Source organism: Paraburkholderia sp. FW306-2-2C-D06C, assembly GCF_058781505.1.
In genome coordinates this window covers 114,241-171,636 of record NZ_JBYSWU010000001.1, presented here as the reverse complement: position 1 = coordinate 171,636, position 57,396 = coordinate 114,241, and the positions used below count along the sequence as shown (strand labels likewise).

Sequence of the window (57,396 nt, the reverse complement as noted above, 5' to 3'; positions counted from 1 at the left end):
CGCTTGTGAACTCGTAACGCGCCGCATAAGGTTCATGCACCCACGCGGTCAGCGTGCCGTAAAAGCGGTCCCCCATCACGAACACAAAGGTTGCGCTGCGGTTCACCTTGCGCGACTCGATCAAACGTGCGCCTTTGGCGAACACGTTAAAGCGCTGATCGCCGGTGCCGGTCTTGCCGTACACCTCGAATGTCTGGCCATTGGGAAAGGTCATGCCCTGCGCGAGGCGCCTGCCTGTGCCGCCCGTCACGACGTCGCGCAGCAGCCCTCTCACCACGCCGGTAATTTCCGGCGACAGCTGCTGTTGCGGCGCCACGGCCGCGCGCTCGAAGTGCGTTTCGTACGGCGTGTCTTTCGCGAAGTCGAGTTGCGTGAGGCTTTCGGTCGGCACCTTGTTGCCGCCGTTGGCGATCACGCCGATCAGTTGCGCAAGTGCGGCCGGCCGGTCGCCCGACGCGCCGATCGCCGCCGCATACGACGGCGTGAGTGTCGCGAACGGATAGCCGAGCGCCTGCCATGATTTGCCGATCGCATCGAACGCGCGCTGTTCGACTATCCGCTTGATGCGACGATCCTGGGTCGCGTGATAGCGCGTCTTGAAGAGCCACGAGTACGTGGAAAGACGCACGTCGCGGCTCGCGTTCTGCATCTGGCCGAGCGTCGCGTCGGGATGCTCGCGCAGATAGTTGACGGTCCACAGTTCGAGCGGATGGACGCTCGAAATGTACCCACGGTCGTTCAGGTTGAAGCGGTCGATCGCGTACTTGTCGTAAAGATTCGCGAGGTCCTCGTCGTCCAGCATGGAAGCGGCCGGCGTGTTCTTCAACGCGGCACGCATCTTCGCGTTGAACCACGCGTTGGATTCATCCGGCGCGACGCTGCGCAATACCGTCGCCACTTTAGGCGGCGATTTACGCACGCCGAGCAGCAACAACGCCAGCGTCTGATCGGGCGTTTTGCCGTGATACTTCGTGTAGAAACGATTCATGTACACGCGGCTTTCCTGATCCGCGAAACGCGTCAGATACATCTTGCGCGCCGCCGGATCGCCGAGCCATTGTGACGACGCTCCGGTGGTCTGAACCATCTCGTAGTGCACGATATCGCGCATCAGGCGCACGAACACCAGATTCACCGAATGCTGGAACGCCTGGTGTACGGTCAGGATGCGGCCGTTGTCATCGGCTTCGAAATTGTTGAAGGTCTGCGCGCCGCCGCCGGTGTAGAACGTTTCGCCAGGACTCGCCGAATATTTGCGTTCAACGGCCGCATCGAGCATCGCCTGCAACGAGCGGTCCGAGGTATGCGAAAGGTAATCGATCGCCCAGCGCGTCAGTCTGTCGTTCGGATCGGGTTTGACTGCTTTCAGCTCCGCTATGCTCAGCGGTGCATAACGCGCATGCAGCTCGGAGACGATCTGCAAATACGTCACGAGAGTGCGCAGTTTCGCGGTGGAACCGAGATTCAGACGTGCGCCGGAATTGATATCGAACGGCTGATTGACGCTGTCGGTTTGCACCCGCACGAGGTTCGCGCCGTCGCGCCGTTCGAACAGCGTGAAGCTATAGGCGATTCTCGACGGATCGTCCGACGCGCGCAGCATTTCGTATCCCACCAGGCCGGCGGCCTTGGCGCCGTCGCGGGTCGCCGCGGCGGCGAGCCGTTCGCTGACCGCCTGCTGCACAGCATTGTTGAGCGTACCCGTTGCCTGCAGATCGAGCCGGTCGAGTTCATAGAAGCTCGGGACGCCGAGCGCGGTCAATAGATGCGAGCGCATCGACGTCACGGCCTTGCGCGACACGAACGAGTCCGCGTTCTGCGTTCTGGACGCGTGGTGCAATTCCACTTGCGCGGACAGCGCGGCGTCGCGCAGCGGGATTGGGATGATGCCGTTGCTCGCCAGCAGGCGCAAATAACTATCCGTCAGACGTTGAAGTTCGGCATAGCCGTGAGTCAGGAAATACGACGGCGCACGTTGCGCGATCATCAGCGACAGCACCTGCCGGAAAGCGATGCCTTGCCCGGCGAGATTATCCGGCGTCGGCGGCGCTTTGAGGATGCGGTTCACGTCGTTGAAATCGCGTCCGTACCACGCGGCAAGGCCGTCGCCGATCCCGTTGATTTCGCCGATGCCCGGTTGCGCGGCAAGCGGCACCGAGTTCAGATAGTGCACGACGATCTGCTGGCGCACGGGCATCGTCTGCGGGCCGTTCAGATAGGCGCGCACCGAGGCCGACGCGATTTGCCGCAATTTTTCTGGCGGCGTTGCCGTGCGGCCGCCGGCCGAGTGACGGAACTTCTCAATCTGCGTTGCGAGCGTGCTGCCGCCGGGCGTTGACTGATGATGGTTGAACACGCGTGCGCCCTGGTCGGCCAGCGCGCGGCTAAAACGTCCCCAGTCGATTGCCGGGTTGCGGTTCGGCTGACTCGGGTCGAGCAGATAACGGTCTTCGATAAAAAGCAGCGAGCTCACGACAAGCGGCGGAATCGCGTCGAAGTCGTCATACACGTTGCCGGGAAACTGTGCACCAAAGAGTGGCGTGCCGGTGCCATCGAAGAGTTGCAGCCCGGCCTGATCTTTTTCGGCGTAAGGCAGAAACAGGCCGTAATCCGCCAGCGACAACATCCGCTCGGAATCGCGCGTCTGCGAACGGATTTCAAATCCGCGTTCGAGGAGGCGCTGCTGGAACGACGGCAGCAAAGCGTAGCCAAGGCGGCTGTCGTAAGGACCGTGATCGGCTAAGGGAAAGCGGATGGAATGACTTGGACCGTCGGCGACGGAGAAGCCGACCTCGCTCGTCAGTTCGGATAGATAGCGCGCCTGCAATCGCGAGGTCTCGATTTCGACCTGGCAAAAGCGCGCAGCGAACGCCAGCGCAAGCAAAAATGCCGCTGCCAGCCCCCATTTGAGCCACTTCCACACGGGTGCCCTACCCGTCGCGCGAAGCGGAAACCGAACCAGTGGCCGATTCATGGCTACTCTCCGAGGCGGGCGCCACACAGCAAAATCAGGCGCACCTTTGAATCAGTTTAGCGCGGAACCGATGTGCGCATCTGGTTCGGTTTACCCGAGAGTGTCGTGGCTGCAACACCTTTTTTGCAACGCGTGGCGGAGCACAAATCGCGATGCGATATTGAGGGTCTTTCAGTTTCACGTGCCGAAAAACCGCTGTTTCAGGCGGTTTTGTGCACTGCTTCCGCTACTTTTTGTGCACTGCTTCCGCTACTTTCTGTCCACGCAACAACTGGATAAACTGCTCGGCCGCCGGCGAGAGCACGCCGCCCTTGCGCGTCACAATGCCGAAGGTCTGCGAAGGCGACTTCAGTTTGACCGGCACCGTGCGCAACATTTTTTGCCGGACGAACATTTCGGCGATACCCGTGGGTAAAAGCGAGACCAGATCGGGACTGCTTTGCAGTAATGCGACCGTCACAAACGTGGAAGCGGTTGAAATCGGGTTTTCCGGCATGTCGAGTCCAGCCAGATCCATCTCCCGTTCGAGCAACGCGTGCAGCGGCATATGCGACGGATACATCACCCAACGGTGTCCGGCCAGATCGCGCAAGTTCACTTCCTTCTTCGGCAACGCCGGATGGCCATAGCCGACCACCACCGATAACGGCTCGTCGCCGAGCGGCCGATAGTGATATTTCGACGGATCGGCGGCGACCGCAGCACGGCCGATCACCAGATCGAGCCGGCCTTCGTCGAGTTGCAGCAGCATCCGCGCACTCGTATCTTCCACCACCTCGATCGACAGACCCGGCTGCCCGGCATGCAATTCGTTCAACGCCGGCACGACCCGCTCGGGAATCGCGCCCATGATCGCGCCGATCGCCAGACGGCCGCCACGCCCTGAGCGTATTTCGGCGACGTCCTGACACAGCGAAGCGAGGTCCGTCGCCACGAGCCGCGCGTAGCGGATCACGCAATGACCGAGCTGATTCGGGATCATGCCGTTCTTCGAGCGCTCGAAGAGCGGCGCCTCCAGCATCGATTCCAGCTCCTGCAGCGCCTTGCTGGCGGCCGATTGCGTCATCGACATCGCGCCGGCGGCCTGGTGCAGGGACTTGCGGTCGTCGAGCGCGATCAGCAATTGCAGCTGTTTCATACGTAATCTCGACAGCAATACGTTCAGGGTGTCTTTCATGGAATCGGTGCGCTTCGGACAAACAACAATGGGGCAACGGGGTAAGTCGCAAAAGCGATCACAAGATGGAAACAATTCAATATACAGCCTGGCGATGCCCGCCGTATAGTCGACGCCGGAGACATTCAAAACGCCCTCGCTGCACAGTCGTCGCTTTACGGTCGTCACTTCACCACCTTCGCTCACACCGGCCACCATGACAAACGCATCCAGCAAAGCCCCCTTCCGCGGCGTGTTCCCCGTCGCGCCGACCATCTTCGACGAGGCCGGCCGTCTCGACCTCGAAGGCCAGAAACGCTGCATCGATTTCATGATCGACGCGGGCTCCAACGGCCTGTGCATTCTGGCGAATTTCTCCGAGCAGTTCGCGCTCTCCGATGACGAACGCAACACGCTGATGCACGTGGTGCTCGAACATGTCGCGGGCCGCGTGCCGGTGATCGTCACGACCACGCATTTCAGCTCGCACCTCTGCGCCGAACGCAGCCGCAGCGCACAGGTGGCCGGCGCCGCGATGGTGATGATCATGCCGCCGTATCACGGCGCGACGATCCGGATCGGCGAGCGCGGCATTTATGAGTTCTATCGCGTGGTATCCGACGCGATCGGGATTCCGATCATGATCCAGGACGCGCCGGTCAGCGGCACGGCGCTCTCCGCACCGTTCCTCGCCCGGCTGGCGCGCGAGCTGCACAACGTGTCGTACTTCAAGATCGAAGTGCCGCAAGCGGCGAACAAGCTGCGCGAGCTGATCGAGTTGGGCGGCGATGCGATTGCCGGTCCGTGGGACGGTGAAGAAGCGATCACCTTGATGGCCGATCTCGATGCGGGCGCAACCGGTTCGATGACCGGCGGCGGCTACGCCGACGGCATCCGCCTGATCGTCGACGCCTACGCCGCGGGCGATGCCGAAGCGGCCGCCGCGCATTATCAGCAATGGCTGCCGCTCATCAACTACGAGAACCGCCAGGGCGGTCTCGCGTCGTGCAAGGCGTTGATGAAGGAAGGCGGCGTGATCCGCTCGGACGCGGTGCGCCATCCATTGCCGCCGATGCATCCGGCCACGCGTGAAGGCTTGCTGAAGGTCGCGCGCCGGCTCGATCCGCTGGTGTTGCGCTGGGGCAAGTAACTGGACAATGCGTGGATAAAGCGGTCCTGCGGGCCGGCATTCGCAGGATGCGGATGCCGGCCTTTGTTTTGCCGATGGTTTTATCCCTGCAGCGCGCTGCTTCTATCCGCGCGTAAAGGCTGGACGCGTGCGTGAGATTGCCGCTAACCTAGCTGCATGCAAAACTTTTACGAAGCCACCGTCACCCGCCCTGAACATGCTCCGCTGTCCGGCCGCTGCAGCGCCAACGTGTGCATCATCGGCGGCGGGCTGGCGGGTTTGTCGACCGCGCTGGGGCTCGCCGAGCGCGGCGTCACCGAGGTGGTCGTGCTCGAGGCCGAGCGAGTGGGCTTCGGCGCATCGGGGCGCAACGGCGGATTCGTGTTCGGCGGCTACAGCCTCGATTGCGCCGATCTGCTGAAAACCCTGGGCCCGGCCCGCGCCCGCGAACTCTATACGCTGACCACCGAAGCCGTCGATCTGATGCGCCGGCGCATTCGGCGCTACGGCATCGACTGCGACGCGACTGATGCCGGCGTGATCCTCGCCAACTGGTTCGACGAACCCGCGCGGCTCGAAACGCAGCGGCGCCTGATGCAGGAATCGTTCGGCGTCGAATGGGAGCCCGTGCCAGCCGCGCGGCTTGCAGAGCAACTGAAGACGAGCCGTTATCACGGCGGTCTGTTCGAGCGCAACGCGTTCCATTTTCATCCGCTGAAATACGTACTCGGCGTCGCCGGGGCGGCGGCCGGCGCAGGCGTGCGGATCTACGAGAAATCATCGGTCTTGCGCTTGCAGCGCGAGGGCGCCGGCTTTGTCGTGCACACGCCGCACGGCGCGATCGAAGCGCGCCACGTCGTGATGGCGGGCGGCGGCTATGCGCGCAACGTGTACGCCAGGGTCGAGCGCGCGGTGCTGCCGATCGCCACCTACGTGATGACCACCGAACCGCTCGGCGCGCGCCTGAAAAACGCGCTCGACACCTCAGCCGCCGTCTACGACACGCGCTTCGCCTTCGACTATTACCGCCCGCTGCCCGATACGCGCATCCTGTGGGGCGGCCGCATCTCGGTGCGCGACCGCGCGCCGGAGATCATCGCGCGCCTGCTGCGGCGCGATCTGCTAAAGGTCTATCCACAGTTGCGCGACGTGCGTATCGAGTACGCATGGGGCGGCCTGATGAGCTACGCGCGGCACAAAATGCCGCAAATCGGCCGCAGCGCCGACGGCGTCTGGTACGCGGTCGGCTTCGGCGGTCATGGGATGGCGCCGACCACTGTCTCCGGCGAATTGCTGGCGGCGGCGATCTCCGGCGAACGGCCGGTGCCCGAAGCGTTCGCAAGGTTCGGGCTGACGCCCGCGTACGGCGCGCTCGGTCTGGCCGCCGCGCAGCTGACCTACACCACGATGCAAACGCGCGACGCGCTCGCCGCCCGGCGCCGCGCCCCGCGTGCCGCGCCGTGATGCCGTCCGATACGCCGCCGCTTATGCCCGGAACCCGCTCCGGACGGCCATTTCGCCATGCTAGAATGCGCCGTCACTGCCGCTCGAATACACAATGAAAAAGGGAAGCAAGGCCGCCGAGCCTGATACCAACGGCATCCCGTCCGACGCCCGGCGTAGCGACGCCCGACGTAGCGACGCCCGGCGCAAGTACGATCCCGAACAGACGAAGCGCAACATCCTCGACGTCGCGACCCAGGAGTTCTCGGCGATGGGGCTCACGGGCGCGCGCGTCGACGCTATCGCGGAACGCACCAACACCACCAAGCGCATGCTGTACTACTACTTCGGCAGCAAGGAAGGGTTGTATCAGGCGGTGCTGGAAAAGGTGTACGGCGACATTCGCACGCTCGAACAGGATCTGCATATCAGCGAACTCGATCCGGTCGAGGGCATGCGCGCGCTGGTGGAATTCACGTTCGACTATCACGACCGCCAGCGCGATTTCGTGCGTCTCATCACGATCGAAAATATTCACGGCGCGAAGTACGTCGAGCAGGTGAAGACCTTCAAAAGCCGCAACGCCTCGGTCATTCATACGATCGAGGATCTGCTCCAGCGCGGCATCGCGGCGGGACAGTTTCGCAGCGACGTCGATGCGATCGACCTGCATCTGCTGATCAGCTCGCTGTGCTTTCACCGCATCGGCAATCGCCATACCTTCGGTACGGCGTTCGGCCGCGATCCGTCGCATCCGCGCTTGCGCGCGCGGCATCGCGCGATGATCGTCGACGCCGTGCTGCGCTTCGTACGCAAGGAAGGCTGAAATAGAAAAAAGGGACGCGGCCATCCACGTCCCTTTCGTTTTCACCGCGGCATCCCCACCGCGGCTTCCCCACCGCGGTTTTCGCAGCGGCTTTCAGCGCATCAGGCGCCGCTCAATCCACAAGCACAATCCGCTTGATATCGCCGACGATGAAGATGTACGACAGCGCGCCGATCAACGCGACTGCGCCGATGAACACCAGCGCGCCGACAAACGAGCCGGTTGCCGCGACGATGAACCCCACCACCAGCGGCGTCACGATGCCGGCCAGATTGGCCGCAAAGTTGAAGATGCCGCCAGTCACGCCGAGCAGGCCGTCGGGCGCGATGTCCGACACCAGCGTCCAGCCGAGCGCCGCCATGCCCTGCGCGAAAAACGCCACCGACAGAATCGCGATCACCGCCACGTTGCTCTCGACATAGTTAGCGAGAATGATCGTCGAGGCGAGCAGCAGGCCGGCGATGATCGGCAGCTTGCGCGCCACGTTCGCCGACTTGCCGCGCCGCAGGAGCCAGTCGGAAAAGATGCCGCCGAACATCACGCCGATCGACGCGGCAATGAACGGCATGATCGCGAAGAAGCCGATCTTCAGCCACGCCATGTGGCGCTCCGTGGCGAGGTAGGTCGGAAACCAGGTGAGGAAGAACACCAGCGTCGAGTTGCCGGCGAACTGGCCGAGACAGATGCCGGTCAGCTGACGGTGCTTGAGCAGGCGGCCAATGGTGCGCCATTCGAAACCGCTCCCGGCCGTAGCTGCGGAAGCCTTGGACGCGTCAGCCTCCTTCTTCCGATGCGTCAAGCCGCCACCCGCTTCGATATAGTCCAGTTCCGCCTGATTGGCCGACGGATGATCGCGCGGCTCGCGATAGAACGCCCACCAGACGAAACCGAACGCGATGCCTACGCCGCCCACCACATAGAACAGCGAACGCCAGCCGAACGCGCCCATCAGCGCGAACAGGAGCGGGCTGAAAAACGCGAGGCCGATATATTCGCCGACGGTGTAGGTGCCGGTTGCCATCGCGCGTTCGCTCTGCGGAAACCACGTCGCCACCACCCGGCTATTGGTCGGAAAACACGGCGCTTCCGACACGCCGAGACCGAGCCGGAACGCGAACAGCGCGCCGATGCCATGCACGAGCCCTTGCGCGAGCGTGCACAGCGACCACAACGTCATCGACAGAAAATACGTGAGCTTGCTGCCGAAGCGGTCGAGAAACAGTCCGCCCGGAATCTGCGAGGCCACATAGCTCCACGAGAACACGGAGAACAACAGCCCCATCAGCGCGGCATTGATGCCGAGCTCCTTGGTCAATTGCGGCGCCGCGATGCCGAGCACCGTGCGGTCCAGATAGTTGATCATGGTGCCGACCGCGAGCAGCGTGAGAATCTGAAAGCGGGCTTTCGAACGGTGCGTCGCGCTGGCCGCGGCATTTGCCGGCAGCGTCGCGTCGGCGGGATTGGAATGGATGGGTTGTGGCATGTCGTCTCCGGGTCTCTCTGTCTCTAATCTGCTCGTGTGGTGCTCGTGCGTCAGTTGCGTGCTGCTGAACTAGCGTTCCAGCAACGACTGGAAATGCGTGTACACGCGCTCGGCATCCGGTTCCAGTCCGGTGAAGATGCGCATTGCGTCGACGGCCTGATAAACCGCCATGCCGCCGCCGCTCAGCGTGCGGCAGCCGATCTCTTCGGCCGCCTGCAACAACGCGGTGCGAATCGGGAAATAGACGACATCGGCCACCCACAAGTCGCGGTGCAGCAATTCGACCGGCAACGGCAAACCGGGCAATTTCGCCATCCCGGTGGGCGTTGCGTGAATCAGGCCAGTGGCGGCTTTGAGCGACTCGGCAAGCGAGCCGCCGGCGTTCACCGTCGTCGCGGGGAAGCGCTTTTGCAATTCCGCGGCGAGCGAGGAGGCGCGCGTGGCATCCACATCGAACAGCGTGAGCGTTTTCGCGCCCATCGTCAGCGCGGCATGGGCGACCGCCGCGCCGGCGCCGCCCGCGCCCAGCTGCACGACGCGCTCGAGCGACACATCCGGCAAACCGCGCTGAAACGCGCGGGCGAAACCGGACCAGTCCGTGTTGTGGCCGATGCGTTTGCCGTCTTTGAACAAGACCGTGTTGACCGCGCCGAGCGCGCGCGCGTCGTCGGACAGTGCGTCGAGCAGCGCAATGACGCTCTGCTTGCACGGGTACGTAATGTTCAGGCCGTTAAAACCCATGCGCTCGGCCGCAACCAGCAGATCGGACAGCGCGCCGGCGTCGAGCTTCAAGGCTTCCAGATCGATGCGCCGGTAGACATAGTGCAGGCCGAGCCGGCTGCCCTCCTCCTCATGCATCGCAGGGCTCAGCGAGCCGCCGATGCCCGAACCGATCAGGCCGACCAGATAGGACTTCGTATTCGACTTCGTATTCATTTGGCCGCCCTATTCTTAAGGATGGTCGCCATCCGTTCCAGAGCGAGCACATAGCCTTGCGTGCCGCAGCCGATGATCACTGCCTCGGCCACCGCCGATACGAACGAGTGATGCCGGAACGCCTCACGCCGATGCACGTTTGAAATATGCACTTCGATCACGGGCTTTTCGATCGCGCTGAGCGCGTCGGCGATCGCCACCGACGTGTGCGTGTAAGCCGCCGGATTGATCACGATGCCGTCGACCTTGGTGCGCGCCGCGTGGAGCCAGTCGATCAGCTGATGCTCGGCGTTCGACTGGCAGAAGTCGACCGACAGGTCGAGCCGCTCGCCCGCGTCGCGGCAGAGTCTCGCGACGTCGTCGAGTGTTTCCGAGCCGTAGATGGCCGGCTCGCGCGTGCCCAGCAGATTGAGATTCGGCCCGTTCAGGACCAGTACCGATGCAAAACTCATGACAACCACTCCTGCGAAGTAAGGCACAAAGCAAGGCACAAAGCGGACCACGACACGCGCCGCCTTTTTACAACGTGAGGGCAGTGTGCACCCATTCTCCGCAGCCGTCATTCGGGGTTTGTACGCATTTGTACGATCTAGTTAGTTTGTATAGACTTGCCGAAACTTGCGCTGACGTGGGCCATTTCGGCCTGCGCCATGCTGGTTTAAGGTAACGAAATAGACCATTTTTCGCATCGCAACATGATCGCCGCCAAGGCACGCGGGCATCGACGCAGCCGCCGGTCCGCGCCCTCTTCAGTAGCCGTTTCACCGTTTTTGCAGGAGCCGTTCATGCAACGTTCGATTGCCACCGTGTCGATCAGCGGGACCCTTGTCGAGAAGCTGACCGCGATTCGGGCGGCGGGCTTCGAAGGCGTCGAGATCTTCGAGAACGACCTGCTGTATTTCGACGGCTCGCCGGCCGACGTGCGGCGCATCGCCGACGATCTCGGCCTGAAAATCATGCTGTTCCAGCCGTTCCGCGATTTCGACGGCGTGAGCGCGGAGCGCCTCGCGCGCAACCTCGATCGTGCGAAGCGCAAGTTCGAGGTGATGCATGAGCTCGGCACGGAGCGCATTCTGGTGTGCAGCAACGTCTCGCCCGACACCATTTGCGACGACGCGCTGATGATCGATCAGCTCGGCGCGCTGGCCCGCGCGGCCGAAGCAGCCGGCGTGATCGCCGGTTATGAAGCGCTCGCATGGGGCAAGCATGTGAAGACCTACCGGCATGCGTGGAAACTCGTCGACGCGGTCGATCATCCGAATCTCGGGCTCGTGCTCGACAGCTTTCATACGCTGTCGCTGAACGATTCGGTGGACGCGATCGCCGGCATCCCGGGCGAGCGCATCGCTTTCGTGCAGATCGCCGACGCGCCGAAGCTGGCCATGGACGTGCTCGAATGGAGCCGCCACTACCGCTGCTTTCCGGGCCAGGGCGACTTCGACGTGGCTGGCTTTACCGCGCAGGTCGTCAAAACCGGCTATCAGGGACCGCTTTCGCTCGAAATTTTCAACGACGGCTTTCGCGCCGCGCCGACCAACATCACCGCTGCGGACGGTCACCGTTCGCTGCTGTTCCTCGAGGAGCAAACCCGCGCGCTGCTCGAATCCACGCAGCAGCCGGTCGGGCAGCTTTATCAGCCGCCCGCCGCGCCCGCGCACGTCGGCTATCAGTTCCTCGAATTCGCCGTCGACCACACGACCCGCGCGCAACTCGTCGACTGGCTCGGCAGGCTGCGCTTTCGCCAGGCCGGCCAGCATCGCTCGAAAGACGTGACGCTGTATCAGCACGGCGCGGCGTCGATCGTGCTGAACGCCGAACCCGATTCGTTCGCCAACGCGTTCTTCCAGCAGCATGGTTTGTCGCTGTGCGCGTCGGCCTTTCGCGTTGACGATGCGAACCAGGCATTCGAGCGCGCCGCCGGTTTCGGCTACGCGCCGTTCTCCGGCCAGATCGGTCCGAACGAGCGCGTGTTGCCCGCCGTGCAGGCGCCCGACGGCAGCCTGAATTATTTCGTCGACGAAGCGCCGGACCAGCCCACGCTGTTCGAGGCCGATTTCATCCTCACCGACGTCAACGGTCCAAGCGAAGTGGGTCCGCTCACTCGCATCGACCATGTCTGCCTGTCGGTGCCGGCGAATTCGCTGGATACGTGGGTGCTGTTTCTGAGAACCGCCTTCGGTTTCGAAGCCGAGCCCGGCGTGCTGGTGCCCGATCCTTACGGGCTGGTGCGCAGCCGCGCGCTGCGCAGCCGCGACGGCTCGGTGCGCATCGCGTTGAACGCGTCGGTGGACCGTCACACGGCAGTGGCGGAGGCCTTGCACACCTATCACGGCTCCGGGCTGAACCACGTCGCGTTCAACACCGGCGACATCTTCAGCGCGATCCCCGAATTCGTCGCCGACGGCGTGCCGGTGCTGCGCATCCCACGCAATTACTACGAGGACCTCGCCGCCCGCTACGCGCTGCCGGACGAGACGCTCGACGCGCTGCGCACCCACAACATCCTGTACGACCGCGACGAACGCGGCGGCGAATTTTTCCACGCCTATACCGAACAGCTCGACCAGCGCTTTTTCCTCGAAATCGTCGAGCGGCGCGGCGGCTACGACGGCTATGGCGCGGCCAACGCGGCCGTGCGGCTCGCGGCGCAGGCGCAGCGCCGGAAGTAAGCGGCCAGCCGAAGCGCCAGCGGGCGCCTTGAGCGGTCCAGTTGTTTGACAACCTAAGAACCATAAGCAGAGCGTCAACGGGATCGGTTCGTCCGGTGCAGCACGGCTCGGGCGAGCCCGCTGCACCGATATAATGGCGGTTGATCCGCGGTCCGGTGCAGCGCGGCGGCGCCTTCGGCCAGGCACCGCGCGCCAGCAGCGGGCCGGACCGAAACGCCAGGAGAGATATGAAGAAGTTTGCCGTAGTGCTGTCAGTTCCCCTGCTCTTTAGCGCTTGCGCGTACTTTCAGAAGAACCCGGATGCCGGCGAGCCCGTCACCGACAAAACCACGCAGCGCTCGGTCAACGACGTGGTCGCCTGCCTGACGCAGGTGGCGACCAGCCACAACGCCGCGTTCAAGTCGACGGCGATCCCGCAGGGCCAGATGCTCGACTTCGGCGATTCGAATATCGTCAAGGTGCGCAGCGACAATGGCGCGACCACTTACCGCTTCTACGCGGGCAAACGCCATGTCGGCAATCTGTGGATCGAGGCGGCCAGCAAAACCTGCGCGCCATGAGGTAAGGAGCGGCAAGCGTAACGTTCGGAAACTTGTTCCAGAGCAATCATAGTGTCACGGTGTTACAGGACAATGCGGTCTTAAGAAACGTTTAAGACTTCGTCCGCATGATCCGTCCGACACTATCCCGCACAAGGTGCGTTCCATGAACCAGCCCGATCAAGATCCGAACGGCACGCCGGCTCCGGCCAGGCGGCCTACCATTTTGCGCCGCCTGCTGAGCCACCACGAACTGGCCACGCTGCTGCTGTTGCTGCATGCGCCGATCGACGCCTTCGCGAAACCCGAGATTCCGCAGCTTCACGAAGCCGGCTTGATCGAAACGGTATCCGGCGATTCCGGCGCGTCGCATATCCGTTTGACGCCTGAGGGCAATGCGGTGCTGCGCGGGCTTGGGGTGAAGTAACTACGCGCGCCTGAACTCAGGGCTCGCATTCGCAGCCCCCTGCGGTTGCCCCCCGCGGTTGTCCATCTTTCGTCTTCTTAAGCCTGCCACACGCCGTACCCCGCTTCGCGCAGCCCAATCGCCAGCTCCACTTCCATATCCTGGGCGCCGCGGTAAGGCATTGGATTGAACACTTCATACAACTCGGGCACGAGGCGCAGGCCGTAATCGCGCACATAGCGGTTTGCCTGAATGCCGGCCTTATGCCGGTCGAATCTCAGATCCGGGTCCAGTCCCGTCATTCCCACATACACGCACGGCTTGTCGAACCGGTAGTCCGGATTCGCGCGGCGAAAGCGCGCCTCGTTCCAGACTTTATCGTCCAGGGCGACGACGTACACGTAATAGTGATGCTTGCGACGAACCATGCGCGAACTCAGCTTCGCGCGGTTCCGTGCAGCAGCATCCGGTACTCGGTCGGCGTCACGCCGACGGTCGCCTTGAATTGCCGCGTAAACGCGCTGTGGTCGGTGTAGCCGCAGAGCGCGGCGACATCGGTGACCTTGTCGTGCGAAACTAGCAGCGCGGTGGCTGCGTCAAGACGCGTTTTCAGCAACACCTGACGCGGCGTCAAATGAAACACTTTGTGAAAGTAGCGCTCCAGTTGCGCGACCGACATATCCGCCATCGCCGCAAGCTGTTTCAAATTCAACGGCTGCACGTAGTTTTCCTGGATGGACTGCACCACTGCGGCGAGCCGGCTGTACGCGGGATGACTGCCCTCGTCCGCTTTCAGATCGCGCGAAATGCCGGCAAGGCCGACCACCTTGCCGGCCGCGTCGCGCAGCGGCTGTTTGCAGGTCAGACACCAGCCGGGCTGGCGCCCCGGATAAAGATGCAGTTCCAGTTGATCGATTAGCTGGTTGCCGACGTTGATGATCGCCTTGTCCTGCGCGGTGTAGATGCGGCCGAAGCGGCGCGGAAACACGTCCTCGGCGGTCTTGCCGAGCAGCGCGGCTTTTTCCTTGTAACCGCAGCGCGAGGCGAGCGTTCGATTGACCAGCGCATAGCGCGCCTGCGCGTCCTTGACGAAGAACACGACGTCCGGCATCGCGTCGAACACCGGCTCGAGCAGCGTGAAATGCGACAGCATGCCGGACAGCGTTGCGTCGTCAGCTTCGAGCGGATGAGCGAGCGTGTTCATCGTGCGTGTCCCGTTTTGCGCCGTTTGCGCCGTTTGCGCCGTTTGCGCCGCTTATCCATGCATCTGGGCGGTTAGCGTGTGCGGTCGATTATAGGGCCAGGCGGCGGGGGAAAATATCCGTCCCGAAGGGAGTCCCCTTGGCGGACGGCCCTCCGGCCCCGGCGTCATTCGGACAGCGGCGGCTCGGCGCTCGCCGTCATCAACGTGCCGATTTGCGCTGGACTGAACGGCGGGCGCGGCGCGGCGGCTTGCCAGCCGAAATACAGGCTCGCCGCCGCGCCGCAGATTCTTCCCTGGCACGCGCCCATGCCGCAGCGGGTGTGCAGCTTGGCCTCGCGCCAGTTCGGATAGGCGCGCACTTCGCCGATGCTCACGTCTTCGCAGCGGCACAGCAGCGTGGCGTCGGGGGGCGGGGTGCGCGTGGCGCCTTGCAACGCGAACGCCGACTCGACGCGCCGGCCGAAACGCCGCCACCGCGCGCGTTGGACACATTGTGCGCGCAGCGCGGCTCCGCTTGCCACCAGGCCCGCGATCTCGCCTTCCACCTGCGCCAACTCCGCGCCGCCGATGCCCGTGCATTCGCCGGCGGCCAGCACGCCGTCGACCGAAGTGCGCTGCTCGCTGTCGACGACGATCTCGCCCGCCACGCCGATCTCACAACCCAGCGCCTGCGCAAGCGTGACATTCGGCACGAGTCCATAACCGCACGCGAGGCGCTCGCAATCGAGCGTCACGTCGCGTTCGCCGCGCCGGATCGTTACGCGCTCGACGCGGCCGCTACCCTGCGCCTCCCGCACGATGCTGCCGGTCCAGTAACGCAAGCCCGCGAAGCCGCGCGTCAAGTGGACGGCCTGCCACAGCTTTGCGGGCTCGGCGAGCAATGAAGCGCCGAAACGCCCGAGCTTCGCCGCCGATGCCTGTTCGACCACCGCCACTACCTGCGCCCCGGCGGCACGCGCGGTGGCTAGCGCGGCGAGCAGCAAAGGACCGCTGCCGGCAATCACGATCCGTTCGCCGTGCACCGGCATGCCGCCTTTGATGAGCGCCTGCAGCGCGCCTGCGCCGGTCACGCCCGGCAGCGTCCAGCCGGCGAACGGCAGCAGGCGCTCGCGTGCGCCAGTCGCAAGGATGAGCCGCTCGTAGGTGACGCACACGCCGCCGTGCTTCGCCGATTCGAGCAGCAAACCGCGTGAGCCCAACGGCGCGATCACGCGGGTCGAAGGCAACAGCGTGACGCCGCCTTGCATGCGCAAAGCGTCGAGCAGCGTGCGTAGCGGTGTTGGCGGCGGAATCCCCGGCCCCTGTCGCCAGATCTGTCCGCCGGCGCGCGGATTGTCGTCGAGGACCGCGACAGATGCGCCCGCGCGGGCCGCCGCGCGCGCGGCATTCAACCCGGCCGGACCGGCGCCGACGACGACAATATCGAAGTGCTGTTTCATCGCGTGTCCGTGGTGTCCGTGGTGTCCGTGGTGTCCGTGGTGTCCGTGGTGTCCGTGGTGCTCGCGGTGTCCGTGATACCCGTCATGCCCATCGTGTCCGTGCAAATGGTCTGGTCGTCGTGGCAAAGCGTCTGGCACGCCAACGCGTGCTGCCGGCCGCCGATCGTGACGCGGCACTCCTGGCACACGCCCATGCCGCACAGCGCCGCGCGCGGCTCGCCGCCGACCGAGGTCCGCGTGCCGATTTTCCCGGCAATGACGAGCGCGGCGGCGACCGTCGTGCCGGCTTCGACGTCGATGCTTCTATCGTCGATCGTCACGCGGACGCGCACGCGGCCACCTATCAGCGTGCTAGCCATGACCGTTCCGTTTGGTCAATCGCGCCGGCAGATACGGCTCGGCAGGAATCGTCGCGGAGCTCCCCGTGATTTGCGCGGCGAGCAGCTTCGCGGTTGCGAGCGAAGTGGTCACGCCCAGCCCCTCATGACCGACGGCCAGCCAGACACCCGGCGCGTGCTCGCCGGCCGGACCGATTAGCGGCAGACCATCCGGCGACGCCGCGCGAAAGCCGGTCCACGCGCGAATGCCATTGAGCGCCGGCAACACCGGCAGATAGCGCGCCGCGCGTAGCAGCATCTGCGCGAGCACCGGCATCTCGACAGCGGGATCGGTGGTATCGAACTGGCGCGACGAGCCGATCAGCAATTGGCCGGTAGGCCGCGGCTGTGCATTGAACGCCACCGACGTGCCGGCCGCATGGTGCGCGCTCTTGATGTAGCCGAGCTCGAGCAGTTGATGACGAATCAGCGCGGGATAGCGGTCGGTGATCAGCAGATGGCCCTTCTTCGCCTGCAACGGCAGCCATGGCGCAAGCCGCTGTGCTCCGAGGCCATTGGCGACGATCACGTGCGCCGCGCTCACACGCTCGCCGTCGGCCAGCGTCACGCCATGCGCACCGAGCTCGACGACTTGCGGGCCGAGCCGCACACGGATATGCGCGGCGCCCGGCGATTGCGTCAGCAGCCACTGCGCGACCGTGGGCGCATACACAATGCTGTCGTGCTCGATCCGCAAGCCGCCCGCCATCGCCCCCGCCAGCGCCGGCTCGCACGTCCGCAACGCCGCCGCGTCGAGCAGTTGCGCGGCGACGCCTTGCGCCGCAAACGCGGCCTGCATCGCGCGCGCGGCTTGCCACTCCTCGTCGTCCGCTGCGACCCACAGCGTGCCGCAGCGCGCGAACGCATCGCATGGGCGCAAGTGCAGCGCCAGTTCCAGCCACAACGCGCGCGAGTAGCGGCTCAGCGCGAATTCCGCCGGCGAGTCGTTCATCACGACGATATGGCCCATGCCCGCCGCCGTCGCGCCGCCGCCGATGCCCTGTTCGTCCAGCACCTCGACCCGCATGCCGAGCGCGGCCAGTTCCGCCGCGCAGGCCGCGCCGATAATGCCCGCCCCGACGATCACCGCGTCCGCTGTCATGCCGTGCGGATGCCCCATGCGAACGGATCGCGCTCATCGAAGCACAGGCGCCCTTCGGCCATGATGTGCGCGTGGCCGGTGATGGTCGGGATGACCGAAACGCCGTCGGCGGCGCGGCGATAGCTCGCCTCGAACACGCTGCCGATGATGCTTTCCTGCCGCCACACCGCGCCTTCGGCCAATTTGCCGTCGGCGGCGAGACAGGCGACTTTCGCACTCGTGCCGGTGCCGCACGGCGAGCGATCGTACGCGTTGCCCGGACACAGCACGAAGCTGCGGCTGTCGATGCCGTCGCGCGAGCCGGGCCCGAAGAGTTCGATGTGGTCGATCAAGGCGCCCGCCGCACCCGTAATGCGCTGCGCGATCAAAGCGTCGCGAATCGCCGAACTGAATGCCGTCAGTTCGCCAATGCGCGCGGCTTCCAGCGTGCGTCCATGTTCCGCGACGAGGAAAAACCAGTTGCCGCCCCATCCAATATCGCCGCTCAGCATGCCGTAGCCCGGCACGTCCACTTGCACGCCTTCGCGATAGCGGTAAGCCGGCACGTTGCGCACGGCGACGCTGCCGTCCTCGTTGAGCGTCGCTTCGACAACGCCGACCGGCGTTTCGATCCGATGGCGCCCCGGCCCGATCCGTCCCATGTGCGCGAGCGAAACGACCAGGCCGATCGTGCCGTGCCCGCACATGCCGAGGTAGCCGACGTTGTTGAAGAAGATCACGCCCGCCGCGCACGCCGGGTCGTCCGGCTCGCACAGCAGCGCGCCGACCACGACATCGGAGCCGCGCGGTTCGGTGACGATGCCCGCGCGCCAGTCGTCGAAATGCGCGCGAAACACGTCGAGGCGCTGCGCCAGCGTGCCGCCGCCGAGATCCGGGCCACCCGACACCACCAGGCGGGTCGGTTCACCGCCGGTGTGCGAGTCGATGATGTTCAAGGTTTTCATGACGACCATGGTAAGAATGCGCGGCTGGCCAGTCTTGGTGTACGTGCGCGTGGATTGTGACGATTTCGGCATAATCATCTCGCGCGTTTTGGGGCGCGTCGCGCGCTTGCGACCGACGCGGGCGGCACCCTCATCGCACACGAGCGGCGACAGCACCAGGCGCCCCGGGCGAACGTCTCACGCAACCTCACCGTTCTTCGCGTTTCATCCTGAAATAGCCGCCTCGCTTCATCAAGACAGGCCTGCGCGCACAGTCACTATGCCGAAATCGTCATGCGCCACGCGGCAATCGCGCAAGACGACGGCAAATTCCCTGCTTACACTGCGCTTCGACTCATCACATTCAGGAGAGCAGTCGTGGCGCATATCTGGGAAGGCGTATTGCCCGCAGTCACCACCAAATTCAACGCAGATTTCAGCATAGACCGCGCGTGGACCGGTAAGAATATCGAAGCGCAGATCGAGGCAGGGGTGGACGGCATCATCGTGTGCGGTTCGCTCGGCGAGGCGTCGACGCTCTCTCTGGACGAAAAGCTGCAAGTGCTCGACATCGCCGTCGACACGGCGCGCGGCCGCGTACCGGTCCTGCTGACGATCGCCGAAAACAGCACGCTCGACGCCTGCCGTCAGGCCGAAGCCGGCAGCCGGCGCGGCGCGGCCGGTTTCATGGTGCTGCCGGGGCTGCGTTATCTGTCCGACCGGCGCGAGACGCTGCACCACTTCCGCAGCGTCGCCGACGCCAGCGCACTGCCGCTGATGATCTACAACAATCCGCTGGCATACGGCGTCGACATGACACCCGAGATGTTCGCCGAGATCGCCGACGAAAAGAAAATCGTCGCGATCAAGGAATCATGCGGCGATGTGCGGCGCGTGACCGATCTGATCAACGCGGTCGGCGACCGCTTCGCGATTCTGTGCGGCGTCGATAACCTGGCGATGGAAGCGATACTGATGGGCGCGCATGGCTGGGTGGCCGGTCTCGTGTGTGCATTTCCGCACGAGACGGTCGCGATCTACAAGTTGCTCAAAGCCGGCCGGCTCGAAGAAGCCCGCGCGATCTATCGCTGGTTCGCGCCCTTGCTCGCGCTCGACGTGTCGCCGAAGCTGGTGCAGAACATCAAGCTGGCGGAGGCGATCGTCGGGCTCGGCACGGAACCGGTGCGGCCGCCGCGTCTGCCGCTGGCGGGCGACGAACGCCTGGCCGTGGAAGCGCTGATTCGCCGGGCGCTCGAAACGCGTCCGGCGTTGCCGCCGCTCTGAACGGCGCGGAGGTACGGTAGCGGCTGGTTGCGGCGGTTGCTGGTTGCGGCTGGTTGCGGCTGGTTGCGGCTGGTTGCGGCTGGTTGCGGCTGGTTGCGGCGGTTGCGGCTGGTTGCGCTCTAACGAGCAGCCCGCAACACCGGCCGTCAGCTCAGGCCGCCTTCACCTCGGCGCCGGCTTCGCCTTGCTGCAAATGCACCAGCCGGTAGCCGCTCTTGTACACCGGTTGCAGGCGGAAGTCGTTTTGCGGCTCGATTTCGAGCAAAAGACGCAGGCGCGACACGTGGCTGTCGATCGTGCGCGTGAACTCGCGGAATTCGCGGCCCCACACCATCGCGTAGATATGGTCGCGCGACATCACGCGGCCGATGTTGGAAAAGAACAGCGACGCCAGCCGGTATTGCGTACCCGATAGCTGGACCGGCTGCCCGCGCAACATGACGATCTGCCGATGGGTATCGAAATGGTACGGGCCGACGTCAAAGCTCGCCGCGCTGAAACGGTCCGGATAGGCACGGCGCAGGAGCGCGGTAATGCGCTCGCGAAACTCGCCCGGGCGCACAGGCAGTCCGACATAGTCGTCCGCGCCGCCGCTGAAAGCGCGCACCACGCTCTCCTCCGACGTTTCAGCCGAAGCGAACATGACCGGCAGGCGGCCGCCCACTGCGCGCACCGACCTCAGCACTTCGGCGCCGGACAGGCGCGAGCCCCGCCAATCCAGCACGAGAAGATCCACCGTGGAACGAGCAAGCGCTTTCGACATGGCGAGACCGTCGCCGTAACTCATGCAGGTGTGGCCGGCATGCATGACGATCCTCTCGAGCGACTGGCGCTGCACGGGGTCACGCTGAAGGATGGCAATACGCATGGGATGACTCTCAACTGATAGCTCGGACGCGATTCTCAAAGCGGTGCCCCTTCCATCCCATAGGAGCAATCCTAAACTGCACGCCGGGCGCCCTGTTCTGACGGACGCGCGTCACGTTCCGACATCAGACATCCACACTACGTACAGCGCCCCTAGCGTAAAGGCCCGACATCGGAATAAAAACGGCTTCAAGGGAACTTTTCCCAATCTAATTAAACGCTTCGCGAAGCGAAGGGCTTTCATCCTGTAAAATCCCGGCTTGGCCTCAGTCGTCATCACGCCTGCCCTATCCGGACCGGCGCGCCGGTGTCCCGTGCTCTACCCAGCGCTTGCCACACTTCTCGCCCGACGACCGCCGCATTCCACGCGCTACGTGTGGCTTTCAATTCAAGACAATGACATAGCAATGCAAGCAACAAATCTGGGTGGAGCACAGGCTGCCACCCCACGCCCTCTTGGACGCAGCGATTACAAAACGCTCGGCCTCGCCGCGCTGGGCGGGGCTCTGGAGTTTTACGACTTCATCATCTTCGTATTCTTCGCGCCGGCGATCGGTCAACTATTCTTCCCGGCCGAAATGCCGGACTGGCTGCGCCAGCTGCAGACCTTCGGTATCTTCGCCGCCGGCTATCTGGCGCGGCCGTTGGGCGGCATCATCATGGCGCACTTCGGCGACCTGTTCGGCCGCAAGCGCATGTTCACGCTGAGCGTGCTGCTGATGTCGGTGCCGACGCTGATGATGGGCCTGCTGCCCACCTACGCGAGCATCGGCGTGCTGGCGCCGGTGCTGCTGCTGGTGTTCCGCGTGCTGCAAGGCGCGGCGGTCGGCGGCGAAGTGCCGGGCGCATGGGTGTTCGTCTCCGAACACGTGCCGCAGCGGCACGTCGGCTACGCGTGCGGCACGCTGACGGCCGGTCTCACAGCGGGCATCCTGCTCGGCTCGCTGATCGCCTCGGCGGTGAACCGCCATTTCGCGCCGGCGGACATCGCGGCGTACGCGTGGCGCATTCCGTTCCTGGTCGGCGGCGTGTTCGGCATGTTCTCGGTTTATCTGCGCCGCTGGCTGCACGAGACGCCGGTGTTCGCCGAACTCAAGCAGCGCAAGTCGCTCGCCGCGGAAGTGCCGCTCAAAGCCGTGCTGCGCGATCACGGCCGCGCCGTGATCGTGTCGATGCTGCTCACGTGGATGCTGTCGGCGGCGATCGTCGTGGTAATCCTGATGACGCCGACGCTGTTGCAGAAGCAGTTTCACATCGCGCCGGCCACCGCGCTGCTGGCCAATTGCGTCGCGACGCTGTGCCTGACGATCGGCTGCGTGATGGCGGGCTCGATCGCCGGCCGGATCGGCGCGGGGCGCACGATTTTCATCGGCGGCCTGGCGCTCGCGGTGTCGTACTACGTGATGTTCCAGCAGCTTGCCGCCGATACGTCGGCGCTGGTGCCGCTGTACGCGGTGGTGGGCTTTTTCGTCGGCGTGATCGGCGCGATTCCGTTCGTGATGGTCAAGGCATTCCCGCCGGTCGTGCGGTTCTCGGGCATCTCGTTCTCGTATAATGTCGCCTATGCGGTGTTCGGCGGCCTCACGCCGGTCGCCGTGTCGCTGATGATGAAGTCGAACCCGATGGCCGCGCCGATGTATGTTGGCGCGCTGTGTATCGTCGGTGCGCTGACCACGTTCCTCATCAAGGACGCAGCGCAAACGCGTTGATCGCGCGTCGTACGTCGTAGTATCGCAACGGCGCGCCCACGCGGCGCGCCGTGGTTCCTCTCTCGGGCTCATGCCCTGCCTTGCGGGTTGTTTCGGCGACATCGACACTTCACGCCATCGCGAAACATGGTGCGCCGCATCGGACCTACGATGCATCGCATGAAAACGCCCAATCCCTCTCTCACGCCCGCTCTCGGCCGCGTCCTCGCGACGGTCAGCGTCGGCTTCGTCGTCACGCAACTCGACGTGACCATTGTCAACATCGCGCTGCCGAAGATCGGTGCGGACCTGCAGGCGAATGTGGCGGGCCTGCAATGGGTCGTCGATGCATACACGCTCGCGTTCGCGGTGCTGATGCTGTCCGCCGGCGTGCTCGGCGACCGGCTCGGCACGCGGCGCATGTACGCGGCCGGCATCGTGCTGTTCGCACTGGCGTCGCTCGCTTGCGGACTGGCGCAGAACGCCGCCATGCTGATCGCGGCGCGCGCGGCGCAAGGTATCGGCGCCGCCGCGATGCTGCCGAACTCGCTCGCGCTGCTCAATCGGTCGTTTGGACATGACCCGAGGCTCAGGGCCCGCGCCGTCGGGCTGTGGACCGCTGCCGGCGCGATGTCGATCGCGGCGGGTCCGGTAGCCGGCGGTCTGCTGATCGCGGCGTTCGGCTGGCGCAGCATCTTCCTCGTCAACCTGCCGATCTGCGCGGCCGGTTTGCTGGCGACCTTGCTTTGGGTGCCGCGCCCGGCAACGGCACCGACGCCAGCGGGCAGCCTGCGGACCGAAGCCGGGCCAGGCGCGCGCAGCATCGATCTGAGCGGCCAAGGCCTTGCCATCGTCGCGCTGACCGCCTTCGTCGCCGCCGTGATCGAATGGCGTCCAGCCGGCTTGAGCCATCCGCTGGTGGCGGGCGGGTTCATCCTCGCATTGGTTGCGACCGGCGCGTTTATCGCCGTGGAAACGCGCGTCGCGGCGCCGATGCTGCCGCTCTCGCTCTTCAGCAAGCGCACCTTCAGCGCCGCGGTGCTGTTCGGCATCTGCGTGAATCTGACGTACTACGGCATGGTGTTCGTGCTGAGCCTGTATTTGCAGCGCGTGCGCGGCTATACGCCGTTGCAGGCTGGGCTCGCGTTCCTGCCGTTGACCGGCGGGTTTCTGGTCTCGAACGTGGCGAGCGGCTGGGTAGTCGGCCGCTACGGTGTGCGCGTGCCGATGATCGCCGGAGCGATGACTGCCGCGCTCGGCTATGGCCTGCTGCATCGGGTCGACGCAGCCACGCCGCTCGCCGGCTTGCTGGTGCCGTTCCTGCTGATTCCGTCAGGCATGGGGCTTGCCGTCCCGGCCATGACCACGAGCGTGCTGGCCTCCGCCGAAGCGAAACGGGCAGGCACGGCGTCGGCAGTGCTGAATACGGCGAGGCAAGCGGGCGGCGCAGTGGGCGTGGCCGCGTTCGGCGCCCTGGCAAGCGGCGCAGCCGCCACGCGGATCGTAGCGGGCATGCAGGCCGCCACCGGAATCTCGGTGGGGCTGCTGGTGCTCGGCGGCGTACTCGCCTGCCTCGTGCATCCCGAGCCGCATAGGCGAGCGGCGAGCGAGCGCAAGTCCGGGCCCGTACGAGCAGCCGAGCCGCACTGACCGCTACGTTTCGGGCTCAGAGCGATGCCTCCTGAATCGTGCCGGTATCGATAGCGCGCTCGATCAGGCCTTCGCTTTGCGCCTTGCTGATCGCGTCGGCGATGAGCTTTTCCGGCTCATCGATCTCGGCCTTGATTGTGCTGAGGAGCCCCGATGCATCCAGAACCACCAGCGTTTTCGCCGAATCCGCCAGGCTGATGATGACGCGATGCGGCGTGGGCCCTTCGCCAAGGCTTGCGCACAGCTGCGTGACCTTGCCGCCAATGGTTTGCTCGAAACTTTGAATCATGGTTTGCTCCCTTGATAACAGCCGGAATCAGAAGCAACCGGCACGGCCTGTGCCATCATCGATTCAACCCGCCGCGCGGCGCGCGGGCGCCGTCGATACTGATACGGCCCGCTCCGGTCACGAACAGAAGCAGGAAACCACCGGCAATGCCGATGTTTTTCCAGAAGTGGATCACCATGTCGCGTTGCAAGGCGGCATCGGTGACGTTCCAGAAGTCGTGCCCCAGCACTGCCGTCGCCACCGTATACACCGCCATGACGAGCGCGAGCGGACGGACCTTGAAGCCGACGATCAGGAACAGGCCGCCGAGCGCCTCGACCGCGGTCGCGATCGGTGCGGCGACCGGCACGAACGGCACGCCTTTCGAATGCAGATAGCCGACGAAGCCCGCATAGCCCAGCAGCTTCATCACGCCGCCCCACAGAAAGAGCACGGCAAGGGCGATACGCGCGACGAGGATGACACCGGAATCGACGGGACGCGTCATGAGGGGGCTCCTGTAAATGAATAAGCAGCAGACCCGACCAGACGGCCGCAGTTCCCCGCTTTGCACCTGAGAATATGTGCATTGCCCGCCTTTTCCAAGCTCGGGCAGAGGTGTACGGAGCGCCTCGACGCGACCTGCCTCGATTATCGCGGGGCGTCCGGCGCAAGCAATACGCCCTTGGTCAGCACAAAGCAGCCATAACCGCGCTCTTCGCCCGTTGCGATCACGCAATAGGCTTTACGCGCGCGCTCATAAAAAGCGAATCGTTCGATCGAAGCAAACGGCACCTCGCGCCCTTCCGCTGCGTTGACCTCGATTTGCGCTTCGCGTTGCACTGCCGGAATCGTGTTCGGCTCGCCCACCACTTCCATCCGCGAAGCAGGATGCTCGATGAAGGTATCGAGCGGCAGCACCGACAGAACCGCTCGAATCGCACGCGGCGCGCTCACGCCGTCGAGGCGAAGCAGTTTGCCCAGCACCGTCGTACGCGCCACTGAAGCGCCCGGGAAATTCGCGTCGCAAATCACCAGCTCGTCGCCATGCCCCATCGAGCGAAGCGCGTACAACACGTCGGCGTTCAACAGCGGGTCCAGATTCTTCAGCACGGTGTCTCCTTGATGTGCAATTGGCGGCTGACCGTCCGGGTTCGGCAGGTCGGCCCAGGTAAGGCATGCCGGTCGATTCACGACCGGCTCGCGTCGAATGTCGATTATGGCCGAATTGACAATCAGCCGTTCCGCGCGAAGTGCCGGGCCGCGTTATTGCGGCGTTGCCGGCACTGCCAGCGCAGCCATCCCACCAACGCCAGCAACACGAGACCGGCGCCGCCCCGCACCGGCTCGCGCCAGGCCAGCGCTGGGCGCGTACGCATCGTCCGAAACACCGCTGATCGGCGTGGTCGGAAGTACCGGCGTTTTAACATCCGCGGCTATTTCAGCGGCATCGTGTCACGCAGCTTGCACGGCCCGGCTCTAGCTGGCCGTCACATTCGCCCGCAATGTGCCGGGCGCATGCCCGCGGCCCTGAGTTCAGCCCCGCCGTCGAACGAATTCGCCCAAACGGATTGCCGGAAGTTACAAATACCGCGCTGTTTGTAACTGGGGCCTCATCGAAATGTTACACGCCTGATTTGTCCCCATCGCAATGCCAATGACCGGTATTTATTACTTTTAATTGGGCTTACTTTCTATTTCCCTTCCTGCCCAATGCGCGATTTTCCGGTCTCCTGACAGGCCTCTTCCTATTTCCTGACAATCAAACCTGAGTCCCGCCATACAAGGGTTTGCATGGATCAGACAAGAGTTTTTGAGGGCGGGAAAACGGCACAGCTCCCTCTATTACGGGACTGTGAAATAGTTACCGAAATTTGATGCATCTTTTTGAGATATTTTTTTGAGAAAGGATTGATTTCTGGTTTTACCCTTCATACAATTCGTCCCAAGCTGTTACGAAATGTAACGCTATGTATCAAGAAATCGCCATCTGTATCAGGTGGTGACATGTAGCCGGAGGTCATCGTTTCCGGTGAGGCAGAAAAGACATAACGGCAAAAAAGCCGACATAGTAATTCGGGGCTTCGGAAACGCAGAAAATGGACCGTAGCAGCGAGACGCTGGATTCAATCCGCGAAATCAACTTGTCTTACATCATGCTCGCGCAACGCATGTTGCGTGAGGACAAACCGGTCGGGATGTTCCGGCTGGGACTGTCATCGGAACTGGCTGATTTGCTTGCCGGGCTGTCGCTCGCGCAGATCGTCAAACTGGCCGCTTCCGATCAGCTTTTGTGCTTCTTCCGCTTCAACGACCACTCGATGCTGTCGGCGTTGACGCAAACGACGAAGCACGCCGCAGTTTCGCCGACTCACGCTGCGATCCTGCTTGCAGGCCAGCCTGCCGAGCAGTTTGCTTAAACGAGGGGACTGCGATGCTCAAGCGTAGCCTGACCGAAGACGCGCAAGACGTATTCCGCGCCATCGCGCTGATCGAACTCGGCGCGCGCATGCAGGTGCTCGAAAGCGAATTGACGCTGTCGCGCGACCGCATGATCCGCCTGTACCGCGAGGTCAAGGGTGTGTCTCCGCCCAAGGGCATGCTGCCGTTCTCGGCGGACTGGTATATGACGTGGCTGGCGAACATCCACGCATCGTTGTTCTACAACACGTACCTGTTCCTGAAGAATGAAGCGCGCTGCTCGCATCTGGACGCGCTGACCAAAGGGTATCGGCTGTATCTGGAACATTGCCGGCACAGCGAAACCGAACCCGTGCTGGACCTGACGCGTGCGTGGACGCTGGTGCGTTTCTTCGACGCCGACATCCTGCAACTGACCAAGTGCTGCCGCTGCACCGGCAAGTTCGTCGCCCACAAGCACGATCTGCAACATAACGTGGTATGCGGCGCCTGCCAGCCGCCGTCGCGCGCCGGCAAGACCAAGAAGGCCGCCGCCGCCCGTCAGGAAGCGCTCGAAGCATCGCAGATCGCGCAAGCAGCCTGAACTTTCGGCGTCCGACGCGAGGCCGCTTAGCGCACCCACCTTAGCTCACCCACCCCACCGTCTGCGCCACCAGCCACAGGTTCGCCGCGCTGATCACCGCGAACAGCGCCCAGGCGAGCAGCCGCGTCGGCAGCTGGTTGGCGAATTCGCCCATCAGCGAACGATCGCTGGTCATGCGGATCAGCGGATAAAGCGCGAACGGCAGTTGCAGGCTCAGCACGACCTGGCTTGCGACCAGCAGCTTGCCGACCGCATCGTTGCCCATCATCTGCACGCCGATCAACGCCGGGATCAAGGCCAGCGCCCGCGTAATGAAGCGCCGCTGCCAGCACGGGATTTTCAGCTTCAGAAAACCTTCCATGATGACCTGCCCGGCCACGGTACCGGTGAAGGTCGAGCTTTGTCCCGACGCCAGCAGCGTGAGCGCGAACAGCACCGCCGCGAAACCGGTCCCGACGATCGGCGCGAGCAGCTTGTACGCATCTTCGATTTCGGTGACCTGGTTGTGGCCGGTCGCATGAAACGCGGCACCGGCAAGAATCAGGATCGCCATGTTGATCAGCAGCGCGATCACCAGCGACGCAATCGTATCGATGCGCGACATGCCGATCGCCGACTTGATGCTGGCTGAATCGCGCTTCACGGCCCGTGTCTGCACGATCGATGAATGCAGATAGAGGTTATGCGGCATCACGGTCGCGCCGAGAATGCCGATCGCGAGATACATCGGCTCACGTGAGCTGAGCGCCTGCCAGGACGGAATCAGCCCCTGCGCGACCGACGGCCAATGCGGCTTCACCAGCGCCAGTTCGATGATGTAACCGACGCCGATGGTCGCGATCAGTCCGAGCATGATCGCCTCGAGATCGCGGAAATTCTTGCCCTTCAGGCCGAGCACGATCAGCGTATCGAATGCGGTCAGCAACACGCCGGCAGTCAGCGAGCATTTGAACAGCAGATGGAAAGCCAGCGCGCCGCCGAGCACTTCGGCCAGATCGCAGGCGACGATCGACAACTCCGCGAGCAGCCACTGGAAACGCGCGACACCTGGCCTATAGCGCGCCCGCGACAACTCCGCGAGATCCCGCCCGGTAGCGATGCCGAGGCGCATGCTCAGGCATTGCAGCGCCATGGCCGCGAGACTCGACAGCATGACGACGAACAGCAGGCTATAGCCGTAACGCGAACCGGCTTCGATATCGGTGGCCCAGTTGCCGGGGTCCATGTAACCGATCGAAATCAGCAAGCCGGGTCCGGCGAATTGCAGGATTTTTTTCCAGAAAGGTGCGCCTTGCGAGACGGCGACCGTGCCTTGCACCTCGGACGGGCAAAACGGCGCTGTTGCCGTAGTCGGTAGTTTGAACTGCAATCCGGTGGTCTCTTGAGGTGGATGAAACGCGGCTCGCCTGCAGGGCCGCCGCGAACCGCCTCAAGTGTACAAAGAAACTTCCGGCAATGTCCCGCTGAGCGCATAACGGCCGACATCGCGCACGCGATAGTCGAGCGGATCGTGCAGCGTGTGCACGCGCGCGTTGCGCCAGAAGCGATCGAGCGCGAGCGGCGCGTGCGTCGAGCGGGCGCCGCAGGCGTCGAACAGTTTTTCGCTGACATCGAGCGCGGCGCGGTGCGCGAGAATCTTCGCCTCCGACGTGGCGAGCGCGACCTGCGCGCGCGTTTCGGCGGCAAGCGCCGGGCCCTGCTGCCACGCGTCTTCGAGCGCGCAGGCGGCGCGCATTGCAAGTGCTTCCGCGCTCACCGCTTGCAGACGCATCTCGCCGAAACGCTGGATCAGGTAGGGATCGTCAGCGGCTTTTTCGACGCCGGAACTGATCCAGGGCTTGCCATACTGGCTCACGTACGCACGCGCCTCGTCGAGCGCGCCCTGCGCGATGCCCACGAACAGATTGGTCAGCACCTGCTGCGAGATCAGTGTGCGCAGACTCGCGTACGGCGTATCGGCGCGCTCCAGCACTTCATGCGGCTCGACCTTGACCTGCGCGAACGACACGCTGCCGCTATCGGTCTGCCGCTGACCGATCGGGTTCCAGTCTTCGTGGACGGTGATGCCCTCGCGCGCCGTCGGCACGACGGCGAAGACCGGTCGGCCGGTTGCCGGATCCTGCGCGGAAACGGTCATCATCTGCGAGCCGCGCGTGCCGGAGCAAAATCCCTTCTGGCCATCGAGACGATAGCCGCCGCCGCTGGTTGCGCTTGCAACGAGTCGCGTGTCGAGCGGATTGACCGCATTGCCCCACCACCAGCGCCCTTCCACCGTGCCGCTCAGATAACGCGCACGTTGTTCGGGATTGCCCCACACATTGACGCTGACCACCTGCAAGCAGGTGAAGCCCAGCAGATGCGCGAGCGCACTGTCGACACGCGCTATCGCACGGATCGTTTCGTAGATGTCGGGCCAGCTCGCACCGGCGCCGCCGAATTCGTGCGGCACGGCCAGCGTCAGCAGACCCGCGTCGGCGATCCATTGCTTCTCTTGCGCGGCGTGCCCGCCGTCGCGATCGCGTTGTGCGGCGCTGGCACGCAATGCGTCGAGCAAGCCGGCAAGATCGCGCACTGCGGGCTCAGCGGATGTTTGCAGCGTTTCCAGCGCCTCGGCATGACGAGGTGGGTTCATGCAATTTTCACGTAAAGAGAGCGGACCATGATAGATAGCGGGATGCGGGCGGTCTACGAAGCGATTTTTGGAAGGAACGCAGGAAAGATGATTTAGCAGCGGTACTGTACAGGCGATAAAAAAAGCCGGGCCGCGCTCTCGCACGACCCGGCGGCCCTCGTCTACCCATTCGCTTAAGCGCCAACCTACCGCTTCGCTACCTGCTCCGGAGCCGCAGAGGCTGATGCTGACGCCAGCGCGGACGCGGGCGCAACCGCCCCCACCGCCGTATCGGGCGCCTTGACATCGCCCCAGCCACCGCCCAGCGCGCGAATCAGATTCACCGTCGACACCGCCTGGGTGCCCGACAAATGGCTCGCCTGAAGCTGCGAAATCAGCACCTGCCGCTCGCCGTCGATCACATCCAGATAGCTGACCGCGCCTTCCGTGTACTGCGTGCGCGACAGATGCGCGGCCCGCTGCGATGCCTCTACCGCGTTGTTCTGCTCGCGAATCTGATCGTCGAGCAGACGCAGATCGGCCAGGTTGTCTTCCACCTCGCGGAACGCCACCAGCACCTGCTGACGATATTGCGCGACATCCTCGTCGTATTTCGAGCGAGCCTGCGCGAGATTCGCCTTGCGGCGGCCGCCGTCGAACAGAGGCAAAGTCAACGCGGTGCCGGCGAGCGGTCCAAGGATGAACGCGCGGCTCGACCACTTGAACAGATCGCCAAGCGTCGCCGATTCATAGCCGAAGGCGCCGGTGATATCGAGCTTCGGGAAGAACGCCGACTTCGCCAGGCCGACCCGCGCATTCGCCGCGGCCATCGCCCGCTCCGCCGCCGAAATATCCGGCCGCCGTTCGAGCAGCGCCGAAGGCAAACCGGCCGGCACCCGCGCCGTCACCGGCACGAGCGGCGTTTCCGCGAACGAGAAATCCGCCGGCGGCTTGCCGAGCAGAATCGCCAGACTGTGTTCGGAGGCAGCTCGCTGACGCGCCACACCGACCGCGTCGGCACGCGCGCTCGCCAGTTCATTGCGGGCGCGCGACACATCCAGCTCGCCGATATCGCCTTCCTTGAAACGCCGTTCGACCAGCTTCAGCGCATCCTCGCGCAGCGCCACGGTACGGCGGTACAGATCCTGATCCGTATCGAGTTCGCGCAACTGGAAGTAGTTCTGCGCAACGTCGGCCTGCAGCGCAAGTTGCACCGAACGGAACAACGCTTCGCTCTGCTGCTCGTCCGCACGCGACGCATTCACGTTCGAACCGACCCGCCCGAACAGATCCGCTTCATACGACGCCCCGACCTGGGCACGCCAGATCGTGCCCGTCGTGCCGCCTGCGCTATCCGGCTGGAGTTGCGATGCCGCCGACGCCCGTTCGCGCGTCGGACCGAAGCCTGCGTCGAGCTTCGGGAACCAGTCCGACTTCGCCGCCTGCGTCACCGCACGCGCCTGCTGCACACGCGCCGCGGCCGCCTTCAGGTCCTGATTCGCAGCAGCCGCCTGCTGTTCCAGTTCGTTGAGCCTGGCGTCGCCGAAAATCGTCCACCATTCGCCGCGATGCGCGTCGTCGGCGGGTTGCGCCGGCTTCCAGGTGCCCGCGTTTTGCGGCGACGCGACCGGCGCCTCCTTGAACGCGGCCGGCGTATCCACCTCCGGCCGCTTATACGTAGGCTCCACGGAGCAGGCTGCGAGCAGCGCCACCAGCAAACCGCTGGCGGCCGCCCGGCCCCATCCGCTCAAAGATTCAAACCGCTTCATTATTGTTTTCTCCTCAGGCATCCGTCACCGGCAACGCATAGTGCGGCGCGTCTTTCTGGGCGACGTGAATCGTCCCGCCCGCCAGCGTACGCAGCACCACATAGAACACAGGGGTCAGCATCAGGCCGAACAAGGTCACGCCGAGCATGCCGAAGAACACCGCGATACCCATCGCGTGACGCATCTCCGACCCGGCCCCGCTCGAGAGCACCAGCGGCACCACACCCATGATGAAAGCGATCGACGTCATCAGAATCGGACGCAGACGCAAGCGGCTGGCCTCGATGGCCGCCGACAGCGGCGTATGTCCGTCATGCTCGAGTTCACGAGCGAACTCGACGATCAGAATCGCGTTCTTCGCGGACAGCCCCACCAGCACCATCAAGCCGATCTGCGTGAAGATGTTGTTGTCACCGTGCGTGAGCCACACGCCGGTCAGCGCGGACAGCACGCTCATCGGCACGATCATGATCACCGCGAGCGGCAGCGTCAGACTTTCATACAGTGCGGCCAGCACGAGGAACACGAGCAGCACGCTGATCGGGAACACCCACAGCCCCGCATTGCCGGCGATGATCTGCTGATACGTCAGGTCGGTCCATTCCAGCTTCACGCCATGCGGCAAGGTTTGCGCCGCAACGCGTTCCGCCGCGGCCTGAGCCTGGCCGGACGAGAAGCCCGGCGCCGGACCGCCGTTGATGTCGGCAGCGGTATAGCCGTTGTAACGCACCACCATTTCCGGACCATACGTAGGCGTGACCGTCACCAGCGACGACAACGGCACCATGTCGCCCGCCGCATTACGTGTCTTCAGTTGCAGGATGTCGTCGGCACGTTGACGGAACGGCGCGTCCGCCTGCACCCGCACCTGATACACTCGACCGAAGCGGTTGAAATCGTTCACATACAGCGAGCCCAGATAGATCTGCATCGTGTTGAACACGTCCGTGACCGGCACGCCGAGCTGCTTGGCCTTCACGCGGTCCAGATCGACGTTCAACTGCGGCACATTGATCTGATAGCTGGAGAAGGTCGGGCCGAGTTCGGGCGTCTGCGCAGCCTTCTTCACGAACGCCTGGGCAGCTTTGTTCAACTCCGCATAACCGACCGCGCCGTGATCCTCCAACTGCATCTTGAAGCCGCCGAGCGTGCCGAGGCCGAGCACCGGAGGCGGCGGGAACACCGCCACGAACGAATCCTTGATCGCGCTGTACTGCTGGTTCAACGCGCCGGCAATAGCCCCGGCCGCGAGCTTCTTGCTGCCGCGATCCTTGAAAGGCTTCAACGTGACGAACACGATGCCCGCGCTGGAACTATTGGTGAAGCCGTTCACCGACAAACCCGGGAACGCCACCGCGCTTTCCACGCCCGGTTGCTTCAGCGCGATCGCGCTCATATCGCGGATCACTTTCTCCGTGCGATCCAAAGACGCGCCGTTCGGTAACTGTGCGAATGCAATCAGGTATTCCTTGTCCTGCGCGGGCACGAAGCCGCCCGGCACGACGCGCGAGATCAGCACGGTTGCACCCAGCAGAATCGCGTACACCACGAGCATCGCGCCCTTACGACGCAGCACGCCAGTCACGCCACGGCCATATTCGGTCGAGCCGCGATGGAACACCTTGTTGAAGCCCTTGAAGAAGCGGCCCAGCACGCGATTCATCACACGCGTCAGGAGGTCTTCCTTCGCACCATGACCGCGCAGCAGCATTGCGGACAAAGCCGGCGACAAGGTCAGCGAGTTGAATGCCGAGATCACTGTCGAGATCGCGATGGTCATCGCAAACTGCTTGTAGAACTGGCCCGTCAAACCGCTCATGAAAGCGAGCGGCACGAACACGGCGACCAGCGTCAGCGCGATGGCGATAATCGGCCCGCTCACTTCCTGCATGGCTTTATATGTCGCGTCACGCGCACTGAGGCCGTTTTCGATATTCCGCTCGACGTTCTCCACCACCACGATCGCATCGTCCACCACGATCCCGATCGCCAGCACCATGCCGAACAACGACAACGCATTGATCGAGAAGCCGAACGCGAGCAGCAACGAGAAGGTCCCGACAATCGACACCGGCACCGCGATCAACGGAATGATCGACGCGCGCCACGTTTGCAGGAACACGATCACCACGATCACCACCAGCGCGATCGCTTCGAGCAGCGTATGAATCACCGCCTCGATACTCGAACGCACGAACTGCGTCGGGTCGTAGACGATCTTGTACTCGACGCCCGCCGGCATGTCTTCGGCGAGTTCCTTCATCGCCGAACGCACCTGGTCGGAAATCGCGAGCGAGTTCGCCCCTGGCGCCTGGTTGATTGCCAGCGCCACAGCCGGTTTGTTGTCGAGCAGCGAACGCAAGCCGTATTCCGACGCCGCCAGTTCAATACGCGCGATATCGCGCAGATACGTCACACCGCCATCCGGCGCGGTCTTGACGATGATGTCGCCGAATTCGCCCTCGGTCTTCAAACGGCCGCGCGCGTTCACCGACAACTGCAACTGCGTGCCCGGCACCGAAGGCGATGCGCCGATCACACCGGCTGCCACCTGGATGTTCTGCTCACGGATCGCGTTGACCACTTCGGTCGCGGTCAAACCGCGTTGCGCCACTTTCTGCGGATCGAGCCATACACGCATCGCGTAGTCGCCCGAGCCCCACAACTGCACTTCACCCACGCCCTGAATCCGCGCGAGCCGGTCCTTGACGTTCAACAGCGCGTAGTTGCGCAGATACGTCATGTCGTAGCGGTTGTTCGGCGAGATCAGGTGGACCACCATCGTCAGCGTCGGCGAGCTCTTGATGGTCGTGATGCCGAGGCGCTGCACGTCTTCCGGTAGACGCGGCAGCGCCTGATTGACGCGGTTCTGCACCAGCTGCGTCGCGAGGTCCGGATTGGTGCCGAGCTTGAAGGTCACCGTCAGCGTGAGGTTGCCGTCGCTATTGGCTTGCGACTGCATGTACAGCATGTTCTCGACGCCGTTGATCTGCTCTTCGAGCGGCGAGGCCACCGCTTCCGCGATCACCTTCGGATTCGCGCCCGGATACTGCGCATGGACCACCACCGAAGGCGGCACGACTTCCGGGTACTCGGAGATCGGCAGCTTGAAGAGCGAAATGATGCCCCCCAGCAGGATCACGACCGATAGCACGCCGGCAAAGATCGGCCGATCGATGAAGAATTTGGATATGTTCATTGGAAGCTCTTAACGTTGAAGCATGCGCGGTTGGAGCATGCGCGCGCAATGAAAACGCGGCGCACGAGGCTCACGAATTCTTGTCTGCCTTCGCCCGCGTTTGTGCGAGCGGCGCGCTGTTCGGATCCTGATCGGCGTCCATCGGCACCATGTGAGCGCGCACCGCATCGCCCGGACGCACCCGCTGGATGCCGTTCACGACGATCCGGTCGGTGCCCTGCAAGCCGCCCTTGACGACGCGCAGATTGCCCTGCATGCCGCCCAGCGACACTTCGCGGTACACGACGTGGTTATTCCTGTCGACCACCAGCACGAACTTCTTGTCCTGATCGGTGCCCACTGCCGCGTCGTCGATCAGCAGAGCCGGATGCGGCTCGCTGCCGCCGACCTTCACGCGCGCGTACAGACCCGGGATCAATGCACCATCCTGGTTATCGAAGCGCGCACGCACGCGAATGGTGCCGGACGACGTGTCGAGCCGGTTGTCGACGGATTCGATCGTGCCGCTGCGCGAGTAGCCGCTTTCATCCGCGAGACCCAGTTCGACCGGCACCTTGCCGCCGTCCTTCGCGCGGTTCAGGTATTGCAGATAGGTTTGTTCGTCGGCGTCGAACGAAGCGTAGATCGGCGAGACCGACACCAGCGTGGTCAGCGGCGTCGAGCTCGCGCCCGCCGACACCACGTTGCCTACCGTGATCTCAGCACGCGACACGCGGCCCGATACAGGCGCCACGATCTTCGTGTAGCCGAGATTGATGCGCGCGGTTTCGACGGCTGCTTGTGCGGCCTTCAGGTTGGCGCTCGCTTCGCGCGCGGCGTTCTGCTTCTCGTCGTAGTCGCGCCTGGCGATCGCGTTGTCGGCGATCAGGCGTTGCGCGCGCTCCCAATCGCTTTGCGTGTAGCCCGTGCGCGCCTGAGCGGCCGCCAGTTGCGCTTCGGCGCGATCCACCTCGGCCGCGTACGGACGCGGGTCGATCACGAACAGCGTGTCGCCCTTCTTCACGAGCGCACCGTCCTTGAAATTGACGGACACGATGGTGCCCGGCACCTGCGAACGCACGTCCACTTTCTCGACCGCTTCGAGGCGGCCCGAGTAGCTCTGCCAATCGGTGATGGTCTTTTGCACCACCGTGGCGACATCGACTTCCGGCACGATGGTGGGCGCTGCGGGTGAACTCGCATCCACGCGGATCGCGCCGAACGTGCCCAGCCCTGCCACCACGGCGACGGCTAGAACGGCAATCGCCAGACGGCGACGGGAAAGAGGAAGGATAGTCATCAAAAGCTCCCGGTATCGTTGGTTAAAGTTCTGTTTATCGATGGGCGCGCGCGTCGAAGCGCCACTGAAAAAATCGCACCGCTTCCTGCAACGCAGGCGGATGGTCGGCCAGCGCGGCGTGTGAGACGCTCGGATAGCGGACCACCTGGGTCAGCACGCCGGCGTCGATCAGACTGCTCGCGTATTTCTCCGCTTCCACATGCAGCACGTCGTTTTGCGCCGTCGCGATCAGCGTGGCCGGCAGGCCCGCGAGGCGCGACGATTCGAGCGGCGCGGCATACGGATGCATGCGTTGCGACGCTTGCGGCAGATACGCGCGATAGCACGCCGCGCATTCCTTCGCGGTAATGTCCGAGCCGAGGCGCTTTTCGTCGCCGAGGCGCGTCAGGCTCGGATCGAGCATCGGTCCGAACAGCGCTTGCGCGGCGATGCGCACGTCGCCGCGATCGCGCGCGATGAAAGCGAGGCAGTTGGCCAATTGCCCGCCCGCATCGTGGCCCGCCACGCCGACCTTCCTGCTGTTGCCGCCGAACGCACGCGCCCGGGTCTGCACCCACAGCGCCGCGCGATGTGCGTCTTCAGGCGCCGCGGGAAACGGAAACTGCGGCGCCAGCGAGTAACCGACCGACACCACCAAGGCCGGTAAGTGTTCTGCGAAATAACGCGCGGCAAAGTCGGCCTGATCGATCGAGCCCTTCGTAAAACCGCCGCCGTGGAAATAAAGCAGTACCGGCAGTGCGGTTTTCTGCGGCTGCCTGTACACACGCAACGTGATGTCTTGTGCGTGTCCTTCGATCTGTACGTCAGTGACGTCAAGCGCCGTGCTGCTGGCCTCTGCCGGGTTGCTGCCGGCGGGCACGAACGAGTACGACGGTTTAAATGCATCCATGTCGAGCCGCGCAATGCGCATAGAACTTCAATGGTGCGAATTGTGGGTTCGGCAGACTCGTAAATAAATGCCTATAATCCGGCAACACAATTCGGCGTCTCTGAACAATCGAACGCGATTGCTCTGCGGATTCGATTACTGCTCAGTACGCCCGCCCCTTCTGGAGGTTTGCAATGGACCGGCTTCAGGCCATGCAAGTGTTCACGCGTGTCGTCGACACCAACAGCTTTACCCGCGCAGCGGAAACGCTCGATCTGCCGCGCGCATCGGTCACCACCATCATTCAGAATCTCGAAGCGTTCCTCGGCACGCGTCTGATGCACCGGACCACGCGCCGTTTGTCGCTGACGCCGGACGGCGCGGCGTACTACGAGCGCTGCGTGCGCATTCTCGCGGACGTCGAAGAGACCGAGGCCAGTTTCCAGAGCGGCAATAAGAAGCCGCACGGCAAGCTGCGCATCGACATGCCCGGCTCGATTGGCCGCTTGCTGGTGATTCCTTCGCTATGTGAATTTCACCAGCGCTACCCGGACATCGACTTGCAACTCGGACTGACGGACCGGCCAGTCGATCTGTTGCAGGAAGGCGTCGATTGTGTTGTACGGGTGGGCGCGCTGCAGGATTCGTCGCTGGTGGCGCGGCGTATCGGTTTGTTCGAAGGCGTGAGCTGCGCGTCGCCGGACTACGTCGAGCGCGCGGGCATGCCGACGTCGCTCGAAGACCTGGACAATCACAAAGCAGTCAATTACTTCTCGAGCCGCACGGGACGCACGCTCGATTGGGCGTTCATGGTTGATGGCAAAGAAGTTGAAGTGAAGATGAAGAGCATCGTGTCGGTGAACGACGCCGATGCCTACGTGACGTGTGGACTGGAAGGCTTCGGCCTGATTCAGCCGGCGCTCTTCATGGTGCTGCCGCATCTGCGTTCGGGCCAGCTCGTTGAAGTGTTACCGGAGCTGAAACCTTTGCCGATGCCAATTTCCGCAGTCTATCCGCACAGTCGGCATCTGTCGCCGAAAGTCCGGGTTTTCGTAGACTGGATTGCCGAGTTGTTCGATCGCTGCCCGTTGTTGAGCGGTCGCGGCACGCTCGACGCGACGTGCACGAAGCGTACTCCTGAAGAGCGCGAATCTGCTCCGATGCTCGATACGCCGGTGATAACCGAGTGGGTAGCCTGATTCGCGTTGATTTGAAGTACAGTAATTGAAACAGTGAATTTCAATCGCGGCTCTAATGCCGCGATTGCTTGAGTTGCCGCGATTGTTCTGAAAACGCGACAATTCATTTCGCGAAAGTGCGATTTATCCACCCCACTTCAGAGCCTACATTTCACCCTGTCGCAGCGCTCCTTGTGCTGCAAACGAATGGACAGGAGTGAATCATGAAACGCCAACTCATAGCAGGTATTGCTCTTTCGCTGCTCGCGAGCGCACCCGTGTTTGCACAAAGCAGCAGTGGCGGCATTGGCCGCGCCGGCACCTATGAAACGCAACCCACGCCGAGCACGAGCAGCAAGACGCGCGCTGAAGTGCAGGCCGAACTGGTCGCTGCGTATCGCGATGGGTCGTTGCCTTCGTTGAACCGGACGACTTACCCGAACAAAGGGTTGATCGGCCAGACGCAAGCCGCGCGTATTGCGTTGCAGGAAGGCACGAGCGGTGATGTGACTCGCGTCGCACGCGGTCAGTAATAAGGCCACGGCGCCGTCATTGTTCGGTTTCCAAAAGAAATGGGCATTGCGGCGGCGGATATGCACTCTTCAAAAAGGAACTCATCATGACGCCATCTGAACTTGATCATTGGGATACTGATACGGCGGTGTGGACGCCGTATCGGGCACCTCAAAAGTAAAGGTCTTTTGCCTGCGCGGCGCTGTATGCCTGTGCGCCTGCGGCGCCGCGCAGGCAGATAAACGCAGGAATACTACCGCTGCGGGACGCCGTCCCTCCACTCGCTCCAATGCGTAGCAATATCCTGCACCAGCGGATTGCCGGAGCGGAACAGATTCTCGAGAGCGATGGTAAAGCCCCCTTGCGCAGCATAGTTAAGCAGATTATCCGCACTGGAATGCCCATCGTACGGCCGATCAAAGTCGGACCCGGCCCGCAGCACGGCAACCCGGTTCAAGTCGACCTTACGCACAGAAGCAGCGCGCTTGAGCGCCTCGTATGTCGCGTTATCCTCCTGCTGCGTAGTGCAATAAACCCCTTTGTTGTCGGTCAGAATCTTGGTCCAATCCCGGGCCCGCTGCCCAAGCAAAGTCCCCGACCACCAGGTATCCCCAGCAAGCGTATCGCATTGAATGACAGTCGGCGGCCGATTGGCCGGCGCATAAGAATACTTGGCCCGCGCAGCCTGAGCCTGCGCGTTGTCGGCCAACGCGACACTCCGGGACAAAGCAAAAGCCGTATCGGCAAGCTGAGTATTCAACTGGAAAACCTCGGTCCGATAATCAAGCGGCGGCTTATCGGCAGGACTTTTGGTATTGATCCCCAGGTAGCCCGTATTCCAGCCAGGCGGAATCTCCCGCCCATCGATCTCCCACTGAATCCCGAAGTCGACCAGATACTTCGCCCACGCGGCGGACCCCACCGTCCCTTGCCCAGGATCGATCCCGGCAATCCCCGCCACCATGAAATACGTATGCCGCAAATCGAATCGCGGCGAAAAAGTCAAAGCCATGATCGACGCGGCGGCGTTGCTGTGCCCCATGCCCGTCGTCATCACGCACACGTCCTGCTTATTGCAATGAACCATCGGGTAATCCGGCGACAAGCCGTCGACCGCAATATCACGCCAGGGTCCAAGGCGGTCGAGCCATACCTGGCCCTCCGGCCCGAACATCGAAATGATCATCACCTTGACCGGCCGGCCACGCGAACCGCCGTCGCCTTGCGCGAAACCATCGCTGTCGTCCGCGTTGGCGGGTCCGGCTGAAAATGCCGCGCAGGCGGCCAGCGTAATAGCGGAGATTGCACTGAGTGTGCGAGTCAGCATCGTGATCCTTCCTTGTGCTTGTGATGCAGATTGGGAGAGGTGCTGCTTTCAGGCCGAAAGAAGTATAGATGCGAAGAAATTATTTTCCACTACGCGGCGCGTAAGTTTCCGCGCCATTGTCGAATCGGCATCACCGACGTGGTGTCGCAAGGCGAGTCAGGCGCCAGCGGTTCGAACGCGCGGCACGTCCGGCTCGAAAAACACCCAGCGCACCTGCGGAAACGCGGCCTGCAAGTCGGCTTCGATCACGTTGATCGCATCGACCATCGCACGGCCGCTCGCGTAATCGATCATTTCCGCCTGCACGGCGACGACCACATGCCGGCCCCATTGCAGCGTAATCATATTGATGATGCCGCGAATCTCGGTCCGTGCGCGCAGATGAGCCTCGATTGCACGGCGCACTTCCGGGCTCGCCGATTCGCCGACGATCATCGACTTCACTTCACGCGCCACCAGCCACGCAATCACCATCAGCAGCAAGCCCACGCCGATCGAGCCCAATGCGTCATACAGCGGATTGCCGGTCACCATCGTGAGCAGCACGGCGACGAACGCCATCGCGAGGCCGGCCAGCGCGGCGATGTCCTCGCCCGCCACGACCAGCAGCTCGGATTCGCGGGTCTCGCGAAACCAGCTCCACATGCTCTTATCGGGATGGGTCTTGCGGATCTCCTTGACGGCGCCCCACAGCGACAGCGCTTCGAGCACCACCGAAACGCCGAGCACGACGAGCGCCACATACGCATGCTGCAGCGGCTCGCGCGCGAACAGCCGATGCACGCCCTCATACACCGAAAACGCTCCGCCCACAAAAAACAGCAGCAACGCGACGAGCAGCGAATAGAAATTGATCTCGCGGCCCTTGCCCATCGGGTGCAGCGGACTCGCCGGTTTGCGCGCTTCACGCAGGCCGAACAGCAGCAGCAATTGATTGCCGCAATCGGCGGTGGAATGAATGGCTTCGGCGAACATCGAACCGGAACCGGTGAACGCCGCGGCGGCGAACTTGCAGACGGCGATGCCGAGGTTGGCGGCGAGCGCATACAGAATGGCTTTCGGCGATTCTTCTTTCATCGTCGTTAATTGTTTTCAGTGAGTTTTCGGAAGGGTTGCGGATGGGTTTCGGAGAGCTTTCGGTTGGCAATAGTTCGTATTATGCGCATGCCGGGCGGCATGCGTCCAACCGGCGCCGTTCTTGCGCCAGGCCTCGTACCCTGTTCCGCACCGTCCCCTCGCTCGCGGCCCGTCGAGCTAGACCCGTTCGAGCGCCGCCATCTCACGCACGATCACCAGCAGCATCGACAGGCTCGCGCCGCCGGTTGCCCGCAGATCGGCAAGCAGCCGCGCGTAGCGTTCCAGTTGTGAGGAGCGCCGCTCGCGCCAGGCGTGAACCAGCGTATCCGGCATCGACGCTTCGTCGGCATCGGCCAGCGCGCTCGTGGACAACGCGCGCTTCAGACGCGCAAGTTCGGCCAGCGCCGAGGCGCGCGCCAGCATGTCCCAGTGTGTCGGCGCCGCCAACGCCACCGCGCGCTCGCTGATCCAGTGGTAGTTCAACAGCGTGCCGAGCGCGAAGTACACGCCCGCCACGAGTTCGAGGCTGCGCCCGCAAGTGGCGGCGACTTCGGCGATATCGAGCAAAGACGCGGAGATTTCGCCGCTCGCGATCCGCACCGCCAGTTCGCTATCGACACCCGCATCCGCCAGCACGCGCTGCCGCTCGGAGAGCGCTTCCAGATCGGCGGCCGGCAACAGCACGGGCCATTGCGGCGCGAGGCGTTGCGCGGCATCGCGGCAACGCGCGAGCAGACCGGCGACATCGCCGCCGCTCACCGCGCCCGATTGCAACTGCCTCAGGAACCACAACGCCGCACGTTCGACGAGCCGCGCGACTTCGACGAACATGCGCGCCTGCACGTCGTCGGCGACGCGGTTATCGAGCGCGTCGATACTGCGCCATACCTCATCGAGATCGAACACGTCGCGCGCCATGATGCACGCCCGCACGATCTCGCCGGGTTCCGCGTCAGTCTCTTCCATCAGGCGATGCACGAACTCGCAACCCACGCGGTTCACCAACGCGTTGGTCAGATGCGTCGCGAGGATTTCACGCCGCAGCGGATGCCGCTGCATCGGTTCGCTAAAGCGCTGCCGCAACGGTTTCGGGAAATACTCGATCAGCATGTCGCCGACGAGCGGGTCTTCCGGCATCGACGATTCGAGCAGCGCGTCGTACAGCCACATCTTGCTGTACGCGAGCAGCACCGCGCGTTCGGGCGAGGCCAGCCCATGTTTCGCGGCCTGGCGCTCGGCGATCTCTTCATCGGTGGGAAGAAACTCGATTACGCGATTCAGACGGCCCGCGCGCTCCAGATAGCGCATCAAGCGCGCCTCGGCGTCGAACAATTCGACGCCGTAACGGCCCGCAATCGACAACGCCTGGGTCTGATAGTAATTGTCCTGCAACACCAGCAAACCGACTTCGTCGGTCATTTCCGCGAGCAGCGCATTGCGCTGCTTCCCGGTCATCTCGCCGTCGGAAACGACGAGGCCGAGCAGAATCTTGATGTTGACTTCGTGATCCGAACAATCGACGCCCGCCGAGTTGTCGATCGCATCGGTGTTGATGCGGCCGCCGCGCTGCGCGAACTCGATGCGACCGAGTTGCGTGAGGCCGAGATTGCCCCCTTCGGCCACCACCTTGCAGCGCAGATCCGCGCCGTTCACGCGGATCGCATCGTTGGCGCGGTCGCCGACTTGCAGATGTGTTTCGCCGCTCGCCTTCACATAGGTGCCGATGCCGCCGTTGTACAGCAGATCGACCTGCGCCTGCAAAATCGCGCGCATCAGCTCGGCCGGCGCCAGCGCCGGCGCATTGATGCCGAGTACCGACTGCACGGCCGCCGACAACGGAATCGTCTTGGCGGTGCGCGGAAACACGCCGCCGCCCGCCGAGATCAGCGACGGATCGTAGTCGGCCCAGCTCGAACGGTCGAGTCCGAACAGACGCCCACGCTCGGCAAGGCTGACTGCCGGATCGGGATTCGGGTCGAGAAAGATATGCCGGTGATCGAACGCGGCCACCAGTTTGATATGCGGCGACAACAGCATGCCGTTGCCGAACACGTCGCCCGACATGTCGCCGATGCCGACGACCGTGAAGTCGGTTGTCTGCGTATCGACACCCATTTCGCGGAAATGCCGCTTCACCGATTCCCATGCGCCGCGCGCGGTAATCGCCATTCTCTTGTGGTCATAGCCGACCGAGCCGCCCGAAGCGAATGCGTCGTCGAGCCAGAAGCCGTATTCCTGCGAAATGGCGTTCGCGTAGTCGGAGAACGTAGCGGTACCTTTGTCCGCGGCGACCACCAGATAGGGATCGTCGGGATCGTGGCGCACCACGTCGGGCGGCGGCACCATGGCCGTGCCCGCGAGGTTGTCGGTCAAATCGAGCAGGCCGCGCAAAAACGTCTGATAGCATGCAATGCCCTCGCGCATCCATACATCGCGATCGGTTGGCGGCGGCGGATTCTTCACGACGAAGCCGCCTTTCGAGCCGACCGGCACGATCACGACGTTCTTCACCATCTGCGCCTTCATCAGGCCCAGCACTTCCGTGCGGAAGTCTTCGCGGCGATCCGACCAGCGCAGTCCGCCGCGAGCGACCCGGCCGCCGCGCAAGTGCACGCCTTCCACACGCGGCGAGTACACCCAGATCTCGAACATCGGTTTCGGTTCGGGCAAACCGGGCACCTGCGCCGGATTGAACTTGAACGACAGATACGGCTTCGGCTGTCCATCGGCGCCGAAGCGATAGTAGTTGGTGCGCTGCGTCGCCTTGATCACGCCGAGAAACTGCCGGAGTATGCGGTCTTCGTCGAGATTGGGCACCTGATCGAGGGCGCTGTCGATCGTCTTCAACCAGCCGTCCACGCGTGCTTCGCGCGTATCGCCGAGCACCGGGTTGAAGCGCGCGATGAACAACTCCACCAGCATGCGGGCGATCGCCGGATTGCCGGTCACCGCGCGTTCAATGTAGGCGTCGCTGAAGGTCGATCCCACCTGCCTCAGGTACTTGGCGTAAGCACGCAGAATCGTCACCTCGCGTGCATTCAGTTGCGCGCGCAGCACGAGGCGGTTGAAATCGTCGCTTTCGATCGCGCCCGTCCACACCTGCTCGAACGCTTCTTCGAACAGGTCTTTTACGCGTTCGATATCGAACTCCGTATCGTCCGCGACTTCGAGACCGAAATCGTGAACCCACGCAGGCGTCGCGCCCACCGCCTCGATCAGATAGGGCCGCTCTTCATCCACACGCACGCCCAGGTGCTCGAGCATCGGCAAGCTGCGCGACAGCGCGATCGGCAAGCCGGCACGATAGACCTTGAAGCGGAACGCACGCGGTCCCACTTCGATCGGGCGGTACAGGTTCATCGCGAGCCGCTCGCTGCCTTGCACGCGCTCGATCAGTTCGATATCGCGCACCGCGGTGCGGGCCGGATAGTCGTCGCGATAGCCGGCGGGAAACGAATCCACGTAGTGTTGCAGCAGACGGTTGCCCTGCTCTTCGCCGAATGCGTCGAGCAAGGCGTCGGCGAGATCGTCCTGCCAACGGCGCGTGACCTGCACGAGCCGCGCTTCGAGTTCGCGCGTGTCGACGCTGGGCATGCCGTCGGGCTTCGCATGCACCACGAAGTGAATGCGCGCGAGCGTCGCCTCCGACAGCAACGGCGTGAATTCGACGCTCGCGCCGTTGAACGCATCGGCCAGCAGGTTGGCGATGCGCCGGCGCAGATCGGTGTTGTACTTGTCGCGCGGCACGAACACGAGGCACGACACGAAGCGATCGAAGCGGTCGCGCCGCACGAACAGACGCGTGCGCTGATGCTCCTGCAAACGCAGCACACCAAGCGCGATGTCGTAGAGCTGGTTTTCGTCGGCCTGGAAGAGTTCGTCGCGCGGATAGGTTTCGAGCACCGTCACCAGCGACTTGGCCAGATGACCTTTCGGCAAGAATCCGGCGCGCCGCACGATGTTCGCGCATTTGCGGCGCACGATCGGTATTTCCGAGGCCGATACAAAATAGGCGGTGGACGTATAGAGGCCGATGAAGCGCCGCTCGCCCGTGATCTTGCCATCCGCGCCGGCCAATTTGATGCCGACGTAGTCCAGATAGCCGGGCCGGTGCACGGTTGCGCGCGAGTTCGCCTTGGTCAGGAAGATCGGCGACGGGCCGGAGATGATATCGGCTGCGGCGGGCGGCAACGGCGTGATTTCGGGCGTGCCCGCGGGACGCTGCGCGTCGCGCAGAATGCCGAGCCCGGAGCCGGGCACAGCGCGCAGACCGAAACCGATATCGTGCTGCACCAGTTCATAGTCGCGCTGGCCGAGAAACGTGAAGTGATCGGCCACCATCCATTCGAGGAACGCGCGCGCCTCGACGCCTTCCGGCCCCGCCTCGCCGGCCTTCATGCCCTTGATGGTGGCGCGCGCGAGTTCGACGATCTTCGGCCAGTCTTCGACCGCGGCGCGCACGTCGCGCAAGACCTGCGCGATCTCGTCACGCAATGCATCGAGCTTTGCCGCGTCGCCGCAACGATCGACTTCGAAGTGGATGAACGAGGCAAGCTGCGAACGCGTATCGGCTGCGTCTTCGGCGCCCTGGCCCACACGCACGATGCTGCCGTCGGGGCCGTGCCAGATGCGAAACACCGGATGCACGACCGAATGCAGCGCCAGCCCGAGCCGGTTGACCGCCATCGATACCGAATCGACGAGGAACGGCATGTCGTCGTTGACGATCTCGATCACCGTGTGATCGGAGTGCCAGCCGTGCTGTTCGAGGATCGGGTTATAGACGCGCAACCGTTCGCTGCCGGGCACGAAGCGCTGCGCGGTTTGCCAGTGCGCGAGCGCCGCGCCATATAGATCGGCAATGGCACGGCTTTGCAGATCGTCGGCGTCGACGAAATCGTAGTAGTGCCGCAAAAAGGGCTCGACGACTGCGAAGGCTGCTTCAGGCAATCGCCCACGCGCAAATTCGAAGACATCGTTCAGCAGGTGCGTGACGGCTTCTTCATTCTTTGCTTGCATGATGAGCTCTCCGGCGGCCGGCAATACCGGCCATAGCGTGTATCGCTTGAATCGCATGCACCGGAATTATGCGCCTGCCCGCCCGAAAAGCGATGTGCAATCGCACATAGGTTATACCCGCCACCGGTTGCCCCTGATGGGGTGGGCTGCCCGTTTAAAGCGCCTCTTTCGGCGCGCCCGCATGCTCGGCCAGCCACGCGCGGACCTGCTCGCTGGTCCACGCCGGGTCGTCGTGCGGCAGATCATGACCGGCCTGCGGATGCTCGCGATGCTCGGCGCCCCACGCCACCGCGAGCTTGGCGGAACATACCGGACTCACCAGTTTGTCGCCGAGCGAAGACAGTATCAGCGTCGGGCAACCCGGCTTCTCCCGCCCGGCGCTAAAGCACGCGGCCGCCCACAGTTGCCGCAACGCGTTGCCTCGACTCACCGGCGCGTGTTGACGAATTTCGCTCCATGCGGCGAGATCGGCGGCTCGCGTCTGAACGTCATTGCACGTCAACCGATGAATGCCCGCTTCGGCGCGCGGGGCATCGCGCCAGTGCGCGGCCACCTCGAAGAGCGTGGGCCACGCGGATAGACGCAGCCGCTCGTGCATACGGCTGAATGGCCGCATGCTGGTATTGATCAGCACGAGCCGCTCGATCTCGCCGGGATGCCGTTGCGCCCAGTCGGTCGCCACCATGCCGCCAAGCGACATCGCGAGCACGCGGTACGGAGCGGTCACGCCACTTTGCAAAGCAGCAATCCGGACGAAGCCCACCATATCCGCCACCGCAGCCGGCGCGCGCAAGTGGTTGAACTCGCCGTTGCCGGGCAGATCGAGCAGCAGCAGGCGATCGGTGCCGATCGCCTCACGCAGGCAACCGGGTAAGCGGCCCCAGTGCCGTGTTTCGCGGGTGAGTCCGCGCAATAGAATCCACGTGCTCATACGCGGTCCGCTTCTTTGTACCAGTGCGCGATTGCGCTTTGCAGCAGTTGTTCGCGGCGGTTGCCCTGCGGCAGCCAGCGTTGCGCCGAGAATGCCGCGCGCGCCAGAAAGTCGAGCAGGTTCGCATGACGCCGCAGCACACGTGCGGTGCGATGCGCTTTCACGGGATTGAACATGCCCTGACGCGAAAACAGCTGGCGCGGATTCTTCTTGATCCACAGCCACGAACCCAGTTCGAGCGTCATCGGCAGAAATACGTTGGGGGGCGGCGTATTGTCGTACGCGCAGTCCCACAGGTCGCCGTGCAACAGATACTGGTGGCTCTGCGGTTCGAACTTGTAGCCGTGATGCGGATGCGAGCGCTCAAACATGGTTTTCAGCACGTACATTTCCGGCAGATGCGGCATCAGCTTGCGGGTTCGCGCATACGGAAACCAGATGCTGTCGCTCCAGCCATAACCCGAGTGGCAGTCGAGCGCGAAACTGAGCGGCCGCGCCGCCAGCTCAGTTTCGACCACATGTAACAGCGCCGCGGCTTCCGGCTCCATCGGCTCGCCTTCCCGGCCGCGATACCAAGGCAGCCATGCGCCCACGCGCTGACCGCCGGCGAGCAGCGGCACGCGTGCGTCGGCATTCTGCGGCGCGTTGCGCATCAGATCGACGCCATTGGGGTTGGCGCGCGTGGCCGCCCACATACCGCCCGGATTGACGATCGGCATAAAGATCAGACGAATCGACTGCAATTGCCGCACCAGCAGTTCGTCCCATTCGAGCCGCGCCAGCAGCGCGCGCATGTAGTCGAGCACGAGTTGCGAGCCGATCCGCTCGAGCCCGTGAATACCGCCGAAAAAACCGATCGCCGGCGCAAGCGGATCGGTCGAACCCATGCTCGCCGTGCGCACCGCGAATTGCCTGCCGCGCACCGTCGTCTCGCAGACGGTGTGGATTTCGAAGGTGGCGCTGCCCTGTTCGAGGATCGTCTTGAGATCTTCGTACTCCGCAAAACTGTCGGGAAGAAAGCTCAAAGGCTGCATGACGACGCTGAATGGAACTGCAAGGTTATTGGGGCGGCACAGCGAATGACGCAATATAGCCTGGCTTGCGGCGATCATGAATGTCGAGGGCCGCCTCTTGCTAATCCTGTCATACGGGCGTCATTTTTTGTTCGAATAGATGACTCGAATCTGTCTTGATGGCGACGCAAAAGAATGCATCAGCGACACGAGAAGATATAGTCGTCTAGACGTTGCGATGCCTTCCCTCAACCCGCAGCGAAGGCAGATCGTCAAAGCCCGCCTCGCGCAGGGCGCCGTCCTGATCCGGATTTGAAGCCGTGAAGCGTGTGCGCGCACGCTCATGTCATGTGCTCAGCCTCACGCGAATTGCGGGAGCGTCGCGTCGATCGCATCGGCGAGCGTGTTGAAGGCCGGCGCGATCTCCTCGTCCGGCACGCACGCGTAACCGATCAGCAAGCCCGACGGCGCGAGCGACGGTTGCGCGTAATAACCCGACAAGGGCCGCACGACGATATTGCGCTCCAGCGCCGCCGCAGCCACCGCGCGGTCGTCGGCGCCTTCGGGCAACTGCATCACCAGATGCAAACCGGCGTCGCCGCCCACCGCCGGCAACGCATCGCCATAACGCTGCGCGGCGGCATCGAGCAGAGTCTGACGCCGCTGACCGTACAGCGTGCGCATCTTGCGGATGTGCGAGGTGAAATGCCCTTCCGCGATGAACTCCGCGAGCATCGCCTGTTGCAGCAACTGTCCCTCGCGATACAGCTCCGCGCTCGCGGTCGCAAAGCTCTCCGCCAGCGCCTCGGGCACGACCAGGTAGCCGATGCGCAAACCCGGAAACAGCGTCTTGCCGAAGCTGCCCACGTAAATCACCTGCCCCGACGTGTCGAGACCTTGCAGCGACGCCAGCGGCCGGCTGCCGTAGCGGTATTCGCTGTCGTAGTCGTCCTCGATGATCCAGCATTGGTTTTGCCGCGCATATTCGAGCAGCATGCGGCGCCGCGCGAGGCTCATCACCATGCCGAGCGGATATTGATGCGACGGCGTGACGAGCATCAGCTTCGGCGGCTGCGCGAGGTCGTCGGCTGACGGATTGATGCCCTCTTCGTCGACGGCGATCGGCCGCGATTGCAGGCCGGACACGTGCAGCACGCTGCGCACGCCCCAATAACAGGGGTCTTCGGTCCAGATCACGTCGCCCGGATCGGACAGCAAACGCACCGCCAGATCGACCGACTGGTGGATCCCGGTCGTGATGATGATCTGCTCGGGGGTGCAACGCACCGAGCGCGAAGTCCGCAGATAGTCCGCCAGCGCGTGCCGCAACAACGCCAGACCGCCGCCCGGCGCATAAGTCAGCAGGTCCGGGCGCAGCCGGCGCCAGTACTTGTTATGCAGGCGGCTCCACACGCGGGCCGGAAACTTCGTGACGTCCGGCACGCCCGGCATGAACGCGCCCCATTGGCGCTTGGACACGCCCGCGCCGGCAATCAGCCGCGCGCCGCGCGTGGACAGCGCGCGCTTTGCCTGCAACGGCAGTGGCAGCGGCTCGGGCTTCGCCGCGGGCGCCTCCGCGTCCGGCGCGCCGACGATTTCGTCCGGCGCGCTATCGGCGACGAACGTGCCGCGGCCGGTGGCCGAACTCACATAACCTTCGAGCGCCAGCTGCTCATACACTTGAGTGACGGTATTGCGCCCGATGCCCAATTCCTGAGCCAGCAAACGCGACGAAGGCACCTTGGTGCCCGCCGGCAATTCGCGCGACAGGATCGCCTGCTGCAACAGACGATGCAGCTGACGATAGATCGGCTGGCCGTTGCCACGATCGAGGCGCTGCGCCAGCCAGTCGGACAAAACGCTCGCGCGCACGATTGGCTCCTACATTTTTATTGAAATGGCTCTGAAGTTAAGAGCCAAATCTCATTATAGTCGCTGCATGTGCTGCGCTGCGGGCGCGGCGTCCGCAGGCGGCCCCCCCGCAGGCGGCCCCCCGCAACAACCGAGGAGCAAAGGAGATGACTGTGACGAATGCTGAACTGAAGAGCCGCAAGGATGCTGCCACGCCGCGCGGCGTGGGCGTGATGTGCGATTTCTACGCTGCGCGCGCTGAGAACGCCGAGTTGTGGGACGTCGAGGGCCGCCGTTTCATCGACTTCGCTGCGGGCATCGCGGTGTGCAACACAGGCCACCGTCATCCGAAGATCGTGGCGGCGATCCGCGACCAGCTGGATCATTTCACGCATACCGCGTATCAGATCGTGCCGTACGCGTCGTATGTCGAACTGGCTGAGAAGATCAATCAACGCGCGCCGGGCGACTATCCGAAGAAGACCGCATTCTTCACGACGGGCGCCGAAGCCGTTGAAAACGCGATCAAGATTGCCCGCGCCGCGACAGGCCGCCCGGGCGTGATTGCCTTTACCGGCGGTTTCCACGGCCGCACGCTGATGGGCATGGCGCTGACCGGCAAGGTTGCGCCGTACAAGCTCGGCTTTGGACCGTTCCCTTCGGACGTATTCCATGCACCGTTCCCGAATCCGCTGCACGGCGTGACGACGGCCGATTCGCTGAAGGCGATCGAGTTTCTGTTCAAGGCCGACATCGATCCGAAGCGTGTCGCGGCGATCATTTTTGAACCGGTTCAGGGCGAAGGCGGTTTTTATCCGGCGCCGGCCGAGTTCGTGCGCGCATTGCGCAAGCTGTGCAACGAGCACGGGATTTTGCTGATCGCTGACGAGGTGCAGACGGGTTTTGCCCGTACCGGCAAGCTGTTTGCGATGCATCACTATGACGTGGTGCCTGATCTGATGACGATGGCCAAAAGCCTGGCAGGCGGCATGCCGTTGTCGGGTGTCGTGGGCCGTGCGGACGTGATGGATGCTGCGGCGCCTGGCGGCCTTGGCGGCACTTACGCAGGTAACCCGCTGGCGGTGGCTTCTGCGCATGCCGTGCTCGATATCATCGATGAAGAGAAGCTCTGCGAGCGGGCTACCGTGTTGGGTGATCGCATTAAAGCGAAGCTGATCGCGCTTCAGGGCGAGGTTCCGCAGATTGCCGATGTGCGCGGGCCGGGGGCGATGGTCGCTGTCGAGTTCTGCAAGGCTGGCTCGTCCGAGCCGGACGCGGAGTTTACCAAGCGGGTGCAGGCTCGTGCGCTCGAGCGCGGGTTGTTGTTGCTCGTTTGCGGGGTTTATTCGAACGTCGTTCGGTTCCTGTTCCCGCTCACTATTCAGGATGCTGTGTTTGATGAGGCTGTTGCCATTCTTGAAGATGTGGTTAGGGAGACCGTGACGGTCGCTGTTTAAGGTTTTTTTGCCTTGCGAGGCGCTATGTCCTGGTGCCCGCGGCGGTGGTCTTTCTTTTGATGTGCCTGCGGCGGTGGCCTTTCTTTTGTTATTAGTTTATTAGCGTTGCCCCTGGTTGTCTGCCTACGGCGTGTGCCTTTCCTTGATTATGGTTGCCCGCGGTTGTCTGCCTACGGCGTGTGCCTTTCCTTGATTAGGGTTGCCCGCGGTTGTCTGCCTATGGCGTGTGCCTTTCCTTGATTTGATATTGGTTTATTAGCTTTCCCCCTGTGCGGGGGAGCACCTACTTTTCTTTGCCGGCCGCAAAGAAAAGTAGGCAAAAGAAAGCGGCTTCACACCGCAGGTACTAAGCGGGCACCTCTATGATCAACGGGGAGTGGAGGCCACCTGATCTGTGCCAGTGCAGCTTCACGCCCTGGTGACAAGGCAGTCATCCACCCCTTCTCGCACTGCGTGCTCGCCGGCAAGGTCTGCAAGGGAAACCCGGGGCTTCGTTTGTGCACAGCCGAAGCCATCGGCTTCGCCTCGGCGGGGTGCAGATGTGGATTACTAAGCAGAGCTCGGGCCCAATGGAAGCCATCGGCTTCGCCTCGGCGAGATGCAGATGTGGATTACTAAGCAGAACTCGGGCGTAATGGCGCGGCGCGCACGCGTGAAATGGCGAGCTACGCCCCGCGCAAGACGCAGGCGCCAATACGTAGCGGGCGGTTGGATGAAGTACCTTGCCGGCGAGCGCGTAGCGCGAGAAGGGGTGGATGACTGCCTTGTCACAGGCACTCACAGACCGCGGTGTCGTCCGGCAGGTTTCCACTACCCGTGGTTGACCGAGGTGCCCGCTTCAGAACTAGCGGTTTGAGCCGCTTTCTTTTGCCTACTTTTCTTTGCGGCGGCAAAGAAAAGTAGGTGCTCCCCCGCACAGGGGGAAAGCTAATAAACCAATACCAAATCAAGGAAAGGCCAAAGAAGTCAGAACAAGGAAAGACCAACGCCGTAGGCAAACAGACATAAGAACCGCCGAGCAGGCAAAAATCCCAATCGAATTTCAAATTACGCGGAGCACGACAAAGTGACGACATTGACCTTGAAAGACCCGACTCTGTTAAAGACAAAAGCCTACATCGCGGGCGAATGGCAAGGCGCGGACGACGCGACGACTTTTGAAGTAAAGAACCCGGCCACAGGCGAAACTATCGCAACAGTGCCCCGCATGGGCACAACAGAGACCCGTCGGGCGATCGACGCGGCAAACGTATCATGGCCTGCATGGCGTGCAACGACCGCAAAACACCGCGCATCGGTACTCAGAAAATGGCATGACCTCATGCTGGAGCACGCGGACGATCTGGCCCAGATCCTGACCACAGAGCAAGGCAAGCCGCTCGCCGAAGCAAAAGGCGAAATCCAATACGCCGCCTCTTTCCTGGAATGGTTCGCCGAAGAAGGCAAACGCGTCAACGGCGACACCATCCCCACGCCGGCAAGCGACAAACGCATTGTCGTGACGAAAGAGCCGATCGGCGTCTGCGCGGCCATCACGCCGTGGAACTTCCCGGCGGCCATGATCACCCGCAAAGTCGGTCCCGCCCTCGCGGCCGGCTGCCCGATCATCGTCAAACCGGCTGAAGCCACGCCGCTGTCAGCACTCGCGCTTGCCGTGCTGGCCGAACGCGCGGGCGTGCCGCGCGGCGTGTTCAACGTCGTCACCGGCGAGCCGAAAGCCATCGGCGCGGAACTGACCGGCAATCCGATCGTGCGCAAACTGTCGTTCACCGGTTCGACGCCGGTCGGCCGTCTGCTAATGGCGCAGTGCGCGCCGACGGTCAAGAAAGTGTCGCTCGAACTCGGCGGCAACGCGCCGTTCATCGTCTTCGACGACGCGGATCTGGATGCGGCCGTCGCCGGCGCCATTGCGTCGAAGTATCGCAATAGCGGCCAAACCTGCGTCTGCACGAATCGCTTCTACGTGCACGACAAAGTCTACGACGCGTTCGCCGCGAAACTGCGCGACGCAGTCGAACAGCTCAAGGTCGGCCGCGGCACCGAAGAAGGCGTCACGCAAGGCCCGCTCATCAACGAAGCCGCCGTGCTCAAGGTCGAATCGCATATCGAAGACGCACTCGCCAAAGGCGCACGCATCCTCACGGGCGGCAAGCGTCATGCGCTCGGTCACGGGTTCTTCGAACCGACGGTGCTCGCGGATGTCACGCCGGACATGAAGGTCGCGCGCGACGAAACCTTCGGGCCGCTCGCGCCGCTGTTCCGCTTCTCGTCGGACGAAGAAGTGATCCGGCTCGCCAACGATACCGAGTTCGGCCTCGCGTCGTATTTCTATAGCTGCGATATCGGCCGCGTCTGGCGCGTCGCCGAAGCGCTCGAATACGGCATGGTCGGGATCAACACCGGTCTCATCTCGAACGAAGTCGCACCGTTCGGCGGCGTCAAGCAATCCGGCCTCGGTCGCGAAGGCTCGCATTACGGTATCGACGACTACGTCGTCATCAAGTACATGTGCGTCGGCGGGATTTGAGGAGCCACCGAAGGAGGCACCCACGCCGAGTTGTCCAACGCCAGGCGCCGGTGTCGTCCCGCCGCCACCGCGCAGCGCGACACTCACGTTCTGCCACTTCCCGATCTTCAGATCGACAGTCGTGGCGAACGCCCCTCGCCCTCGATCTGCAGAGGCGCGATGAACGCGTTTCCTGAAAGACAAATTCTGCGCCTTCCAGAACAGTACTACTGGGTCCACAGGCGCTTCAAACATCGCCCGGCAGGCATGCCCGCGGTCTACTAGAATTTGTAATAGCTACCCGGTCGACACCGTCGTGCAGACCCATCCATAGAGTGCTACCTAGCCACACTTCTTCCCGACACCGCTCCGCCTCGCCCGATTCTGGTGATTTGTCCCGGCCTTATCGGCGACGTGTTGCGACGCCGTATTCCGATCGTCGCGCAGTCGCTTACCGGCGCGCGCCTTGGGAGAGCGAATGCCGGCGATCGCCCGGTGGCAATCAAATCCCGACCCTTTTCTGGAGGTCGCCTTATGACTGCCCTTCGTTTTGCCGCCCTTCTCGTCCTGCTCACTGCCGCGTGTTCGCCGGCATGGTCGAATGCGGGTTTTCGTCTCGCGGAAACGGCGCAAACCGATACGCCTGCGCCCAACCCGGCCGCCGCGAACGACCAGCAACACGCTGCGCCGCCCATGAAGGCGCCGATCCTTAGCGTCGGAGTGAGCGATCCCGACACGCAGCTGATCCTGCCTTGGTTCCTCACCGATATCATCAATGCAATCAATACGCCGACGTCGGCCTGCGATTTTCTGTGCACTGTCGGGCACGGCTTGTAGCCTCTCGTCTAACTCACCGAAGCAGGCGCCGGCGCTTACGTCCTCCATCCGTCGCCGACGCATTGTTCCATCGCGCTGCAAAGCGCACGCCTGGCCGCACTATCGAGCCGCGTGTAAGCAAGGCCGATCCCGATGCGGCGCCCAGGAAGATCGAGCGGACGCGCCACGACATTAGGCGGCAAAGCGGTGGCGGCCTCGGCTGGAATCACGCCGATGCCGGGTTCCGCCGCCGCAAGCGTCACCATGATCCGTTGGAAGACAACCCAACCGGAAAGGCTAGTGAGTGGAGAACACCGAAATACCGCCATTGGGGAAACCTGCCGCGCCAGCCTGGAAGGGCACATAGACTTGCCCAAGCGGGCTGTCGATGGCGACGGAATGCGCGCCGGTGCCCACAGGAATCGTAAAGATCAGTTGCCGCGACGCTCCATCGACTACGCCCATCTGCGGGTTAAAGCCTGACGCGGCAGCGACGCCACCTGAGGCATAGTGCCGGGCCGGCAGGAAATAGCGGTTGGACACCAGCTTCTGCGTGTGCGCTACGCGTGTAATGGATCTGAAACATCGACGGCTTTAGAAGGCCACGGTGTTCTCACTCTTCCCTGACTCTTCCCTGCCTCTTCCCTGCCTCTTCCCTGTTACGGACTTCCCGTCCACTCACTCGGCGCTCGCACGAACAGTGTCAGTGCAGTCGGCAGGTGGGCGTGGCAAACCGCATGCCGGGCCGGGCCGGGCCGGGCCGGGCCGGACGGCGGTGGACGCAAAGGCCGGTACACAGCATAGCTGAATTTTACTCAATACCTCGTGCAATCTTAGCCATATTGTTGAGCAACTCGCAACAGCCTAAGATTCACGGCATTGAACGCCGAGGGCCACGCGGCAGACGCTGCCGGCGGTACTTATCCGCGGGTCCACGCCTTCGGTGCAAAGGCGGCTCTGCTCCGCCCGAAGCTCGATCGACCGCTAGCCGTCCGGCGGCGGCTGAATAGCCTTTCCGACCTGATCGTCAAGCTGGCTACCTGTTCCGGGGCTGCATGTCCGTTGCAGTCTCGGCGTCGGTAGTGCCTGAGACCGGACGTTGGCGATCGGCACCGGCGCCCCCGCACCATACGACTGCACGACCGACCGCAAGGATCCGCTTGCGCCATTTTCGAAAGGAGAACGACTATGCAGGCCGAGTTTCCCGGTAGGGCGACTGATGACGCGACCTTGTCCGGCGCCGGCACTTCCGTGCGGCAGACCGCGAATGCGCACAGCTTCCGGATCCTGGCAATCCTGAGCATGCTGATGGCGTTCGCATCGATTTCGACGGACCTTTACCTGCCTGCCCTGCCCGCCATGGCTGCGGCGCTTCATGCCAGTACCGGCACCATCGAGCTGACGATTTCCGGCTATCTGATCGGCTTCAGCCTGGGTCAACTTTTGTGGGGGCCCGTTGCCGATCGATACGGTCGCCGCTTGCCGGTCGCCATCGGTCTTGTGCTGTTCATCGCCGGTTCGGCCGGCTGCGCGCTGTCGACCAGCGCGCCGATGCTGGTCGGCTGGCGCGCGCTGCAAGCCGTGGGCGCCTGCGCCAGCGTTGTGCTTGCCCGTGCGATGGTTCGCGATCTCTACACCGGCCACCGCGCGGCCCAGATGATGTCCACCCTGATGACGGTGATGGCGATCGCCCCGCTTGTTGGACCCAGCCTGGGCGGACAGATCCTTCATGTGGCGTCGTGGCGCGCCATTTTCTGGACGCTGGTAGGCGTCGGTCTGATGACGCTCGCCGCGCTCTACGCCCTCCCCGAAACATTGCCGCCGCAGCGCCGCAGCCGCGAACCGCTGCGCAGCGCGCTGGCCCGCTACGGCGAACTGCTCGGGAATCGCCGGCTGCTCGGCTACGCGGGCGCAGGCGGGTTTTTCTATGGCGGCATGTACGCCTATATTGCAGGCACCCCGTTCGCGTACATCACCTACCACCACGTATCGCCGCAGCACTACGGCCTGCTGTTCGGCGCAGGTATCGCCGGCATCATGATCACCAACCTGATCAACTCGAGATTGGTGATGCGGCTCGGCAGCGATCGCCTGATGCGCGCCGGCACCATCGGTGCGGCACTCGCGGGCATGCTGCTGGCGGTCGACGCGCGGACTGACTGGGGCGGGCTGATGGGTCTTGTGATTCCGCTTTTTCTGTTCGTCTCCGCGACCGGTTTCATCGTTGCCAACTCGATTGCCGGGGCACTGGGCACGTTGCCGGAACGCGCGGGCGCCGTGTCGGCGCTGACCGGTGCGATCCAGTACGGCACCGGCATCATGGGATCGGCTCTGGTCGGTGTCTTCGCGGACGGCACACCCTGGCCGATGGGATGCGTCATCGCCCTTTTGGGCGTCGGCAGTCTGCTGTGCGCGCTGTTTCTGGTCCCATCTCCCGCGGCCACGGCCAACGAGGCGACGGCCGCCCGTTGAGCTGGCAGCATCGGCTGCATATTCAGGAGGTGCGCGCAGGAAAGGCGCGGCGCCTGGAAGCCCTGAAGCAAAGGATGGATCTTCAACCAAGGTCGGATCAAACGAGGAGTCGATATCATGACCATGAGCAACAACATCGAAGG

Annotated in this window: 46 protein-coding genes and 3 pseudogenes (2 of these 49 cut by a window edge); 19 read left to right on the top strand and 30 right to left on the bottom strand. The window is 63.5% G+C overall.

Annotated features, from left to right (window positions below; all coding sequences use genetic code 11):
- Together AC3WLT_RS00775 and AC3WLT_RS00770 are read right to left on the bottom strand one after the other, a co-directional pair.
- Positions 1 to 2,974: the 5' portion of a transglycosylase domain-containing protein gene (locus tag AC3WLT_RS00775; protein ID WP_492589828.1), read on the bottom strand. 104 nt of this gene lie to the left of the window's left edge; the window shows 2,974 of its 3,078 coding nt (coding positions 1-2,974); its start codon is at positions 2,972 to 2,974; its stop codon lies off the left edge, out of view.
- A 226-nt stretch (positions 2,975 to 3,200) separates the two neighbouring features.
- A complete protein-coding gene (locus tag AC3WLT_RS00770; protein WP_492589826.1) occupies positions 3,201 to 4,151 on the bottom strand; it encodes a LysR family transcriptional regulator in 951 nt (316 codons plus the stop codon).
- Between the two features lie 196 nt (positions 4,152 to 4,347).
- On the opposite strand from AC3WLT_RS00770, the gene AC3WLT_RS00765 reads away from it, so the two are divergent.
- The 3 genes from AC3WLT_RS00765 (at position 4,348) to AC3WLT_RS00755 (ending at position 7,528) form a co-directional block, all read left to right on the top strand.
- The gene (locus AC3WLT_RS00765) at positions 4,348 to 5,280 is read left to right on the top strand and encodes a dihydrodipicolinate synthase family protein (RefSeq protein ID WP_492589825.1); all 933 of its coding nucleotides are present in this window, start codon (positions 4,348 to 4,350) and stop codon (positions 5,278 to 5,280) included.
- A gap of 156 nt (positions 5,281 to 5,436) precedes the next feature.
- Entirely contained in the window at positions 5,437 to 6,723 is a 1,287-nt protein-coding gene (locus tag AC3WLT_RS00760) for an NAD(P)/FAD-dependent oxidoreductase (RefSeq protein ID WP_492589823.1), read from the top strand.
- Between the two features lie 94 nt (positions 6,724 to 6,817).
- Positions 6,818 to 7,528, top strand: a complete 711-nt coding sequence (locus tag AC3WLT_RS00755) for a TetR/AcrR family transcriptional regulator (protein ID WP_492589822.1) — start codon at positions 6,818 to 6,820, stop codon at positions 7,526 to 7,528.
- A 112-nt stretch (positions 7,529 to 7,640) separates the two neighbouring features.
- Here the strand turns inward: AC3WLT_RS00755 and AC3WLT_RS00750 are convergent, their stop codons facing one another.
- The 3 genes from AC3WLT_RS00750 to aroQ all read right to left on the bottom strand — a co-directional run bounded on the left by AC3WLT_RS00750 (position 7,641) and on the right by aroQ (position 10,399).
- Positions 7,641 to 9,011, bottom strand: coding sequence for an MFS transporter (locus AC3WLT_RS00750; protein ID WP_492589820.1), 1,371 nt, complete (start codon positions 9,009 to 9,011; stop codon positions 7,641 to 7,643).
- A 69-nt stretch (positions 9,012 to 9,080) separates the two neighbouring features.
- The gene (locus tag AC3WLT_RS00745; RefSeq protein WP_492589818.1) at positions 9,081 to 9,947 is read right to left on the bottom strand and encodes a shikimate dehydrogenase; all 867 of its coding nucleotides are present in this window, start codon (positions 9,945 to 9,947) and stop codon (positions 9,081 to 9,083) included.
- Positions 9,944 to 10,399 (bottom strand): type II 3-dehydroquinate dehydratase, encoded by a 456-nt coding sequence (gene aroQ / locus AC3WLT_RS00740; RefSeq protein ID WP_492589817.1) that lies wholly within the window; start codon positions 10,397 to 10,399, stop codon positions 9,944 to 9,946. Before aroQ ends, AC3WLT_RS00745 begins: the two co-directional genes overlap by 4 nt.
- A gap of 333 nt (positions 10,400 to 10,732) precedes the next feature.
- Between aroQ and AC3WLT_RS00735 the strand changes: the two genes are divergently transcribed.
- The 3 genes from AC3WLT_RS00735 (at position 10,733) to AC3WLT_RS00725 (ending at position 13,582) form a co-directional block, all read left to right on the top strand.
- Positions 10,733 to 12,616, top strand: a complete 1,884-nt coding sequence (locus tag AC3WLT_RS00735) for a bifunctional sugar phosphate isomerase/epimerase/4-hydroxyphenylpyruvate dioxygenase family protein (protein WP_492589815.1) — start codon at positions 10,733 to 10,735, stop codon at positions 12,614 to 12,616.
- A 227-nt stretch (positions 12,617 to 12,843) separates the two neighbouring features.
- Entirely contained in the window at positions 12,844 to 13,176 is a 333-nt protein-coding gene (locus tag AC3WLT_RS00730; RefSeq protein WP_492589813.1) for a hypothetical protein, read from the top strand.
- A 145-nt stretch (positions 13,177 to 13,321) separates the two neighbouring features.
- The gene (locus AC3WLT_RS00725; RefSeq protein ID WP_492589812.1) at positions 13,322 to 13,582 is read left to right on the top strand and encodes a hypothetical protein; all 261 of its coding nucleotides are present in this window, start codon (positions 13,322 to 13,324) and stop codon (positions 13,580 to 13,582) included.
- Between the two features lie 77 nt (positions 13,583 to 13,659).
- Here the strand turns inward: AC3WLT_RS00725 and AC3WLT_RS00720 are convergent, their stop codons facing one another.
- From AC3WLT_RS00720 to AC3WLT_RS00695, 6 genes and pseudogenes are all read right to left on the bottom strand, one after another.
- Positions 13,660 to 13,989, bottom strand: coding sequence for a hypothetical protein (locus AC3WLT_RS00720; protein WP_201075957.1), 330 nt, complete (start codon positions 13,987 to 13,989; stop codon positions 13,660 to 13,662).
- Between the two features lie 8 nt (positions 13,990 to 13,997).
- A complete protein-coding gene (locus AC3WLT_RS00715) occupies positions 13,998 to 14,765 on the bottom strand; it encodes a PAS domain-containing protein (protein WP_492589809.1) in 768 nt (255 codons plus the stop codon).
- Positions 14,766 to 14,929: 164 nt separating this feature from the next.
- Entirely contained in the window at positions 14,930 to 16,204 is a 1,275-nt protein-coding gene (locus tag AC3WLT_RS00710) for an FAD-dependent oxidoreductase (RefSeq protein WP_492589808.1), read from the bottom strand.
- A 98-nt stretch (positions 16,205 to 16,302) separates the two neighbouring features.
- Positions 16,303 to 16,563: pseudogene (locus AC3WLT_RS00705) on the bottom strand (2Fe-2S iron-sulfur cluster-binding protein); the annotation flags it as partial.
- Positions 16,556 to 17,683: an NAD(P)/FAD-dependent oxidoreductase gene (locus AC3WLT_RS00700; RefSeq protein WP_492590120.1), complete on the bottom strand. Its 1,128-nt coding sequence runs from the start codon at positions 17,681 to 17,683 to the stop codon at positions 16,556 to 16,558. The gene AC3WLT_RS00700 and the pseudogene AC3WLT_RS00705, both read right to left, overlap by 8 nt.
- Positions 17,680 to 18,636 carry a 4-hydroxyproline epimerase gene (locus AC3WLT_RS00695; RefSeq protein ID WP_492590118.1) on the bottom strand — a complete coding sequence of 319 codons (957 nt, stop codon included), beginning with the start codon at positions 18,634 to 18,636 and terminating at the stop codon, positions 17,680 to 17,682. The genes AC3WLT_RS00700 and AC3WLT_RS00695 overlap by 4 nt, the downstream gene beginning before the upstream one ends.
- Positions 18,637 to 18,984: 348 nt before the next feature.
- Between AC3WLT_RS00695 and AC3WLT_RS00690 the strand changes: the two genes are divergently transcribed.
- The gene (locus AC3WLT_RS00690) at positions 18,985 to 19,890 is read left to right on the top strand and encodes a dihydrodipicolinate synthase family protein (protein ID WP_492589807.1); all 906 of its coding nucleotides are present in this window, start codon (positions 18,985 to 18,987) and stop codon (positions 19,888 to 19,890) included.
- Between the two features lie 151 nt (positions 19,891 to 20,041).
- Here AC3WLT_RS00690 and AC3WLT_RS00685 read toward each other — a convergent pair whose 3' ends face one another.
- Positions 20,042 to 20,758 (bottom strand): response regulator transcription factor, encoded by a 717-nt coding sequence (locus AC3WLT_RS00685; protein ID WP_492589805.1) that lies wholly within the window; start codon positions 20,756 to 20,758, stop codon positions 20,042 to 20,044.
- 406 nt (positions 20,759 to 21,164) lie between these two features.
- Between AC3WLT_RS00685 and AC3WLT_RS00680 the strand changes: the two genes are divergently transcribed.
- Positions 21,165 to 22,466: an MFS transporter gene (locus AC3WLT_RS00680; RefSeq protein WP_492589803.1), complete on the top strand. Its 1,302-nt coding sequence runs from the start codon at positions 21,165 to 21,167 to the stop codon at positions 22,464 to 22,466.
- A 159-nt stretch (positions 22,467 to 22,625) separates the two neighbouring features.
- Positions 22,626 to 24,095 carry an MFS transporter gene (locus AC3WLT_RS00675; protein WP_492589801.1) on the top strand — a complete coding sequence of 490 codons (1,470 nt, stop codon included), beginning with the start codon at positions 22,626 to 22,628 and terminating at the stop codon, positions 24,093 to 24,095.
- A 16-nt stretch (positions 24,096 to 24,111) separates the two neighbouring features.
- Here the strand turns inward: AC3WLT_RS00675 and AC3WLT_RS00670 are convergent, their stop codons facing one another.
- The 4 genes from AC3WLT_RS00670 to AC3WLT_RS00655 all read right to left on the bottom strand — a co-directional run bounded on the left by AC3WLT_RS00670 (position 24,112) and on the right by AC3WLT_RS00655 (position 25,742).
- Entirely contained in the window at positions 24,112 to 24,384 is a 273-nt protein-coding gene (locus AC3WLT_RS00670; RefSeq protein WP_492589799.1) for a hypothetical protein, read from the bottom strand.
- A 55-nt stretch (positions 24,385 to 24,439) separates the two neighbouring features.
- Positions 24,440 to 24,871, bottom strand: a complete 432-nt coding sequence (locus AC3WLT_RS00665; RefSeq protein ID WP_492589797.1) for a DoxX family protein — start codon at positions 24,869 to 24,871, stop codon at positions 24,440 to 24,442.
- A 143-nt stretch (positions 24,872 to 25,014) separates the two neighbouring features.
- Positions 25,015 to 25,476 carry an RbsD/FucU family protein gene (locus AC3WLT_RS00660; protein WP_115104554.1) on the bottom strand — a complete coding sequence of 154 codons (462 nt, stop codon included), beginning with the start codon at positions 25,474 to 25,476 and terminating at the stop codon, positions 25,015 to 25,017.
- Between the two features lie 122 nt (positions 25,477 to 25,598).
- Complete coding sequence (locus tag AC3WLT_RS00655) at positions 25,599 to 25,742, bottom strand: hypothetical protein (protein ID WP_492589795.1); 144 nt, start codon at positions 25,740 to 25,742, stop codon at positions 25,599 to 25,601.
- Between the two features lie 720 nt (positions 25,743 to 26,462).
- On the opposite strand from AC3WLT_RS00655, the gene flhD reads away from it, so the two are divergent.
- Positions 26,463 to 26,783 carry a flagellar transcriptional regulator FlhD gene (flhD, locus tag AC3WLT_RS00650; protein WP_115104566.1) on the top strand — a complete coding sequence of 107 codons (321 nt, stop codon included), beginning with the start codon at positions 26,463 to 26,465 and terminating at the stop codon, positions 26,781 to 26,783.
- A 14-nt stretch (positions 26,784 to 26,797) separates the two neighbouring features.
- On the top strand, positions 26,798 to 27,367 hold the full coding sequence (flhC, locus tag AC3WLT_RS00645) for a flagellar transcriptional regulator FlhC (RefSeq protein WP_492589793.1): 570 nt from the start codon (positions 26,798 to 26,800) through the stop codon (positions 27,365 to 27,367).
- A gap of 40 nt (positions 27,368 to 27,407) precedes the next feature.
- Here the strand turns inward: flhC and AC3WLT_RS00640 are convergent, their stop codons facing one another.
- The 6 genes from AC3WLT_RS00640 to AC3WLT_RS00615 all read right to left on the bottom strand — a co-directional run bounded on the left by AC3WLT_RS00640 (position 27,408) and on the right by AC3WLT_RS00615 (position 37,114).
- Entirely contained in the window at positions 27,408 to 28,736 is a 1,329-nt protein-coding gene (locus tag AC3WLT_RS00640; RefSeq protein WP_492589791.1) for an Nramp family divalent metal transporter, read from the bottom strand.
- A 60-nt stretch (positions 28,737 to 28,796) separates the two neighbouring features.
- Positions 28,797 to 29,999, bottom strand: coding sequence for an acyl-CoA dehydrogenase family protein (locus AC3WLT_RS00635; RefSeq protein ID WP_492589789.1), 1,203 nt, complete (start codon positions 29,997 to 29,999; stop codon positions 28,797 to 28,799).
- A 185-nt stretch (positions 30,000 to 30,184) separates the two neighbouring features.
- Complete coding sequence (locus tag AC3WLT_RS00630) at positions 30,185 to 31,747, bottom strand: efflux transporter outer membrane subunit (protein ID WP_492589787.1); 1,563 nt, start codon at positions 31,745 to 31,747, stop codon at positions 30,185 to 30,187.
- 13 nt (positions 31,748 to 31,760) lie between these two features.
- Positions 31,761 to 34,946: an efflux RND transporter permease subunit gene (locus AC3WLT_RS00625; protein WP_492589785.1), complete on the bottom strand. Its 3,186-nt coding sequence runs from the start codon at positions 34,944 to 34,946 to the stop codon at positions 31,761 to 31,763.
- Between the two features lie 70 nt (positions 34,947 to 35,016).
- Entirely contained in the window at positions 35,017 to 36,225 is a 1,209-nt protein-coding gene (locus AC3WLT_RS00620) for an efflux RND transporter periplasmic adaptor subunit (protein ID WP_492589783.1), read from the bottom strand.
- Positions 36,226 to 36,259: 34 nt separating this feature from the next.
- Positions 36,260 to 37,114 carry an alpha/beta hydrolase gene (locus AC3WLT_RS00615; RefSeq protein ID WP_492589781.1) on the bottom strand — a complete coding sequence of 285 codons (855 nt, stop codon included), beginning with the start codon at positions 37,112 to 37,114 and terminating at the stop codon, positions 36,260 to 36,262.
- A gap of 173 nt (positions 37,115 to 37,287) precedes the next feature.
- Here AC3WLT_RS00615 and AC3WLT_RS00610 point away from each other — a divergent pair, with 173 nt between their 5' ends.
- Both AC3WLT_RS00610 and AC3WLT_RS00605 read left to right on the top strand, forming a co-directional pair.
- Positions 37,288 to 38,292 carry a LysR family transcriptional regulator gene (locus AC3WLT_RS00610; RefSeq protein WP_492589779.1) on the top strand — a complete coding sequence of 335 codons (1,005 nt, stop codon included), beginning with the start codon at positions 37,288 to 37,290 and terminating at the stop codon, positions 38,290 to 38,292.
- Between the two features lie 203 nt (positions 38,293 to 38,495).
- The gene (locus AC3WLT_RS00605; RefSeq protein WP_492589777.1) at positions 38,496 to 38,804 is read left to right on the top strand and encodes a DUF4148 domain-containing protein; all 309 of its coding nucleotides are present in this window, start codon (positions 38,496 to 38,498) and stop codon (positions 38,802 to 38,804) included.
- Between the two features lie 233 nt (positions 38,805 to 39,037).
- Here the strand turns inward: AC3WLT_RS00605 and AC3WLT_RS00600 are convergent, their stop codons facing one another.
- The 6 genes from AC3WLT_RS00600 to pdxR form a co-directional block, all read right to left on the bottom strand.
- Positions 39,038 to 40,111, bottom strand: a complete 1,074-nt coding sequence (locus AC3WLT_RS00600) for a purine-nucleoside phosphorylase (protein WP_492589775.1) — start codon at positions 40,109 to 40,111, stop codon at positions 39,038 to 39,040.
- A 156-nt stretch (positions 40,112 to 40,267) separates the two neighbouring features.
- Positions 40,268 to 41,188 carry a cation diffusion facilitator family transporter gene (locus AC3WLT_RS00595; protein ID WP_492589773.1) on the bottom strand — a complete coding sequence of 307 codons (921 nt, stop codon included), beginning with the start codon at positions 41,186 to 41,188 and terminating at the stop codon, positions 40,268 to 40,270.
- Positions 41,189 to 41,365: 177 nt separating this feature from the next.
- On the bottom strand, positions 41,366 to 46,207 hold the full coding sequence (locus AC3WLT_RS00590; protein WP_492589771.1) for an NAD-glutamate dehydrogenase: 4,842 nt from the start codon (positions 46,205 to 46,207) through the stop codon (positions 41,366 to 41,368).
- 154 nt (positions 46,208 to 46,361) lie between these two features.
- A complete protein-coding gene (locus AC3WLT_RS00585; protein ID WP_492589769.1) occupies positions 46,362 to 47,138 on the bottom strand; it encodes an alpha/beta fold hydrolase in 777 nt (258 codons plus the stop codon).
- Positions 47,135 to 48,172 carry a M14 family zinc carboxypeptidase gene (locus tag AC3WLT_RS00580; protein ID WP_492589767.1) on the bottom strand — a complete coding sequence of 346 codons (1,038 nt, stop codon included), beginning with the start codon at positions 48,170 to 48,172 and terminating at the stop codon, positions 47,135 to 47,137. The genes AC3WLT_RS00585 and AC3WLT_RS00580 overlap by 4 nt, the downstream gene beginning before the upstream one ends.
- A gap of 339 nt (positions 48,173 to 48,511) precedes the next feature.
- Positions 48,512 to 50,023 carry a MocR-like pyridoxine biosynthesis transcription factor PdxR gene (gene pdxR, locus AC3WLT_RS00575; RefSeq protein WP_492589765.1) on the bottom strand — a complete coding sequence of 504 codons (1,512 nt, stop codon included), beginning with the start codon at positions 50,021 to 50,023 and terminating at the stop codon, positions 48,512 to 48,514.
- Between the two features lie 146 nt (positions 50,024 to 50,169).
- Between pdxR and AC3WLT_RS00570 the strand changes: the two genes are divergently transcribed.
- From AC3WLT_RS00570 to AC3WLT_RS00555, 4 genes and pseudogenes are all read left to right on the top strand, one after another.
- The gene (locus tag AC3WLT_RS00570; RefSeq protein WP_492589763.1) at positions 50,170 to 51,459 is read left to right on the top strand and encodes a 4-aminobutyrate--2-oxoglutarate transaminase; all 1,290 of its coding nucleotides are present in this window, start codon (positions 50,170 to 50,172) and stop codon (positions 51,457 to 51,459) included.
- A gap of 1,066 nt (positions 51,460 to 52,525) precedes the next feature.
- Entirely contained in the window at positions 52,526 to 53,986 is a 1,461-nt protein-coding gene (locus tag AC3WLT_RS00565; protein ID WP_492589761.1) for an NAD-dependent succinate-semialdehyde dehydrogenase, read from the top strand.
- A gap of 159 nt (positions 53,987 to 54,145) precedes the next feature.
- Positions 54,146 to 54,250: pseudogene (locus AC3WLT_RS00560) on the top strand (lipid A biosynthesis lauroyl acyltransferase); the annotation flags it as partial.
- Between the two features lie 249 nt (positions 54,251 to 54,499).
- Positions 54,500 to 54,802, top strand: a complete 303-nt coding sequence (locus AC3WLT_RS00555) for a hypothetical protein (protein WP_492589759.1) — start codon at positions 54,500 to 54,502, stop codon at positions 54,800 to 54,802.
- Positions 54,803 to 54,837: 35 nt separating this feature from the next.
- On the opposite strand, the pseudogene AC3WLT_RS00550 reads toward AC3WLT_RS00555, so the two are convergent.
- Together AC3WLT_RS00550 and AC3WLT_RS00545 are read right to left on the bottom strand one after the other, a co-directional pair.
- Positions 54,838 to 55,047 (bottom strand): annotated as a pseudogene (locus AC3WLT_RS00550) (LysR family transcriptional regulator); the annotation flags it as partial.
- 31 nt (positions 55,048 to 55,078) lie between these two features.
- Positions 55,079 to 55,324, bottom strand: a complete 246-nt coding sequence (locus AC3WLT_RS00545; RefSeq protein WP_492589757.1) for a hypothetical protein — start codon at positions 55,322 to 55,324, stop codon at positions 55,079 to 55,081.
- Between the two features lie 645 nt (positions 55,325 to 55,969).
- On the opposite strand from AC3WLT_RS00545, the gene AC3WLT_RS00540 reads away from it, so the two are divergent.
- The gene (locus AC3WLT_RS00540; RefSeq protein WP_492589755.1) at positions 55,970 to 57,253 is read left to right on the top strand and encodes a multidrug effflux MFS transporter; all 1,284 of its coding nucleotides are present in this window, start codon (positions 55,970 to 55,972) and stop codon (positions 57,251 to 57,253) included.
- Positions 57,254 to 57,376: 123 nt separating this feature from the next.
- Positions 57,377 to 57,396 carry the 5' portion of an SDR family oxidoreductase gene (locus AC3WLT_RS00535; protein ID WP_492590116.1) on the top strand. 727 nt of this gene lie beyond the right edge of the window, so the window shows 20 of its 747 coding nt (coding positions 1-20); the start codon lies at positions 57,377 to 57,379; the stop codon falls past the right edge of the window.

What these genes read in the sequence shown, in the direction of transcription:
- AC3WLT_RS00590 (WP_492589771.1), bottom strand. Translation starts at nt 46,207, where the DNA reads ATGCAAGCAAAGAATGAAGAAGCCGTCACGCACCTGCTGAACGATGTC.
- AC3WLT_RS00715 (WP_492589809.1), bottom strand. Translation starts at nt 14,765, where the DNA reads ATGAACACGCTCGCTCATCCGCTCGAAGCTGACGACGCAACGCTGTCC.
- AC3WLT_RS00610 (WP_492589779.1), top strand. Translation starts at nt 37,288, where the DNA reads ATGGACCGGCTTCAGGCCATGCAAGTGTTCACGCGTGTCGTCGACACC.
- flhC (WP_492589793.1), top strand. Translation starts at nt 26,798, where the DNA reads ATGCTCAAGCGTAGCCTGACCGAAGACGCGCAAGACGTATTCCGCGCC.
- AC3WLT_RS00730 (WP_492589813.1), top strand. Translation starts at nt 12,844, where the DNA reads ATGAAGAAGTTTGCCGTAGTGCTGTCAGTTCCCCTGCTCTTTAGCGCT.
- AC3WLT_RS00745 (WP_492589818.1), bottom strand. Translation starts at nt 9,947, where the DNA reads ATGAATACGAAGTCGAATACGAAGTCCTATCTGGTCGGCCTGATCGGT.
- AC3WLT_RS00695 (WP_492590118.1), bottom strand. Translation starts at nt 18,636, where the DNA reads ATGGTCGTCATGAAAACCTTGAACATCATCGACTCGCACACCGGCGGT.
- AC3WLT_RS00670 (WP_492589799.1), bottom strand. Translation starts at nt 24,384, where the DNA reads ATGATTCAAAGTTTCGAGCAAACCATTGGCGGCAAGGTCACGCAGCTG.
- AC3WLT_RS00585 (WP_492589769.1), bottom strand. Translation starts at nt 47,138, where the DNA reads ATGAGCACGTGGATTCTATTGCGCGGACTCACCCGCGAAACACGGCAC.
- AC3WLT_RS00720 (WP_201075957.1), bottom strand. Translation starts at nt 13,989, where the DNA reads ATGGTTCGTCGCAAGCATCACTATTACGTGTACGTCGTCGCCCTGGAC.
- AC3WLT_RS00595 (WP_492589773.1), bottom strand. Translation starts at nt 41,188, where the DNA reads ATGAAAGAAGAATCGCCGAAAGCCATTCTGTATGCGCTCGCCGCCAAC.
- AC3WLT_RS00605 (WP_492589777.1), top strand. Translation starts at nt 38,496, where the DNA reads ATGAAACGCCAACTCATAGCAGGTATTGCTCTTTCGCTGCTCGCGAGC.
- flhD (WP_115104566.1), top strand. Translation starts at nt 26,463, where the DNA reads ATGGACCGTAGCAGCGAGACGCTGGATTCAATCCGCGAAATCAACTTG.
- AC3WLT_RS00600 (WP_492589775.1), bottom strand. Translation starts at nt 40,111, where the DNA reads ATGCTGACTCGCACACTCAGTGCAATCTCCGCTATTACGCTGGCCGCC.
- AC3WLT_RS00750 (WP_492589820.1), bottom strand. Translation starts at nt 9,011, where the DNA reads ATGCCACAACCCATCCATTCCAATCCCGCCGACGCGACGCTGCCGGCA.
- AC3WLT_RS00665 (WP_492589797.1), bottom strand. Translation starts at nt 24,871, where the DNA reads ATGACGCGTCCCGTCGATTCCGGTGTCATCCTCGTCGCGCGTATCGCC.
- AC3WLT_RS00555 (WP_492589759.1), top strand. Translation starts at nt 54,500, where the DNA reads ATGACTGCCCTTCGTTTTGCCGCCCTTCTCGTCCTGCTCACTGCCGCG.
- AC3WLT_RS00625 (WP_492589785.1), bottom strand. Translation starts at nt 34,946, where the DNA reads ATGAACATATCCAAATTCTTCATCGATCGGCCGATCTTTGCCGGCGTG.
- AC3WLT_RS00770 (WP_492589826.1), bottom strand. Translation starts at nt 4,151, where the DNA reads ATGAAAGACACCCTGAACGTATTGCTGTCGAGATTACGTATGAAACAG.
- AC3WLT_RS00755 (WP_492589822.1), top strand. Translation starts at nt 6,818, where the DNA reads ATGAAAAAGGGAAGCAAGGCCGCCGAGCCTGATACCAACGGCATCCCG.
- AC3WLT_RS00735 (WP_492589815.1), top strand. Translation starts at nt 10,733, where the DNA reads ATGCAACGTTCGATTGCCACCGTGTCGATCAGCGGGACCCTTGTCGAG.
- AC3WLT_RS00765 (WP_492589825.1), top strand. Translation starts at nt 4,348, where the DNA reads ATGACAAACGCATCCAGCAAAGCCCCCTTCCGCGGCGTGTTCCCCGTC.
- AC3WLT_RS00655 (WP_492589795.1), bottom strand. Translation starts at nt 25,742, where the DNA reads ATGCGTACGCGCCCAGCGCTGGCCTGGCGCGAGCCGGTGCGGGGCGGC.
- AC3WLT_RS00615 (WP_492589781.1), bottom strand. Translation starts at nt 37,114, where the DNA reads ATGGATGCATTTAAACCGTCGTACTCGTTCGTGCCCGCCGGCAGCAAC.
- AC3WLT_RS00685 (WP_492589805.1), bottom strand. Translation starts at nt 20,758, where the DNA reads ATGCGTATTGCCATCCTTCAGCGTGACCCCGTGCAGCGCCAGTCGCTC.
- AC3WLT_RS00680 (WP_492589803.1), top strand. Translation starts at nt 21,165, where the DNA reads ATGCAAGCAACAAATCTGGGTGGAGCACAGGCTGCCACCCCACGCCCT.
- AC3WLT_RS00580 (WP_492589767.1), bottom strand. Translation starts at nt 48,172, where the DNA reads ATGCAGCCTTTGAGCTTTCTTCCCGACAGTTTTGCGGAGTACGAAGAT.
- AC3WLT_RS00675 (WP_492589801.1), top strand. Translation starts at nt 22,626, where the DNA reads ATGAAAACGCCCAATCCCTCTCTCACGCCCGCTCTCGGCCGCGTCCTC.
- AC3WLT_RS00630 (WP_492589787.1), bottom strand. Translation starts at nt 31,747, where the DNA reads ATGAAGCGGTTTGAATCTTTGAGCGGATGGGGCCGGGCGGCCGCCAGC.
- AC3WLT_RS00760 (WP_492589823.1), top strand. Translation starts at nt 5,437, where the DNA reads ATGCAAAACTTTTACGAAGCCACCGTCACCCGCCCTGAACATGCTCCG.
- AC3WLT_RS00700 (WP_492590120.1), bottom strand. Translation starts at nt 17,683, where the DNA reads ATGACAGCGGACGCGGTGATCGTCGGGGCGGGCATTATCGGCGCGGCC.
- AC3WLT_RS00540 (WP_492589755.1), top strand. Translation starts at nt 55,970, where the DNA reads ATGCAGGCCGAGTTTCCCGGTAGGGCGACTGATGACGCGACCTTGTCC.
- AC3WLT_RS00710 (WP_492589808.1), bottom strand. Translation starts at nt 16,204, where the DNA reads ATGAAACAGCACTTCGATATTGTCGTCGTCGGCGCCGGTCCGGCCGGG.
- AC3WLT_RS00725 (WP_492589812.1), top strand. Translation starts at nt 13,322, where the DNA reads ATGAACCAGCCCGATCAAGATCCGAACGGCACGCCGGCTCCGGCCAGG.
- aroQ (WP_492589817.1), bottom strand. Translation starts at nt 10,399, where the DNA reads ATGAGTTTTGCATCGGTACTGGTCCTGAACGGGCCGAATCTCAATCTG.
- AC3WLT_RS00620 (WP_492589783.1), bottom strand. Translation starts at nt 36,225, where the DNA reads ATGACTATCCTTCCTCTTTCCCGTCGCCGTCTGGCGATTGCCGTTCTA.
- AC3WLT_RS00635 (WP_492589789.1), bottom strand. Translation starts at nt 29,999, where the DNA reads ATGAACCCACCTCGTCATGCCGAGGCGCTGGAAACGCTGCAAACATCC.
- AC3WLT_RS00570 (WP_492589763.1), top strand. Translation starts at nt 50,170, where the DNA reads ATGACTGTGACGAATGCTGAACTGAAGAGCCGCAAGGATGCTGCCACG.